General features: G+C 44.9%; 49 protein-coding genes and 2 other annotated features (1 of these 51 cut by a window edge). Of the genes, 9 read left to right on the forward strand and 40 right to left on the reverse strand.

Annotated elements, in window-relative coordinates; genetic code table 11:
* The 8 genes from BLT15_RS02375 to BLT15_RS02410 all read right to left on the reverse strand — a co-directional run.
* A protein-coding gene (locus tag BLT15_RS02375; protein WP_089758290.1) for a GGDEF domain-containing response regulator crosses the window boundary here: on the reverse strand, positions 1-337 show its 5' portion. Its footprint begins 653 nt before the window's first position; 337 of the gene's 990 nt are visible here — the first part of the coding sequence; the start codon lies at positions 335-337; its stop codon lies beyond the left edge, outside the window.
* Positions 338-466: 129 nt separating this feature from the next.
* Positions 467-679 carry a flavodoxin family protein gene (locus BLT15_RS02380; RefSeq protein ID WP_089758292.1) on the reverse strand — a complete coding sequence of 71 codons (213 nt, stop codon included), beginning with the start codon at positions 677-679 and terminating at the stop codon, positions 467-469.
* Between the two features lie 177 nt (positions 680-856).
* The gene (locus BLT15_RS02385) at positions 857-1876 is read right to left on the reverse strand and encodes a peptidoglycan DD-metalloendopeptidase family protein (protein WP_159429773.1); all 1020 of its coding nucleotides are present in this window, start codon (positions 1874-1876) and stop codon (positions 857-859) included.
* 253 nt (positions 1877-2129) lie between these two features.
* Complete coding sequence (locus BLT15_RS02390) at positions 2130-2837, reverse strand: hypothetical protein (RefSeq protein ID WP_089758295.1); 708 nt, start codon at positions 2835-2837, stop codon at positions 2130-2132.
* A 365-nt stretch (positions 2838-3202) separates the two neighbouring features.
* A complete protein-coding gene (locus tag BLT15_RS02395) occupies positions 3203-4159 on the reverse strand; it encodes a PLP-dependent cysteine synthase family protein (protein WP_089758297.1) in 957 nt (318 codons plus the stop codon).
* 84 nt (positions 4160-4243) lie between these two features.
* Positions 4244-5782: a tripartite tricarboxylate transporter permease gene (locus BLT15_RS02400; protein ID WP_089758298.1), complete on the reverse strand. Its 1539-nt coding sequence runs from the start codon at positions 5780-5782 to the stop codon at positions 4244-4246.
* Between the two features lie 111 nt (positions 5783-5893).
* Positions 5894-6382 carry a tripartite tricarboxylate transporter TctB family protein gene (locus BLT15_RS02405; RefSeq protein WP_089758301.1) on the reverse strand — a complete coding sequence of 163 codons (489 nt, stop codon included), beginning with the start codon at positions 6380-6382 and terminating at the stop codon, positions 5894-5896.
* 140 nt (positions 6383-6522) lie between these two features.
* Positions 6523-7512 carry a tripartite tricarboxylate transporter substrate binding protein gene (locus BLT15_RS02410; RefSeq protein ID WP_089758303.1) on the reverse strand — a complete coding sequence of 330 codons (990 nt, stop codon included), beginning with the start codon at positions 7510-7512 and terminating at the stop codon, positions 6523-6525.
* Positions 7513-7914: 402 nt separating this feature from the next.
* On the opposite strand from BLT15_RS02410, the gene BLT15_RS02415 reads away from it, so the two are divergent.
* The gene (locus BLT15_RS02415; RefSeq protein WP_089758305.1) at positions 7915-8709 is read left to right on the forward strand and encodes a nitrilase-related carbon-nitrogen hydrolase; all 795 of its coding nucleotides are present in this window, start codon (positions 7915-7917) and stop codon (positions 8707-8709) included.
* Between the two features lie 116 nt (positions 8710-8825).
* Here the strand turns inward: BLT15_RS02415 and BLT15_RS02420 are convergent, their stop codons facing one another.
* Positions 8826-9380 (reverse strand): RDD family protein, encoded by a 555-nt coding sequence (locus tag BLT15_RS02420; RefSeq protein WP_089758307.1) that lies wholly within the window; start codon positions 9378-9380, stop codon positions 8826-8828.
* A 76-nt stretch (positions 9381-9456) separates the two neighbouring features.
* Between BLT15_RS02420 and BLT15_RS02425 the strand changes: the two genes are divergently transcribed.
* On the forward strand, positions 9457-10404 hold the full coding sequence (locus tag BLT15_RS02425; RefSeq protein ID WP_159429774.1) for an outer membrane protein assembly factor BamB family protein: 948 nt from the start codon (positions 9457-9459) through the stop codon (positions 10402-10404).
* Between the two features lie 187 nt (positions 10405-10591).
* On the opposite strand, the gene BLT15_RS02430 is transcribed toward BLT15_RS02425, so the two are convergent.
* From BLT15_RS02430 to BLT15_RS02445, 4 genes are all read right to left on the reverse strand, one after another.
* Complete coding sequence (locus tag BLT15_RS02430) at positions 10592-12319, reverse strand: thiamine pyrophosphate-binding protein (protein WP_089758312.1); 1728 nt, start codon at positions 12317-12319, stop codon at positions 10592-10594.
* An 88-nt stretch (positions 12320-12407) separates the two neighbouring features.
* Entirely contained in the window at positions 12408-12764 is a 357-nt protein-coding gene (locus BLT15_RS02435; protein ID WP_089758314.1) for a cupin domain-containing protein, read from the reverse strand.
* 58 nt (positions 12765-12822) lie between these two features.
* The gene (locus BLT15_RS02440; protein WP_089758316.1) at positions 12823-13671 is read right to left on the reverse strand and encodes a damage-control phosphatase ARMT1 family protein; all 849 of its coding nucleotides are present in this window, start codon (positions 13669-13671) and stop codon (positions 12823-12825) included.
* 10 nt (positions 13672-13681) lie between these two features.
* Entirely contained in the window at positions 13682-15559 is a 1878-nt protein-coding gene (locus tag BLT15_RS02445; RefSeq protein WP_143422998.1) for an FAD-dependent oxidoreductase, read from the reverse strand.
* Positions 15560-15875: 316 nt separating this feature from the next.
* On the opposite strand from BLT15_RS02445, the gene gnd reads away from it, so the two are divergent.
* The 3 genes from gnd to BLT15_RS02460 are packed head-to-tail and all read left to right on the forward strand — an operon-like array spanning position 15876 to position 18889.
* Positions 15876-16772 (forward strand): phosphogluconate dehydrogenase (NAD(+)-dependent, decarboxylating), encoded by an 897-nt coding sequence (gene gnd, locus BLT15_RS02450; RefSeq protein WP_089758320.1) that lies wholly within the window; start codon positions 15876-15878, stop codon positions 16770-16772.
* Positions 16759-18273, forward strand: a complete 1515-nt coding sequence (gene zwf, locus BLT15_RS02455) for a glucose-6-phosphate dehydrogenase (RefSeq protein WP_089758322.1) — start codon at positions 16759-16761, stop codon at positions 18271-18273. The genes gnd and zwf overlap by 14 nt, the downstream gene beginning before the upstream one ends.
* Complete coding sequence (locus tag BLT15_RS02460; RefSeq protein ID WP_089758324.1) at positions 18260-18889, forward strand: cyclase family protein; 630 nt, start codon at positions 18260-18262, stop codon at positions 18887-18889. Before zwf ends, BLT15_RS02460 begins: the two co-directional genes overlap by 14 nt.
* Positions 18890-18989: 100 nt before the next feature.
* Here the strand turns inward: BLT15_RS02460 and BLT15_RS02465 are convergent, their stop codons facing one another.
* The 10 genes from BLT15_RS02465 to nifV form a co-directional block, all read right to left on the reverse strand.
* Complete coding sequence (locus BLT15_RS02465; RefSeq protein WP_089758326.1) at positions 18990-20528, reverse strand: glutathione ABC transporter substrate-binding protein; 1539 nt, start codon at positions 20526-20528, stop codon at positions 18990-18992.
* Positions 20529-20770: 242 nt separating this feature from the next.
* Positions 20771-22357, reverse strand: coding sequence for an ABC transporter substrate-binding protein (locus tag BLT15_RS02470; protein ID WP_159429775.1), 1587 nt, complete (start codon positions 22355-22357; stop codon positions 20771-20773).
* 118 nt (positions 22358-22475) lie between these two features.
* Entirely contained in the window at positions 22476-23327 is an 852-nt protein-coding gene (locus BLT15_RS02475; RefSeq protein WP_159429776.1) for an ABC transporter permease, read from the reverse strand.
* A gap of 17 nt (positions 23328-23344) precedes the next feature.
* Positions 23345-24265, reverse strand: a complete 921-nt coding sequence (locus BLT15_RS02480) for an ABC transporter permease (protein WP_089758331.1) — start codon at positions 24263-24265, stop codon at positions 23345-23347.
* 175 nt (positions 24266-24440) lie between these two features.
* Positions 24441-25496: a threonine synthase gene (thrC, locus tag BLT15_RS02485; protein WP_089758400.1), complete on the reverse strand. Its 1056-nt coding sequence runs from the start codon at positions 25494-25496 to the stop codon at positions 24441-24443.
* A 9-nt stretch (positions 25497-25505) separates the two neighbouring features.
* Positions 25506-26513 (reverse strand): homoserine kinase, encoded by a 1008-nt coding sequence (gene thrB, locus BLT15_RS02490; protein WP_159429777.1) that lies wholly within the window; start codon positions 26511-26513, stop codon positions 25506-25508.
* Between the two features lie 5 nt (positions 26514-26518).
* Positions 26519-27742, reverse strand: coding sequence for a pyridoxal phosphate-dependent aminotransferase (locus BLT15_RS02495; RefSeq protein ID WP_089758335.1), 1224 nt, complete (start codon positions 27740-27742; stop codon positions 26519-26521).
* Positions 27743-27851: 109 nt separating this feature from the next.
* Positions 27852-28093: a binding site (T-box leader), on the reverse strand.
* 59 nt (positions 28094-28152) lie between these two features.
* Positions 28153-30693, reverse strand: a complete 2541-nt coding sequence (locus BLT15_RS02500; protein WP_089758337.1) for an aconitase family protein — start codon at positions 30691-30693, stop codon at positions 28153-28155.
* A 51-nt stretch (positions 30694-30744) separates the two neighbouring features.
* Complete coding sequence (locus BLT15_RS02505; protein WP_200769675.1) at positions 30745-31740, reverse strand: isocitrate/isopropylmalate dehydrogenase family protein; 996 nt, start codon at positions 31738-31740, stop codon at positions 30745-30747.
* Positions 31740-32891 carry a homocitrate synthase gene (gene nifV / locus BLT15_RS02510; RefSeq protein ID WP_089758340.1) on the reverse strand — a complete coding sequence of 384 codons (1152 nt, stop codon included), beginning with the start codon at positions 32889-32891 and terminating at the stop codon, positions 31740-31742. The genes BLT15_RS02505 and nifV overlap by 1 nt, the downstream gene beginning before the upstream one ends.
* Before the next feature lie 261 nt (positions 32892-33152).
* Positions 33153-33396, forward strand: a binding site (T-box leader).
* Positions 33397-33496: 100 nt separating this feature from the next.
* Between nifV and argC the strand changes: the two genes are divergently transcribed.
* The 4 genes from argC (at position 33497) to BLT15_RS02530 (ending at position 37948) form a co-directional block, all read left to right on the forward strand.
* Entirely contained in the window at positions 33497-34528 is a 1032-nt protein-coding gene (argC, locus tag BLT15_RS02515) for an N-acetyl-gamma-glutamyl-phosphate reductase (protein WP_089758341.1), read from the forward strand.
* A 76-nt stretch (positions 34529-34604) separates the two neighbouring features.
* Entirely contained in the window at positions 34605-35804 is a 1200-nt protein-coding gene (argJ, locus tag BLT15_RS02520; protein ID WP_089758402.1) for a bifunctional glutamate N-acetyltransferase/amino-acid acetyltransferase ArgJ, read from the forward strand.
* A gap of 19 nt (positions 35805-35823) precedes the next feature.
* A complete protein-coding gene (argB, locus tag BLT15_RS02525) occupies positions 35824-36714 on the forward strand; it encodes an acetylglutamate kinase (RefSeq protein WP_234985472.1) in 891 nt (296 codons plus the stop codon).
* A gap of 43 nt (positions 36715-36757) precedes the next feature.
* Positions 36758-37948, forward strand: a complete 1191-nt coding sequence (locus BLT15_RS02530; protein ID WP_089758343.1) for an aspartate aminotransferase family protein — start codon at positions 36758-36760, stop codon at positions 37946-37948.
* A 56-nt stretch (positions 37949-38004) separates the two neighbouring features.
* On the opposite strand, the gene trpA is transcribed toward BLT15_RS02530, so the two are convergent.
* From trpA to argH, 17 genes are all read right to left on the reverse strand, one after another.
* Positions 38005-38787, reverse strand: coding sequence for a tryptophan synthase subunit alpha (gene trpA / locus BLT15_RS02535; protein WP_089758344.1), 783 nt, complete (start codon positions 38785-38787; stop codon positions 38005-38007).
* Positions 38780-39967, reverse strand: a complete 1188-nt coding sequence (gene trpB, locus BLT15_RS02540) for a tryptophan synthase subunit beta (protein WP_089758346.1) — start codon at positions 39965-39967, stop codon at positions 38780-38782. The genes trpA and trpB overlap by 8 nt, the downstream gene beginning before the upstream one ends.
* Complete coding sequence (locus tag BLT15_RS02545; RefSeq protein ID WP_200769676.1) at positions 39960-40607, reverse strand: phosphoribosylanthranilate isomerase; 648 nt, start codon at positions 40605-40607, stop codon at positions 39960-39962. Before BLT15_RS02545 ends, trpB begins: the two co-directional genes overlap by 8 nt.
* 25 nt (positions 40608-40632) lie before the next feature.
* Positions 40633-41385 carry an indole-3-glycerol phosphate synthase TrpC gene (trpC, locus tag BLT15_RS02550; RefSeq protein ID WP_089758348.1) on the reverse strand — a complete coding sequence of 251 codons (753 nt, stop codon included), beginning with the start codon at positions 41383-41385 and terminating at the stop codon, positions 40633-40635.
* Positions 41382-42419 carry an anthranilate phosphoribosyltransferase gene (gene trpD / locus BLT15_RS02555; protein WP_089758351.1) on the reverse strand — a complete coding sequence of 346 codons (1038 nt, stop codon included), beginning with the start codon at positions 42417-42419 and terminating at the stop codon, positions 41382-41384. The genes trpC and trpD overlap by 4 nt, the downstream gene beginning before the upstream one ends.
* Before the next feature lie 41 nt (positions 42420-42460).
* Complete coding sequence (locus tag BLT15_RS02560) at positions 42461-43039, reverse strand: anthranilate synthase component II (protein WP_089758352.1); 579 nt, start codon at positions 43037-43039, stop codon at positions 42461-42463.
* Positions 43023-44549, reverse strand: a complete 1527-nt coding sequence (trpE, locus tag BLT15_RS02565; protein WP_089758354.1) for an anthranilate synthase component I — start codon at positions 44547-44549, stop codon at positions 43023-43025. Before trpE ends, BLT15_RS02560 begins: the two co-directional genes overlap by 17 nt.
* A 511-nt stretch (positions 44550-45060) precedes the next feature.
* Positions 45061-45342, reverse strand: a complete 282-nt coding sequence (locus BLT15_RS02570) for a hypothetical protein (RefSeq protein ID WP_089758356.1) — start codon at positions 45340-45342, stop codon at positions 45061-45063.
* 148 nt (positions 45343-45490) lie between these two features.
* A complete protein-coding gene (locus tag BLT15_RS02575; protein WP_234985476.1) occupies positions 45491-46927 on the reverse strand; it encodes a peptidoglycan-binding protein in 1437 nt (478 codons plus the stop codon).
* Positions 46928-47116: 189 nt separating this feature from the next.
* Positions 47117-47563 carry a deoxycytidylate deaminase gene (locus BLT15_RS02580; RefSeq protein WP_089758359.1) on the reverse strand — a complete coding sequence of 149 codons (447 nt, stop codon included), beginning with the start codon at positions 47561-47563 and terminating at the stop codon, positions 47117-47119.
* 47 nt (positions 47564-47610) lie between these two features.
* A complete protein-coding gene (locus tag BLT15_RS02585; protein ID WP_089758361.1) occupies positions 47611-48405 on the reverse strand; it encodes a 4Fe-4S binding protein in 795 nt (264 codons plus the stop codon).
* Positions 48406-48726: 321 nt separating this feature from the next.
* The gene (locus BLT15_RS02595) at positions 48727-49470 is read right to left on the reverse strand and encodes a ZIP family metal transporter (RefSeq protein ID WP_089758365.1); all 744 of its coding nucleotides are present in this window, start codon (positions 49468-49470) and stop codon (positions 48727-48729) included.
* Positions 49471-50303: 833 nt separating this feature from the next.
* Positions 50304-51035: a tetratricopeptide repeat protein gene (locus BLT15_RS02600; RefSeq protein WP_159429779.1), complete on the reverse strand. Its 732-nt coding sequence runs from the start codon at positions 51033-51035 to the stop codon at positions 50304-50306.
* Positions 51036-51088: 53 nt separating this feature from the next.
* A complete protein-coding gene (locus BLT15_RS02605) occupies positions 51089-51469 on the reverse strand; it encodes a hypothetical protein (protein WP_089758369.1) in 381 nt (126 codons plus the stop codon).
* A gap of 63 nt (positions 51470-51532) precedes the next feature.
* Positions 51533-52312, reverse strand: a complete 780-nt coding sequence (locus BLT15_RS02610) for a TspO/MBR family protein (protein WP_089758371.1) — start codon at positions 52310-52312, stop codon at positions 51533-51535.
* Positions 52313-52544: 232 nt separating this feature from the next.
* Positions 52545-55991 (reverse strand): pyruvate carboxylase, encoded by a 3447-nt coding sequence (locus BLT15_RS02615; protein ID WP_089758373.1) that lies wholly within the window; start codon positions 55989-55991, stop codon positions 52545-52547.
* Positions 55992-56243: 252 nt separating this feature from the next.
* The gene (gene argH / locus BLT15_RS02620) at positions 56244-57653 is read right to left on the reverse strand and encodes an argininosuccinate lyase (protein ID WP_089758375.1); all 1410 of its coding nucleotides are present in this window, start codon (positions 57651-57653) and stop codon (positions 56244-56246) included.
* Positions 57654-57671 lie beyond the last annotated feature (18 nt).

The raw sequence follows: 57671 nt of genomic DNA on the forward strand, positions 1-57671 counted from the left end.
TGGATATAGGCTTTTTTATATAATCCATGGCTCCTGATTCGAAAGCCTCTCTCAAAGTTTGATCATCCTGTTTTCCTGTAACCATTATTATCGGAATATCCTGCATGGCCGGTTCCATTTTCAGACAGCTGCATATTTCAACTCCATTCATATCGGGCAAAACGACATCCAGCAGAATAAGATCGAGTTCGCCTGCGGCTAAATCTTTTTCCGTAATCTTTATCATAAGCTCTTCGCCATTGGTCACGAACTCGACATTTTCGTAACCGGCCTGGCGAAGGTAATTTTCCAGCAGCAATCTGATCTCGCGGGCATCATCGACGACCAGGATGTTCAAAAAATTCCACTCCTTTCCTTAAACAGCAAAAAGATTTCGCCCAAAACTTTATGTTATCAATAAGTATTTCAAGAGCACCCGAAATAATCCTGCTTAAGCAGCTTTACAATAATGATACTCATTTTATATTTATCTCAAATTTTCACTGCAGGCCTCACAGCCATTACAGCCGCGATATTTATAATTTCCTGGATTGATCACCCGGGAAATACTGGTTTTATCATCCGCCATCATTTCTGCGAATTTTCTGTATCTTTTCTCAAAGCCTTTGGCTGCTCTATGAACTAAAGCGGAGGTGTTTCCTTCTCTGCGACTGCTGCCAACAATAACAAGAACTTTCATCCGAAAATCACCTCTTGAACAATTATTTTATTATCCGGATTTGATGCAAAAATCCTGCCGCCAGGAAATTATTGCGGCAGGATTAAATAAAAATCTATAAAAAATTGTAAAGGGATTAAATTCTTTACTCCCCGGGATATCAGCTCATAAATTCAATCTCTTAAATTATAGTTTGCCTTAAGGCAGATATTCTACAGGGTTTTGTGGTTCTCCTTCTTTGATAATTTCAAAATGAAGATGAGGCCCGGTGCTCACTCCGGTATTTCCTGAAAAACTTATTGTCTCTCCCCTGCTTATCTCCTCACCAGCTCTCACCAGCAGATCCGAGTTATGAGCATAAAGAGTGGTGATCTTATCATTGTGCTCTATGATCACTGTGTAACCATAGCCCTGTTTCCAGCCTGCAAAATCTACCACACCGGCTGCCGCTGCGCTAACTTCTGTGCCTTGAGAGGCTGCTATATCAATGCCGGTGTGAAAGTCGCTCTCTCCGGAAAATGGTTCGCTCCGCGCTCCAAAGCCGGAGGTAATTCTACCCTGAAGAGGCCACTTAAAATCTATTCTTTCCAGCGGAGAAGGTTCATTTCTCCTGCTCTCTCCGGGTATTCTCAAAGTTTGACCTGGATATATAGTATTGCCTCTCATGTTATTAACTGTACTTATGCTATCAATGTCAACCTCATACTTCGCCGAAATATCCGATAAAGTTTCACCAGGTCTAACAGTATGCTTCTGAGAGTTCATCTCTATATTTGTATGATCGCCGAATATTTTTTCTCCACCCCTGCCCAGAGTCAAGCTGCTATCTTCTCGGGAAACAGGAATCTCGATTTCTATTCCGACTTCAAGATGAGTACTTTTGAGGTCATTTAGTATGATGATCTTTTCCTGAGAAACATTTTGTTCAGCTGCCAGGGTGGAAAGAGTGTCACCTCGACTCAATTCGTAAGTCTTAGTATCTAAATCAGATACAAGTTTTTTCGAAAGTTGATCACGAGTTTCCTCACCATATATACCATCAACTCCAGCAGCTGTTTCTTTCTGCAGTTTTTTTACAGCTGATTTTGTGCTTTCTTCATAAACACCGTCAGCTTCAAGATTAAAACCTATCACCTGGAGCGTGTTTTGAAGTTCTTCTACGCGGGGACCTACATCTCCTTCTCTCAAAGTCATACCAGCAGCTGACCAACTTATCACAATCAACAAAATACAGGATAAAACTGCAGAACAGAGCGGTTTACAGTTTTTATGTTTAATTATATTTTTGATTATGACCTTCATCTCTCTTATAAATAACAAAAGTGCGGATTCCCTCCCGAATAATTCTTAATAATAACTTCAAATAAGGTATTATAAATAGTAATCCCAAAATTAATTATAGACCAAAATAAAGATAAAATAAAGGAAACCCGCACTTCATCAGCTTTTTTCACATAAAAATCACAATTAATCAAGCAATCCATTTACCCAGCGGCTGCAGTATAGCCCCCAGATGAAACTCACTTATCAGCTCTGTGTCCTCATTAGCTTCTCCCCTTTTAAGCAGGGGAACGACAAAGTCAAAATCAATCCAGATCCAGTCTTTATTATCAAAATCATTGATGATATCAATCACTTCTCCGATTGAACTAAGACTCTCCAATTCAGAGAACTCTTCAGAGGTTGACTCCTCCTCTTTGAAAGATGTATTTGCCTCCTCATCAAACTCAAAAATATATTTCTCTTTCTTGTAATAATGAGGATCATAATTGGGAGGATCCTCTACTCTTTCAATACCAATCTCCAGCAAAAGTTCACCATTTTCCGATTTGACTTTTCTTATTCTTTCTTCAACGATGCTATTTTTAAGATCCTCTCGAAATTTATACCACTGCCAGCTATCATCAAGCAGTAATCCAGTCGGGGATACTTTGGATGCATCCTCTCCCAGTCCTTTTTCTACTGTCAATCCCGCTTTTATCAGTGGGCCTTCCTCTTTGAAAATATATTTGCCGAAATTGTGGACCGGCCAATCAGTTCCTGGAACCACCCACCAGTGGGTTTTCTTCAAATCAAATCTGCCATGAGTTTTTGGAGAAAGAGTCTTATTTTCTGTATTTACATAATCAGAAAAATTTTTAGCAGTTATCTCAGAAGAATTATATTTGATTGCTTTCATCTCTGTAATACCTCCCGGGTAGTTGTTCTCGACCATGACTCCAGAAAGACCTTCGACCTCATCCCCCAGTTCTCGCTGAAAATCATTGATTACTTTTCTCCCTATTAATACTTTCTATCAAAGTTTAATTAATCCTGCGTTAAAAGCAAAATATTTTAAACTAGCCGGGAAACTTCTCCCGATTCCGGACTTATAATAGACTATTTTATCGGAATTGTCAAATCTCAAGGTAATTTTAAGAGGGGATTCAAATAAAGTATATGGAGTCAGCAGAGTTCCATATCTCTAAAATAATATACCCGGGACAAAAACGTATTTTATATTTGATAAAATACATTATTAAATTGTTTGCAGTAAGATAAAATTTAATCAAAGATATAATCTTCAGTCAGATATCTATCTCCTCCATCAGGAAAAATAGTCAATACCTCAGCATCGGGTTGTTTGTTCTTTATCAGTTCGGCAGCCCGTGCATTGCTGCCGGCGCTGATTCCGGTAAAAATACCCTGTTTGGCCAGTCTTTTAGCAGCAGCTACAGCTTCATCGTCACTTATAGTCATAAATTCATCAATGATATCGAGCTCAAGAATGTCAGGTATTAATCCATCTCCTATGCCCTGCTGAATATGATGACCGGGCTCACACCCCTGCAAAACAGCCGCATTCTCAGGCTCAACTGCTACAATTCTACAATCGGGATATGTTTCTTTTAGTTTTTTTCCTACTCCTGTAATTGTTCCCCCGGTTCCGATACCGCTAACAAAATAATCTGCAGGATCGGACAGATCTTTTATAATTTCTGGCCCCGTCCTTAGCTCATGCACTTCAAGGTTATAAGAGTTGCCGAATTGATTTAACCAGAGGTGATTGGAATGTTTTTCTGCTAGCTGTCTGGCTTTTTTGAGGGAATTGTCAATGGCCTCTTTAATATTTCCACCGGGATCAGTCAGTATCAAATCAGCCCCGTAAGACTTCATGAACTCTCTTCTTTCCTGGCTCATATTTTCCGGCATTATAATTACTACATCAAGTTCTAAAACAGCTCCGACCATGGAAATACCTATACCCTGATTGCCGCTGGAGGCTTCAACCAGAACTGTATTTTTGTCTATTTCTCCGTTTTCGATTCCTTTCCTCACCATCCAGTAAGCAGTCCTTGATTTTATGCTGCCTCCCAGATTCAAAAACTCAAGCTTGCTCATAAAATCATATCCAGGTTCAAACTCAATATTGACCAGAGGCGTATCCCCAATCCCCCGCTCTAAAAGATCAAAATCAAAATTTCTGGCCCGAGCGGAATGAAGACTTTCAGTATCAGGCATTTATCCAATTTCCCCCTCGCTGATCATATTAATTTACTTAAATTTTGTTCTTCTATAAAAAATCACTCCTGCCTATCAGCCAGATCAATCGCTGACATGCATATTATAATCACTTCTGCCGTTACGCCATCTTTTATATGCAAACCATACAATTGCTCCAAAAGTTACCGCCCAAAGGACTCTGGATATATTGCTCTGAAAAAAGAAAGTATAGTCCCCTCCGGACATCATCAGAGCCTGGCGAAAACTCTCCTCGAATAAAGGCGCTACCAGAAAAGCCAGCACCAAAGGTCCGTCCGTTATTTTAAACCAGAAAAAGAAGCAGCCTATTATTCCAGATAATATCATTATTACTACATCGAATGGACGGGTCTGGTAAGCATAAGTACCCATGATCAGTAATACAGTTATGGCCGGCCATAAAAAACGAGCCGGCATTCTGGTAAGCCTGGTATAAACAGGAATCAATAATTTGCCAAATAAAAAGTTGAATGGATTAGCAAAAAGCAGGAGTAAAAACATCACGTATACTGTTTCAGTGTGGTCGACCATCACCCGGGGACCGACCGGAATGCCTTCCATCATCAAAGCCGCCATCAGCATAGCGGCTATCGAACTGCCGGGCACACCGAAGGTCAGCATGGGAATAAAAGTGGCCCCGCAGGTAGCGTTGTTGGCGGCTTCAGCAGCAGCTACACCCTCAAGCGAACCTTTGCCGTACTCTTCATCTTTTGATATCTGACCTACAACGCTGTGCGAAGTATAGGAACTGAGTGTAGCTCCGGGTCCGGGTAAAGCTCCTAGAAAAATCCCCATAAGGGTACCCAGCCCCAGCCCCTTCCAGGCTCCTATTAATTCTTTGAAGGTAAGGCCTTTTTCTTTTTGGAGTTGTTCAGTCTTGCCCTCGCCCAGCTCTTCGACGCTGGTCGGGTCTACAAACACTTTTCTCATATGCCTGATTATTTCCGGAACAGCAAAAAACCCCATCAGAAAAGGTATCAAATCAAACCCGGCTTGAAGCTGGCGAATGCCCATGGTGAAACGAAATGATCCCGTAACTATATCCCGACCTATTACAGCCAGAAAAAAGCCGACAGCCGCGGAAATCATCCCCTTCCCGGGATTATCGGCGGCAAGCAAAACCACCAGAGCCAGCGCCATAATATAAAGTGCGGTAAGTTCGGCCGGACCAAACTTAGGTGCTACCATACCTATAGGAACCACCAAAAATATAAGCGCAATATCGCTGACGCTGTCGCCAAAGATTGAGGAATAAAGAGCCATCTGCAGGGCCTTGCGGGTTTTGCCTTTTTTCGTCAAACCGTAACCATCAGCCACGGTAGCAGCTGCCCCTGAAGTTCCGGGTGTGGCAAAACTGATTGCAGTTATTGAACCACCATAGGTCCCGCCTTTATAGGTGCCTATGAGAAGACCCATGGCCTGATGAAAAGGAATGACCAGCGTGAGAGGTAATGCTATGGCTATGGGAAGGGTATGAGCCAGACCGGGGATAGCACCAAAAGAAATTCCTATTACAACACCGAGAAGTATGAATAAAAAAGTGTCAAGTGAAATTACCAGTCCGATAGCCGCCATCAAAGCGTCCGGATCAAAAAAGGTCATTTACTCGCTCCTCCTCTTATATCTTATGTACATAACTTATCATTCCTATTTTCGTCAATAAATCAATTTTAAATTCTTCAGGTAAGATAAGTTCAATATTTCATTTATGATTTAAAATAATAAATTAGGGGGGAAATAAATGTCCAAAAACACTACAAAAAGACCATATAAAAGCGCTGTTATACTTGCCGAAATTACTAAAGACAGCAACAAACGCTGCGAGAGCTTAACGTCTCTATCCCTTCTGCTGCTGTCCAAATATTCAATTAAAAACCAGAGGGCAGTGAGTGTCAATGAGGTAGCTACTACCATACCAATGTGCAAAACTCCCATGTAATAAATATACATCAAAAAACCTACAGCTATTACCGAGAAAAAAGTGAAATCTCGATCAAGATTCACGTCTTCTTCTCTGCTGCGAAATAGATCCTTGGTGAAAATTATTATTCCGCCTATAATAAATAACAGCTGAGATAAACGAGGCATAAGAAGCTCTTCAAACAAAAGCTGCATCTGAAAAGAGTACAAAAAAGTGCTCAGACCAAAGATTGTAAGTGCTATTCCTACAATTCCTTTGATTGACAGCATGCCTGCACTCATATATGTTCACACCTCAGTTTAAATTGAAGCCCGGGATAATCAACCACAACTGATATCCCGGGCCTGAATTTTTATTCAAATTAAGTCATCAAACGAGCTAAAATAATCACCTTTTATCAGTGGACGGGTTTTTACTCAGCTTAATTCTGTTCCTCAAGCCAGGCTTCGTAATCGGGAAGTACATCTTCAACTAGCTCATCAAAATATGACTCTGTCTCTTCAATCGTATGCGGCACAGCCACTACACCCATTTCATCCATATCTTCCTGAAAGTCCTCGCTTTCGATAACTTCGCGGATAGCAGCATTCAGCGCTTCTCTCACATCCTCATCTATGCCTTCTGGAGCCAGAGCCGAAAGCGAATGAGGCTCTGCGTAATCTACTCCTACATCTCTCATATGAGGGACTTCAGGAATGGCATCGACAGTTTCTGCCATCTCCGAGGTGTGTACAAGGATTTCAAGTTCATCATCTTCATAAAGCGGGAGGGCTGCAGCCAGAGAAAGATGTCCTGCCTGCACATGTCCGCCGGCGAGATTGGCCTGTACATCTGCTCCGCCACCCAGATTTACATAGCTATAATCCAGCTCATCGGATGGCAGCAGCATCTCGAAGGCATAATGCATGGGATGATTCATCGCCTGACCACCCACAACTGTTTGACCGGGATTTTCTTCTATATGTTCCACCAGCTCATCATAGCTGGCAAAGGGCTGTTCGACAAGAGCGGCAAAGACAAAAGTTGGACTACCCATGGTGGCTACAGGATCGAAGTCTTCAAAATCATAGCCGACGTCCCTGGTTGCTGGATCGAAAAGCTGTGCAGGAGGATGAGCCCAAAAAACTATGTTTTCCTCCGGATCGGAATCGGCTACATGATAACCTGCCTCGGTAGCGTCACCGCCGGGCATATTCGTTACATCAACTTCAATTCCCAGCTCCGTGAGTCCTTCCGCCATATGACGGGCGGTGATATCATGAGAACCGCCAGCATCATAACCTACTATGAAATCAAAACTTTCCCCTTCAATCTCAGCCCAGGGTTCCTCAGCAGCAGCTTCATGACCTGTCAACAGCATTCCAGCAGCCAGAACAAGCACCAGCAGAGCAAAAGCGCATCTTTTTACCATATTAATGCCTCCTCTTTTAGGATTTTGAAAAATATTCAAACGAACAATTTTAAACTCTTTGAGTTGAAATAGTGAGCTAATTTCAAAAATATTCCTTTTTAAATACTATCATATATTTTTTATATTATCAAGCTAAATTATAATAATATTAAAGAATAATCGTGGTTAACTTCGTGTTTTTATTATCAAAGTTAAGTTTCTTTACAATGTTTTATTGTCATTAAAAACTTCTGCAACCATTGTAATATAATTATGATCATAATAACAGTTATTCAGGGCTTAGATACCTGTATACATATATATTTTCATTTTGAAATTTTTTTACATGATTATCAGCAGGAATGGCGACGGCAGTCAGGAAATAATATAATCACACTGGATTATATCAGGGAGGTAAAATAAGTGAAAATCGCAGCTGTGCAGCCAGAATTAGATCCGGCTATGAACAAGAGTGAAAGAATAGAAAAAATCGGTGAGCTTATCGAAGAAGTGGAAAATTATGATCTTATAATTTTACCCGAACTCTGGAACGTGGGATTTTTCTCATTTGATGAATACGATGAAAAATCAGAAACACTGGAAGGTAAAACAGTTAAGAGTATGTCTGTCAGGGCTCAAGAACTCGAATGTCATCTGCTTATGGGGAGTTTTGTAGAAGCAGATGAGGAAAATGAATTATACAATACATCTGTTCTTCTAGATGATAAAGGAAATGTTATGACAACGTATCGGAAAATACATCTTTTCGGTTACGAATCGCGCGAAACGGACATTTTATCTCCCGGCAAAGAAATAAATGTTGAAGATATCGGGGCCAATAAAGTAGCCCTCAGCACCTGTTATGACTTGAGGTTTCCCGAGCTGTACAGAATTCAGCTTGAGCGGGGGGCTGAATATATGCTGGTCGTATCAGCCTGGCCCAGGGAGCGGGTTGACCACTGGCAGCTGCTCTGCCGAACTCGCGCCCTGGAAAATCAGTCCTATTTAATTGCGGCCAACTGCGCAGGCCGCAGCGGCGGCGTAGAAATGGCCGGAAATAGCCTCATTATAAGCCCCCGGGGAAAAATACTATCGAAAGCCGGCCGGGGCGAGGAAATCATCAAGGCTGAATGTCCTCGAGATGAGGTTATAGACTTTAGAGATAATTTTCCGGCCGTCACTGACAGAGTGTATACCTGTGAAAATCAAAAACAGTGAATTCACACATAAATCTATCTGGAGCTTCTCTATATCAGCTGGTCTTAAGTAATCCTGAGTATACAGTGCATATATGAAAATTTAACCAGCTGTTTCGGAGAAAAATCATCTGTTTCTTATCTGTCTTTAATGACATAGGTTCCAGAGATGATATCGTGAAGTCCTCGTTTTTTGCCGTGAAAAGCCACCATTATGAATCCTATCATCAATAAAAAACCACTGAGAATATATCCTATGTAGCGTAAAACTCCTCTGCCAAAGGTTATCGCCCCACCACTTTTGGTTATTATTCTTATATTCATGATTCTTTTGCCCGGGCTTTGACCATGCCAGTTGACCCAGAAGAGAATTATAATAATGGGCAGTCCCAGAGTAGAAAATAATTGTCCTGCAAAGGGATCAACGGTCACTAAAAAAGTGCTTATTAAATAAACCGGTCCTCCCAGCACCACCCCATCTATGAGGTATGCTGCCAGCCTGATCCAAAAACCTGCATAAGCAGGTTCCGAGCTTTTTTCCTCTCTATCATAAGCAAACTCTGTTTCTGCATAATCAAAATCTTCATCATGGTCAAAGTTCGGTTCATTTTCAGCCATGGCCGCTTCAGCTCCGCACTCGTGACAAAACCGGGCTTCATCTTTTAGCTCTGCTCCGCATTCCTGACAGTACATTGAAAAATTACCTCCCAGCTGATTCTTTGACTATCTAATCAGATTTCAAAATCATGTTAAGAAGGAGTTGACAAATTTGAAAGAAATACTGGGCTTTCGAAATAAATTATCACTCATTTTTATTGCATTGGTGGTAATAATCGTACTTTATTCCGGTCAGACCTCAGGAGAAGGATCACCACTTCCAGCAGAAGAATGGAGAATTAGCATCAGAGATTTTGAGTTTACCGCCCTGGCTTCCACAGGCAAGGGAGAAGTTTATGCCGGAAGCACCGAGAATTATATCAGAAAATTAAATGATAATGGTGATCTTATCTGGATTTACACAGAAGCTGAGGGAGTTATATCCTCGCTGGCCGCAGATGAAGATGGTAATATCATAAGCGGCAGCAGCGCCGGCATCGCTCGGAAGCTGAACACCAGCGGAGAAAAACTCTGGAGTTACGATCTGCACTGGTCCGCTATTGAGACCGTGTCCGCAGACCGGGAAGGAAACTTTTACACCGGCAGCCGGGATAACGCGGTCAGAAAATTAAACGCTGATGGTCACAGACTCTGGTCATCTCATCTTCATACCTCCACTGTACAGGCTCTCGTCACAGCCGAGCCCGATAAGATTTTCAGCGGCAGCAATGATAGGACCCTGAGAAAGATCGATGGAGACGGTAAAGAGGTCTGGAAGTATGATGTTTACTGGGGGAGTTTAAAAGCTGCTGCAGCCGATGATCAGGGCAATGTTTTCACCGGCAGCCGGGATAATCTGGTCAGAAAAATCGATTCAGAAGGGACCAGACAGTGGAGTTTCGACGGCCATAGATCTACCATCAAAACTTTAGCAGTGGATAAAGAGGGCTTTATATATTCCGGAGATTCTAACGGTAAAATATTCAAACTCTCTCCCCGGGGCGAAAAAATCTGGTCTTTTGAGCCCCACAGCTCCGCTGTCAACGATATTGTTGTAGATGAAAATAAAAATATATTCACGGCCGGCCAGGATGGGGTGCTAATAAAATTTTCTCAGTGATTTACTGCCGGCCTGTGAGTTATTTTATGGATCTTCTTGTCATCAGTTGGTAAATTGGTGTGTCAAATAATTGCGCTCCCTTGGCAAAAGCCTGTCCCTGAGCACAGGCTCAGGCCGGCACATCCTGAGCCTGGTGATCTTATGCATTACCTATCAACTGACAGAAAGAAGATCCTATTTTATTACCTTAATTTTTCCACCAGCGCCCATCATCCAGGTGATCCATATCGGGCTTATGATCAATTTTGCAGTCTACAACCGCCGGTTTCCCCTTTTTATTGGCTTCCATAGCCGATTTCAAAGCCGGTCTGAGCTCATCCGGATCTTTGACCGAAATGCCATGACAGCCAAAGCTTTCAGCTGTTTGGGCCAGATCAGGCTGAGCCTGGAAGGATGTTGAAACCGTGGGAAACCCGGCTTTCTGCTGCTTGGCCCTTATCCAGCCCAGGCCTTTGTTATTCAAAACAAGCCAGGTGCAGCCAGCTTCATACTGGACTGCAGTGGCCATTTCCTGCATATACATTTGAAAAGCTCCATCTCCGGTTATACAGAGAACAGGTCTTTCCGGCCTGGCCAGATGGGCAGCTATTGCTCCTGTAACCCCCATGCCCATACAGGTTTGTTCTGCTACCGGTATACATCCCAGTATGCTCTGAACTCGAAAGTAAGGGTAAAAATAAGACCAGATATCCTGACTGCCGTTCTCGTTGACAAGAATAGCCTCAGGTCCAAAAATCTCATCAGCAGTCTTCACTACCTCCCGGGCCAGAAGCGGATAACTCAGCTCGGAAGTTTCCTCTTTCACCTGAACTGCGAACTTTTCTTTTGCCATTGAAACCTCTTCTGCTATTTCAGCTTTTTTCTCCTGCAGTCTTTCCATCATCTGAAGATTTTCATTCTGCAGCCGCTGATGCTCATCTAAAAGCTGAGACAGCACCTCCTTAACGTCTCCAGCCAGATGTATGTCCGGCCTCCAGCTGCGGCCCTGCGACTCGGGCTCGATATCAAGCTGAATATATCTGGCATCTTCGGGAAAATGTTCCCAGTGCCCAGTCTGAAAAGCTTCGTTGCTGCTGCCAATAGTAATCAGCAGATCAGCCTTCTCGTAATATTTACGGGCAGGTTTGGTCCGATATCTGCCAGAGACCCCCAGAGCAAGTTCATGATCTTCAGAAATTAATCCCCTTCCACCGGGAGTGGTCAAAAAGGGAAGACCATAAGATTCTACAAAATCCTTTCCCTGCTCAAATGCCCGGGCAAGAACTGCCCCATTGCCGAAAATAGCAACGGGTTTTTCCGCCTTTACGAGGGTCAGGGCTGCCTGGCGAACATCATCTCTGGCCGCCGCCGGCCTGGCCTCTGTTACCCGGGTTTGATTTTCCACCAGCTCCTGATCGAGATTCCAGTTCTCCGGTTGGCCTTTGAAAGGTCCTGAACCCATAATATCGTCAGGTAGATCGAGATAAACCGGGCCCGGGACGCCGCTCAACGCTTTTGTAAAAGCTCTTCTCAAATACCAGGGAAGAAGTTCTGCCTCCTTCACCTGAGCACTCCATTTACTCACCGGTTCCATCATCTTGACCTGATCGCACTCCTGAAATTCTCCTCGACCGTGAGTAGCTACAGGAGCCGAATGACATAGAGCCACTATCGGTGTGCAGCCCGACAGAGCCTCAAGCATTCCCGGTGTCAAATTAGCAGTGCCGGGTCCGGCCGAAGCCGAAATAACGCCTGCTTTGCCGGTCAAACGGCTGTATGCCATCGCCATGAAAGGAGCCGAACTCTCGTGCCGAAGATTTATCGCCTGTAATCCGGCCTGATCCGCCAGCATATTGACATAACTATCTCCCAGACCGAAAACAGTATCAACTTCCTGTACTTTAAGAAGTTCTATTAGAAGCTCCCACGGGTCCATATCATAATCCTCCTCTAGAAGATAATCGTAATTTACAGCTTTTTTATCTTCATTCCTGGACCGAGAAAATTCTAAAGTGAAAATTTAATTAAAAACTATCACCTTCGGGAGGAACTATGCACATAAATTCAAATTCTTCTTTTCCTCTATTTTCAAAATTGTGAGTTAGTCCGGCCGGCACAAACACATAATCATCCCGGCTTAATTCATGAGTGTCACTTTCTGTAACTACAGCTCCTTCCCCGGCCAGAATATAAACCCAGTGAGGCCAATCATGAGAATGCTGAAAAGTTTGACCGCCCTCTCCCAGGGTGAAAACTCGCATGACATGACTGTCCCAGTGGTCCTCCGGTGAAAATACAATTCTTTTTTTGGTATTGAGCGCGTGATCCTCATCTACCTGACCTGCTTCCAGCTCTTTTCTGTCACCTACCACGATATCCATGTTTTTGCCTCCTTTTTATTATCAGCCCCGTTAAATATTTGAAAACTCTCTCCTTATATCAATCATTCAGGAAAAATGCCAGCTCACCTTCATCAATTCCGATCAGATCAGAAACCGGACCACATTTGGCTTTGAGAAGATGAAAAATCTCTTCGTCTTCCTCGTAAAGACCTTCCAGATTACCCATACCTTTGGCCAGACGGAGATCTGCTTTTCGATAATAATCCTGAAATTCTTCACTCGTGTAATCCAGCATGGTGCCGGATGTCGGCGAACCGCTGGAAATGACCCGGGCATAATTATCGATATTCAGCATATCTGCCTCTTTCATGGTTATATCATTGATAGCCGGTCTATCTCTGACAGCATATGTTATATCAACTATCTCCTGAAGCTCCTCCAGCAGAAGCTCATCGAATACAGCCTCACCGGCATTATCGGCCAGAATGAGAATATTTTCAGCCTTTTTGAGTTTTTTCTTAAATAACCCGTAGTCACTGCGTACAAATACTCCTTTTGAAATCTCTCCCAGATTGCTTTCTATATCAACCTCCAGCCCTACACCTGCATCAATTGAGTTACCGATCGCTGATATGAGCAGAGCAGAAAATAAAGGATCCTCGGCCTGAGCGATAATTTTTTTAAATTCAGGCAGCAGCGATCTGGAAGTCTCGATATTTTTTCTTTTGTAATCAGCATAAGGATCGCTGACACCGGTTTTTTCCTCGATAACATCATGCATCTCGATAACTACTTCCAGCGTCTTGCTTTCCTCACCAATTTCCGGAACCATTTCGGCATAAGTGTCGATTATCTCCCGAATAATTTCCCTGTCATCCGAAGCCAGCTGAGCTGATTCCAGAGTCTGATTGAATAGACAGGGAAAGCATTCCAGCTGTATATTCATGTTGTTTGAATTACCTCCCCTGCAGTTCGGGTACGATAGTTTCAAAAAACTCCAGTAAAATTTGATAGGATGCCTGCCGGGTCAAAACATCATTTTCAGCTACCCTGGCAGCCGTATCTCTATCCATAAACAATAATTCAGAGATCACTTTTTCCATACTTGAAGATAGACCTAGATCTACTCGAGCTGCGGATAGCAGCGAGGATAATGAAGCTTTAGTCAAATGCTCGGGCCTATCTTCTTTCCCGGGAAAATTTATATTTTCAATTTTCTCATCCAATTCATAGCCGAATTTTGGCCCCGCCCTAATCAGGGCTGTTTCCAGCAAAGAAACAAATTCCGAATCGGGCATGGGTTCTTCAAAACCGAACTCATTATCGTAACCAGCCTGGATTAGTCCAAGACCATTGATGAAGCGGATGCCCTCCAGAGCCCAGCTTTCTTCCCCTGCAAAAGAATAATCTTCCCAATCCAGATAAGCTCCCCGTGAGATCAGTTCACTTTGAAGCCGAGCTATTTTGTCCTCATCGACGGCCATCTCGCGAAAATTTAAATCGCCCGAAAGAGAAATATCTCCGGCGACCCCGGCAGCTTCCCCAGAAACCATGCCCACCGGAATAACCCGGGCAGAACCGTGAGCCTGTGAACCATAACTGGCAGACTTGCCAACAACCAGCAGCCCATCTATCTCTTCGGGAACTAAAGCCTGAAAGGGAATGCTGTATTGAGCGGGGTTAAAAAGCACCAGATTGGGAGCTTCAGGAGAAGTCCTCTGTATATCCACTGGATAGGACCCCATACCTATCATGTCGTCAAAAACCCGATGTTCTCTGGCATCATTTATATCGAGTCGCTCTATTCCCTCAATCTGACGGTCCTGACGAATGTAAAGCTCTTCGGCAATTCCAGCTAGCTCAACCTCTGAAAAACCGGGTACATTCTCTCTGATATGCTCGACCAAATATTCCAGCTCACGAAAGGCTTTTAACCTGCCCTCTGCCCGTGACTCCTGACAGAAAGGATCAACATCAGGTATCTGCAGAGCATTTATCAAAACCCTGTCGCCGCTTTGTCGGCCCACATTAAGACCGCGGACCCTGATGTCGGGATGGCGGTTTTCGTAGGTCTGCATCTCATCCCAGAATCCCCAGAGCGATCTGTGATCTCCACCGGTATGAGGATCGCCATCGGCTCGCAGATGTTCAAGAGCTTCATGCCAGTTTACATTATCAAGCTGAAATACCAGGGTTGCAGCCTGGAAATTATCGGAAAGTCCAATATCTTCCATACCCCGGATGTAAGGGACGCCAGCCTGTGCTGCCAGCCGGGCCCCCTGGCTGGCATCGATAAATCTCTCAGCGGCATAATAATTCCTCTCTCCATCTCTTTTGTTCTCTGTAATTATGCCCACAATCCGTCCATCTTCTAACACAGGTTCCTGAAGCTCTTCCTGGTTTATCCAGCTGAGCTTTTCTTCCTCCCGAATCATCCTTCTAAAAACCCTGAGAGCGGTGGAAGTATTGAAAGATATCCCCTCCAGCTGGTGATAAAATTCTGCGAATAGCCCCTGTGTAAGCAGATCGCCTTCGGGGTTAAAATTCATATCTATAGTATTTAAACCTCCCTGGACCATCAAGCCCCCCGGCTGACGTCGTTCACCAATCAACAGTGTTTCCCGGCCGCTGCGGGCGCTGGCCACTGCAGCCGCTATTCCTTCCGGATCCAGGCCCAGTACAATGATTTCATGCTTTTCATCGAATTCAGCCGCTTCAAAATCAGCTTCTCCAGCTTTGACTGTATTACCGTTAAAAATATCCCCCTCTAAAAGTGCCGGTCCTGCTGCTATAATGATCGATACAACCCCCAGCAGTGCAAAAAGCAATAACATTTGATTAGGGTTTGGAAATTTCTTTTCCTTAAACAAATACAATCACCTCGAAAAAATTAGTGAGTCCCTTTATAATATTTCTCCTCAATTCAACAGAGTATCTTTCAAACTAACAAATAAATTCTACAACAGCCAGCAAATCTCCTTCTTTTAAGTTTACCAGGGACGGCTCAAAAATTAGCCGACAATCATTACAACACTGTTAAATGATTACTTAAAAATTTGCTGGTAATTCAGTTATATTTTTATTGGATAGCTTTCTGGAGTCGAAATTATAAAATTATTTTTCCAAGGAACTCGACAGGAGGGATTTAATTTGAAAGCTGGAATAGTGGGCTTGGGTAAAATGGGGAAAAATCTGGCCCTGAATATGATGGATAACGGACATGATGTTGTAGCCTATAATCGAACTCCGAAGAAAGTAAAAAACATTGAGGAGAAAGGAGCAGAGGGTGCTTACAGCCTGGAAGGGCTGGTAGAAAAGCTCTCGCCTCCCCGGGTTATCTGGGTGATGGTCCCCGCCGGAGACCCTGTACATGATATAATTACCCGGCTGTCTTCTCTGCTGAAAACAGGAGATGTGATAGTCGATGGTGGAAATTCTCATTTTAAGAAAACCCTGGAGAGAGATCAGATGCTGGGGGATAAAGGTATTGAGCTGGTCGATGCCGGAACATCCGGTGGGGTAACAGGAGCACGACATGGAGCCTGCATGATGGTAGGAGCATCGGAAGATATCTATGAGTACCTGGAACCACTTATTGATGATATCACCGTGGAGGATGGCTGTATTCACACCGGTACAACCGGCAGCGGTCATTTTGTCAAAATGGTCCACAATGGCATCGAATACGGAATGCTGGAGGCTATAGGTGAAGGTTTTGAAGTTCTGGAGGCCAGCGACTTCGATCTGAATTTTGAAGATATAGCCAGGGTCTGGAATAACGGATCAGTGATCGAAAGCTGGCTGATAGAATTGACCAAAAATGTCTTCGAGGACAGAGGAAATCTTGAAGATATCAAACCTGTCATAGACTCTTCCGGCGAGGGCAAATGGACAGTGGAAGAAGCAATAGATTTGGGGCTCTCAGTGCCCGTGCTGGCTGAGGCTCTTATGGTAAGATATAGCACCCAGCAGGATGAAAACTTTGGCGCAAAACTGATAGCAGCTCTCAGAAATCAATTTGGAGGGCATGACGTTGAAAACAAATAAGACACCCGAAAATTTACAGCTAGTTATTTTTGGGGGGACCGGAAATTTAAGCAGGAGCAAATTGTTCCCCAGTCTTTACAGCCTTTTCAGACGGGGTAAACTACCCGAGAATCTGACCCTGCTCGGTCTGGGCAGAAGGTACAGCAATGAATCCGAATATTTGAACGCTCTCTCCCGGAAAGCTAAAAATGTACTGAGCAATTACAGCAAAGAAATCTGGCAGGAATTCAGCCGAGATATTAGCTATCAACGCTTTGATTTTCGCAGCCAGGATTGCTATCGAAATCTGAGAAAAAAGCTTAAAAAAGCTGACGATTCTTCAGCTTCTCTGACCTCAAATCTAATTTTTTATCTGGCAGCTGCTCCCCAGCATTTCGGAACCATCACCGAGTTTCTGGCTAAATACGGACTACTAAAGTCGGAAGAGGAAAGCTGGCCCAGGGTGGTATTTGAAAAACCCTTCGGATATGATCTCGATTCCGCCGTAAGATATAATAATCAGGTCAGAAATTTTGTGCCTGAAGAAAATATTTACAGGATTGATCATTACCTGGGTAAACAGATGATTCAAAACATCTTTGTCATCCGCTTCGCCAATGCTCTTTTTGAACCTGTATGGAATCGGAATCATATCGATAATATTCAAATAATCTCAACAGAAAAAAGTGGAGTTAAAAAACGGGGCAGATATTATGATGAAGCGGGAGCAATGCGCGACATGATGCAGAGTCATCTGCTGCAGATGCTGGCTATGGTGACCATGGAGCCGCCGGTTGATATGACGCCTGAATGCATAAGAAGAGAAAAAATTAAAATTTTTAAATCTCTAGCTTCACCTAATCCTGAAAATATAGAAAATGAACTCGTTCTTGGACAGTATGTTTCTGGCAGCATCGAAGAAAAATCCGTTCAATCATATCAAGATGAACCCGATATAAGAAAAGATTCCCTTACCGAAACTTTTGCAGCTCTCAAACTTCAAATCGACAGTCTCAGATGGCAGGATGTGCCATTTTATCTCAAGACAGGAAAAAGGCTGGGGGAGAAGAGAGCAGAGATAATAGTAGAGTTTGAACCTTCTTTTCATCCCGCTCTGGAAAAAAATCTGAATCCGGACAATTCCAATATTCTGAGAATGACCGTCCAGCCCAAAGAAGGAGTTTCTCTGCAGTTCAACGCAAAAAAACCCGGGAAAAAGCATAAGACAGTTCCGGTAAATATGGATTTTTGCCAGAACTGCAAAAAGAATTTCAATTCACCTGCGGCCTACGAAGAGATTTTTACCGGGCTTTTCCGCGGTGATCAAAGCCTTTTCACCCACTGGCAGGAAATCAAGCACTCCTGGCAGTTCATAGACAGCGTGAAAAAATCAGCAGAACAAGCAGATATCCCGATTATCAGTTATGACGCAGGCACCAGAGGACCGATTGAGGCTGATAGGCTTCTTGAAAAAGATGGAAGAGTATGGTGGGATGAGGTGAAAAGTTATGAAAATATATGATATTTCGATGACTATAGATTCAAAAATGCCGGTTTACAAAGGGAGAAAAAATAAAAAACCTGAGTTCAAAACTATCAGCGATCACAAAAGCGATACCGTCCATGAAAGTGAAATAACACTCAATATTCATACCGGCACCCATGTAGATACACCTCTGCATATGCTTCCCGGCGGAGCTGACACAACACAGCTGGAAGAAGAGTTCATTTTTTCCTGCCAGGTGGTGGATTTGACCAACGTAAAAAAAAAGATAACTGCCGACGATCTAAAATTTCACAAAGTGAAAAATTCCGAGTTTATACTTTTTAAAACCAGAAATTCCAGGCCGGGTTATCTGAAGAAAAACCCCAAAAATTTCGTATATGTCGCGGAGGGTGCAGCTCTAAAACTGAGCGAGATCAATCCTGAAGGCGTGGGAATTGATGCGCTGGGAATCGAAAGAAATCAGCCGAATCATCCCACTCATCGGCTTTTATTACAGAATAGTATTATTATTTTGGAGGGGCTTAGGCTGAATAATATTCCAGCCGGGAGCTACCGACTGATTCTTGCCCCCTTGAAACTCAATAATCTGGAAGGGGCTCCGGCCAGAGCTTTATTAATGACAGAAGAATAATCTTAATTCAGCAGAAAAATTTGGTATTTAAAAAGCCCGACCGCGGGAAATGACTTCCTGAGGCCGGGCTTTTCATCATCAAATTCTTTTAGACAGAATTTTACTCCTCAAAATATGCTTCTGTGGCTCTCAACTGTTCTCTCGGATGATGAATTAAACCACTAACATCTTCATCTACTGCATTTATTTGAACTTCGCTGTGCAGGAATATCCAGGGAGCATTTTCCCAGATTTTCTCGATGGATTCAGCATAAAGCTCTTCTCTGTGTTCTGTATCAGTACTAACCCGGGCTTCATCCAGCAGATCATCCACCTCAGGATAATCTGCATAGGCTCTGTTGTTTCCGTAGGGCACCCATTCATCCGAGTGCAGGAGTGCATAAAGTCCATAATCAGCATCGCCCGTGACAGTACCCCAGCCGAGCATGAAAAGTTCGTGTTCTGATTCTTCCGGGGGCACATCCATAAATTCCAGATAAGTAGCCCATTCGAGAGTTTGAAGTTCTATATCAATTCCCACATCTGCCAGCTGGCTCTCTACAGCCTGAGCTATAGTCTCATCCATCATGTATCTTCCTACAGGATGATGAAAAGTCGCTTCAAAACCATCTTCGTAACCGGCTTCAGCCAGCAGATCCTGGGCCTTTTCCGGATCGTATTCATAAACTTCCTGTCCGGAATGACCAAATATGTCCGGGGAAATTGGAGCGTCAGAAGGATGGCCTGCTCCTTCCATCACCTGCTCCACTATAGCCTCGCTGTCGACAGCATAATTCAAGGCTCTTCTAACTCTGGAATCATCCAGAGGTTCTTTCTGATGGTTCATGCCGATGTAAATAGTTCTAAGGCTGGACTGCTGAACTAGATCGACACCCTCTACTCCTTCCAGCCTTTCCATCTCGTGAGGGGGAACGAACATTGTAGCATCAACTTCCCCGGTTTCTACCTGAACAACCCGGGTGGAATCCTCGGGGACTATGTGAAATTTTAAGGCATCCAGATAGGCGTTATCGCCCCAGTAATCCTCATTTTTCTCCAGAACCACCTCTTCTCCCCTCGTCCATTCAACAAATTCGAAGGGGCCGGTGCCTACAGGGTTGACGCTTAACTCCTCCCCGTACTCTTCAGCAGCTCTGGGGCTGACCATGCTCAAAAATTCATGAGATAAATGCGCCATCAGTGGAGCAAAAGGCTCTTCAGTCTCCAACCTCACTGTATAATCATCGATCACCTCAATACTTTCGACCTCATCGATCAGAAAAGAAAAGGGAGCTTCTTCTTCCAGAATCCGCTCTAAATTGAATTTTACCGCCTCAGCATCAAAATAAGCTCCATCATGAAATTCAATGCCCTCTCTCAGATGAATATCATACTGAAGTCCATCATCTGAAACTTCGTATCCTTCAGCTAGTTCAGGAACTATTTCGCCCTCGGGGGTCATATCAAAAAGGCCCTCAAGAGCATGCAGCATCACGGTGGCTGCGGGTGAGGAATTTGCCTCAGCTGGATCGAGAGATTCCGGATCAGCTCCTATTGAGATATCCAGATCTCCGCCTTCCTGTGCCTGTACTGCACCTGCCAGCGGCATAACCAAAACCACTGCAGCTGCCAGGGCCAAAATCAAAATTTTTCTGCTCATAAAATAATATCACTCCTTTTTAAGTTTTATGCTTCAATTTCTAAAATTCAATATTTATGAATATTTTCCTTCCTTTACATGATAATTTTTATTGGATCTTCCTATATTCAGTTGGCAAATAGGTGTGTCAAAAACTTATTTAGATATTAACAAGAAGGCCATTTATATTGTTTTCAAAAAATTTTAATCAAATTCACCCCCTGCCCTGCCTGAGAACAGAGGGTGAACAGAAAAAAGACAATCTACTCAAGTTCTACATCATTGAGATAGGGTCGGCCGTTTTCGGATACAATTAATCCGCTGACATTATCACGATGGGCAAGATACTGATAATTGCTCCAAAGGGGTACGATTCCTTTGTCTTCCCAGACTTTTTCCGAAACTTCTCCCCATATCTCAGCGCCTCTTTCTTCATCTGGCTCAACACCGGCTTCAGCGATCAAATCATCAGCCCGGGTTGGTGTCCAGGGGGCGTAATCGCCGCCCTCTGTCAGGTTCTGCGGCCAGATTCCACCCGGATCAAGCCAGGTCCAGTTGTTGAGAATCACTTCAAAATCTCCCTGTTCCTGCATATCGTCTATATAAGCTTTTTCATATTCTCTCAAACTCACATCCATGCCAACTTCTTCCAGCTGAGCCTGCATGATCGGTCCTGACCTTCTCTCAACCGGATGTTCAGAATCGACCATCATCTCAAATTCCAGGCGTTCACCATCTTTGGTCATATAACCGTCTTCATCTTCTTCCCAGCCAGCCTCCTCGAGCAGTTCTGTGGCCAGCTCTGGATTATGATGATGATCCTGGCTCAGCATTTCTTCTGTGGGTTCATGATGGCGCATCATAGCCGGGCCAACAATACTGAAGACGGGTTCGATGACTTCATCCAAGCCCATTTCCAGCTCTTCTCGATCAACTGCATATGCCAGCGCCGCCCTCACGCTGTAATCATCGAAGGGCTCGACGGTGTGATTGATGTCGAGATAGGCTACAGTTTCTTCCAGATATTCAATTACTTCAATCTCAGGCGCCTCTTCCAGCAGAGGAAGCATTTCAACCGGTACATCTTCGATAATATCGACGCCACCGGCCTGAAGTTCTTCCACCCTGGTGAAATCTTCAGGTATGAAACGAACTCTGTATTCGCTAAAATTGAAGGCCTCATTATTTTCCGCGAAAGGCAGGCTATCCTGATAATCATCAAATCTGGTCATGTCTATATGAGAACCTTCCACCCATTCCTCGAATTTGAAAGGACCGCTGCCTATCGGTTCTCTGTCGAAATCATCAGCTCCCATCTCTTCAGCAGCTTCGACATCGACCGGACCATCGTAACTGGTCTGCATATTTACATATATGCCGGGGGAAGGTTCTTCCAGCTCGAGTACAACGGTATTACCATCGACATGCTTTTCTGCCAGCGGATCCCAGTCAAAGGCATAGGGGCTTTTTTCTATCCTGCGGGCAAGAGAATCGGCGAAAGCTTCGGCAGTGAGATTTCTGCCGCTGTGAAACTGCCATTCAGGATCGAGAGTTACCTCAATATAACTCAAATCATCAGCGGGCTCGACCTCTGCAGCTCCATGCGGCAGAACTTCATCATTTTCCAATCCCATGCTCATAGGTGCGGCAAATAGCATATCATGGACAAAATTGTAAATGGTTACAGTCTGCTGGGGGTCCAGATTGCCGGGTTCTCCGGGAATACCAACTACCAGCCTGTCATCATCTGCTGCAGCCTCTTCGACGGGCAGCAGAACAACACCCAGTCCGATTACAATAACGAGAACTGCCAGCAGCATCATCCTCTTTTTTCCGGGTGTATAAAACAAATTATTACCTCCTTTTTTACTCATAAAATGTTCAGCTCCTTATACTTCTGCACAGCTCAGTCAAATTTTTGCTCTTTATCTGTCCTCTTATTTTCTTTTTATCCCCTCCCTCTTCTATTCAGTCAGGTATGTTGGGATCAAGAATATCTCTCAGACCAACTCCCATCAGGTTAAAACCAAGTACAGTCCAAACCAGTGCCAGGCCGGGAAAGATAGACTGCCAGGGAGCAACTCTGATAAAATCCATTCCCTCGTTGAGCATGACCCCCCAGTCGGGCGCCGGCGGCTGGGCTCCCAGCCCCAAAAAACCCAGGGCTGTAGAGGCAATAATAGCATGGGGAAGCTGAAGGGTAACCAGAACTATAATTGCTGAAAGAATATTGGGAAGAAGATGTCTGAATATCATGCGTCCAGTACTCATACCGGACGCATGGGCTGCTTCTATATATAGCTCAGTTTTTGTAGAACGGGTTTTTGAACGCACCACTCTGGCCAGCTGCGGCCAGGATATAAGAGCCAGAGAAATTATTACGTTATTAAGACTGGGACCTAAAAGCATGACTATTGCCAGGGCAAAAACGACCGGCGGAAGCGACCAGGTCACGTCAGATATGTAAGTGATCAAGCTGTCAATAATTCCCTCAGCCAGGCCCGCCATCAATCCCAGAGTGATGCCGATAAAGCTGGTGATTCCCACAATCATAAAACCGACCTGTAATGCCAGTCGGGATCCATAGATTATCCGGGAAAAAAGACAGCGACCATAATGGTCGGTTCCCAGCGGATACCGTCCTGATGGAGGCTCAAGGGTTCGAGCAACATCCATTTCCTGAAAAGGTTGAACTGCCAAAAATTCTGCTAAAATGGCAACAATAAAAACTGTTAAAACCATGATAAAACCGACGGCAAAAATCCGGTTGCCGAGACAGCGCCAGAGATATTTAAAAAAGCCTTTTATGTTAGGGGTCATAAATTGTACCTCCAACATCAGTCGTAACGAATAGTCGGATCCAGAACAGCACAGACAATGTCACCAAGGGTATTGGATATAACGGTAATTACAGCTATTATAAAGACGATACCCTGCACTATCGGCAAATCCTGAGAAGAGATAGCCTGCCAGAGCAGTCGACCCATTCCCGGCCAGGCGAAAACAGTCTCTACTACCACCGTGCCTCCTATGAGCCAGGGGATCGAAAGAAAAAAGACGACAGTTACCGGAATCAATGCATTTCTCAGAACGTGCTTGAGCATAATTGTGCGTGCGTGTAGACCCTTGGCCCGGGCTGTTCTGACATATTGCTCCCTCAAAACTTCAAGAACCTCAGATCTGGTCAATCTCATGGTGGTTGCCATCAGGGGCAGGGCCAGCGCCAGCATCGGTAAAATCACCGATATAGGACCTTCATAGCCGGAAACTGGAAATATTGGAAATCTGATAGCAAACAAAAGAATTAATATTATCCCCAGCCAAAAATCGGGCAGCGAGCGCAGCACCACCGTTCCCACCACCAGAAACTTATCCAGAAAACCACCCCGCTTGACAGCAACTATCATTCCTATAGCGATTCCCAGTGTATAACGCAAAATCAAAGCTGTGATGGTGAGATAAAGTGTAAAGAAAAGCCGGGCTGATATCAAATGATTTACAGGCTGCCGGGTCTGAATAGAAGTACCCATATCACCGCGCAAAATGTTTGTAAACCAAACAAAAAACTGTTCATAAAGCGGTCTGTCCAACCCCCACTGCTCTCTTAAAGCTTCAATCTCTTCGGAAGGAAGCCGGGGGTCGGCAACCATCCGCACAGGATCACCCGGCATGGCATGAACTATAGCGAATATCAAAACCGATACCGTTATAACAGTGAGTATTCCCCAGAGTATCCTTCTAATTATGTACTGTGTCATGACTATCCTCCTGATTTACAGCTGGATATACTACCTTTACAATTTTAACTTTATTCACCACGATTATTAGAATTATTTATTAAGATTATACCTTAAACTCAGCTTTAAATCAAAAATTTTGATCAGCCGATTTAATCAGAATGATTTCAGGCCCTATTTTTTGTTATCAGACAATTTACGCCAGTCCGGCCCGGTCTAACACATCTTCGATTCGAGCCGGTACTGCTTCGGGCTCTGAAATGACATCCAGAGCTGAGTCAGGATCTTTAAGTCCGTGACCGGTAAGAACAGCTACCACAAGATCGTCGGCTGAAAGACTTTTTCTATCAGACATTTTCTTCACTCCCGCCAGGGAAGCAGCCGAAGCAGGCTCGGCAAAAACTCCGGCACAGTCGGCCAGAGAACTGTAAGCAAATAGCAGTTCCTCATCTTTGACCTCTTCGATAATTCCGCCTGATTCTTCGGCAGCTGACGCTGCTTTATCCCAGCTGACCGGATCACCGATACGAATGGCGCTGGCCACCGTCTCCGGATTCTCGATAACTTTATCCCTGGTTATGGCAGCGGCTCCCGAAGCTTCAAAACCCCACATCTCGGGACACGAATTTATTTTCCTGGCCTTTCGATATTCACAAAAACCCTGCCAGTAAGCGGTTATATTGCCGGCATTCCCTACAGGAATAGCCAAAATTTCGGGAGCTTCTCCCAGCTGGTCGCAAACTTCCAGGGCGGCGCTTTTTTGTCCTTCGATCCGATAAGGATTCAAAGAATTTACCAGGGTTACCGGATAGCTTTCACAGATCTTCCTGACAATTCGCAGGGCAGCATCGAAATTATCCTGGACCGGAATAACTTCGGCTCCGTGATTTAAAGCCTGGGCCATTTTGCCGAGCGCTATATTTCCCTCTGGAACAACCACAACGGTTTTGAGTCCGGCCCTGGCTCCGTAGGCGGCTGCCGCTGCCGAGGTATTTCCGGTGGAGGCACAGATGATTGCTTCGCTCCCCTCCCCCAGAGCTTTTGTCACCGCAAGCGTCATACCTCTATCCTTGAAAGAGCCGGTGGGATTGGCCCCTTCATATTTCAAATAAAGCTCCGCCTCAATTCCCAGCTTCTGCGCCAGCGAGGGCGCGGGTATCAGGGGAGTGCCGCCTTCCTGCAGGGTTACTATCTCCGTTCTGTCCTCTACGGGCATAAAATCAAGATATTCTCCTATGACTCCAGACCACATATTCACGATTTATTCCTCCTCAATGACGTAACAACCTTTTTCGTCCGGTTCAGTTACAGTGAATTCAGATTCAACACCCTCTCTTCGCCAGGCTTTCACCATAGCTCTGCCTACTGCTTTGGGATTCTCCCTGACAATCGCCAGTATGGTCGGGCCGGCCCCGCTGAGAGCTATTCCCTGAGCGCCCGATTCATAACCGGCGGCCATTACCTCGTTCCAGCCGGAAATAGCTGAACAGCGATAGGGCTGATGCAGTCTGTCTTTCATTATTTTCCGCAGCTTATCATAGTCCCCCGATTTAAAAGCCAGAGGCAAAAGCGCGGTGCGGCTTAAATTATGACAGACATCATCCATCTCAAACTTATCAGGTATTACCTTCCTCTGCTCTTTGGTGTTGCTGGTCAACTCGGGGATAATGACCACCATCTGCATCGATTCATGAGGTATAACCCGATCCCAGACCAGATCTTTTTCTTCCAGAGAATAACTGGAGACAGTCAGACCACCGAGTGTTGCCGGCACAACATTATCCGGATGGGTTTCGATTCTGCAGGCCAATCTGAGTATCTCCTCAGTTGACAACTCCAGTTCAAAAAACTCGACAGCTGCTTTGAGCGTGCCGACTATAGCTACCGCACTGCTTCCCAGACCCTGAGCAGGCGAACAATAAAGTTCCTGTTTTATTCTGGCCCCGGTCAGCCCTCGATCGGTATATCTGCGCAGCTGCTGCAGAGTCTGCCTGATCAAATCCTCCTCCGACGCAATATTCAGCTTTTTATTGTCAGCATAAAAGACCTCACTAATTATCTGATTTTCTCCGGATTCCGCACCTTTTAGTGGCGATATCTGAACGTAATTATCAATATTCAAAGCCACTCCTAGAGAATCAAATCCGGGGCCCAGATTGGCAGAAGTTGAAGGTACTCGAACTTTAATTCCCAGGTTGTCTTCCTCAGCTGACAGTTCATTTCTGATTTCCTTGCCGCAATTTTGAGATCTGGATGCTGTCTTATTCATTTCCATCACCGCCGGGAACTTCTGGAAAGAATACCTTTGGAATTTTCCGCGACTTTTTTCCTGATTCTATTTATAGCCCGGGAAATATTTTCCTGGCTGTTAGCAAAAGAAATTCTGATATATTCCTCTTCCTCATCGGAAAATCGACTGCCAAAACATTCTCTGTACAGCACGGCAACCCCGGCTTCATGCAGCAAAAACTTCTGAAATTCAGCAGCATTTTCCAGCCCCAGTAGCTCACAGGCTTCCGTAACATCAGCATAGGCATAAAAAGCGCCTTCTGGTTTTTGACATTCAATCCCCTCAACTTTGTTGAGCTCTCTGTAAACCAGATCGCGCCTTTCTTTCAGCTCGTCGACCATTTTTTGTCTGAATTGACCGCCGGATCTAAGTGCCTCGACAGCTGCATGCTGAGTAAAAGTGGCTGTACAGGAAACTGAATTGGTTATCAATTTGCCAATTTTATCTATCAGCTGCCGGGGGCCTGCTCCAAATCCTATTCTCCAGCCGGTCATGGCGTAAGTTTTAGAAAAACTGTCTATAATCAGAGTTCTTTCTTTCATACCGGGCAGAGAAGCGATGCTGTCGACGTCTCCGCCATAAGAAAGTTCGAAATAAACTTCGTCCGAGATAATCCAATAATCATATTCTTCAGCTATTTCGGCCAGCTCAACCAGGCTTTCTTTGGATATAACACTGCCGGTAGGATTATGGGGGGAATTGATGATGAGAACATCGGTCTTTTCGTTTGTCTTACTCCTTATCTCATCCGGATCAATATCAAATCCTTCCTCTGCCGGCAGTGAATAAGGAACCGGTTTTCCCTCAAAAAGCTCTATAATCGATTCATAAACCGGAAAGCCCGGGCTGGGATAGGCTGCCTCCGAATCCGGGCCCATCATGGCCAAAAGCCCATAAAATATCAGCGGTTTAGCCCCGGGAGCGATGATAGCATTTTCAGCCGAGAAGCTCACTTCGCGGGAAGCAGAAAAATATTTGGCTGCTTCTTCTCTGAGTTCTGTAATCCCGGGGGAAGGACTGTATCCGGTTTTGTTGGCCTCAATAGCTTTTATGCCCGCTCTTTTTACGTTTTCAGGGGTGTTAAAGTCCGGTTCACCTATAGCCAGGCTGATGACATCTTTTCCTTCCTCTCGAAGACTGTTCACTTCCTCCAGAACGTCGAAAGCCTTTTCAGATTTTAAATTCTTCATTCTCGGTGAAAACTTCATAACTTCTTTGCCTCCTTATAAATTTTTTGAAGATGGATCTAGAAAATAACGCCCGAAAATTTGGGAGACCTAAAACTCATAAAACTAAAAAACCCCCCGCCTCCAGACTTTTAGAGGCGAGGGGATCGCGGTTCCACTCTATTTAAACCAGCCGCCGGAATTCCGGCGCCGATTTCGCTCAAAAGGATAACAGTTCGGGACCGGGCTTTCCTTACTGACCGATAAAATGGCTTTCAGGAGCCAACTCCGAGGGGGTTTTCAATCGATGTTGTTCCAGGAGAACTTTCAGCTGGTTAATTCTCCCTCTCTGGGGAACACAATCGATTTACTCGTCCTCATCAACGTTATTTTAAAAGATATTTGTTTTTGATCCATCCTATATCCCATTATAGTCCAGATCTTTATAGTTGTCAAGAATTGAAGGCAGAAAAGTAACTCTCAGCGTCCGGTATTTCTCCCCTGAGGGCTGTAATAGCTGCCACCCTTGAGCTGCCCAGATAAGTTCTGGAATCGGGAGGGCCTATCCTCGCTTTATAATTGCGGGTGGTGGTGGTAAAGGCGGTTGCACCCGAAGCTATTCTGCGCTTATTGCCCATGCATAATCCACAGCCAGGAAGAATAACACTGGCCCCTGCTTCAGTAAGAGCTGCCAGACTGCCGTCACGGGCCAGACGGTTATAGATATCGCGGGCTGCCGGAGAAACAACAAAATTAACCTCAGGAGAAATTTTTCTTCCCCGTACCAATTCGGCCGCAGCCCGAATACTGCTGTAGCTCCCGCCCACACAGCTGCCGATAAAGACTTCATCCACAGAAGTGCCGGCAGTTTCGGAAATCCTGGCCACGTTATCGGGATGATGCGGTCTGGCCACCAGAGGCTCTGTTATCTCCGCCGCTGGAATCTCTATTGTTTCAGCATAATCAGCTCCAGAATCCGCTTCCAGCAGCCGGGGCTCCCGCAGAAATTCCTGGAAGGACTTTATAGTTCGAGCAACCGAAGGCGAACTTTCCGCATCGGGCCTTTTTTTGAGGTATTCCAGATCGGACTCCACCTTCTTCAAAGTTTTTTCATCGGGAGAAATAATGCCCGCCGAAGCACTTCTCTCGGCAGTGGCATTGGTAAGTATATATCTCTGGCTTGCATCGAGAAAATCAAGTCCTTCCATCTCGACAATTCGGCCATTATAGATCTCCCTGCCCGGGCCCTGGCGATCAGCATAAACTACCAGCGCCGAAACCAGATCGCGGGCGGTTATATGTTCAGGAGGTCTCCCTGTAAAGACAACTCTGACAGATTCATCCATAACCAGATCCTGTTCCCCGTATTTCATAGCTCCAGCGACAATATCAGAGGCTGCCGGGAAAGATATCCCCCGGGGAGTTCTGGTATGGGAGTCAGCACCGAAGATCACATCGTTGGGTAGTACAAAACGGTTGCCCAAGGTATGAACTATGCCTTCACCGGGCTCGAGGCTAACCCCCCCTCTATCCTTTACGAAGTTTTTGAGAAATATTTGTCTGTCCCTTTCTTCAGTTGAAGGGCATTCAGCAGTGTGGCAGAGCGACTGAAGCACGAATTCAGCTCCAAATTTTCCACCGGCCATCGATTGATACTCATCGACGGTCATCGGCCCGGTCGTATCCTGAGAGAATACCCCCCTGACATTGATTCGGGCTCTCTCTCCCGGTTTAATTGTGGTCATACCATCAACTCTGCTGCAGGCAACAATTTTTTGAGCCAGTGTTTGAGAGCGGCCCTCGGCCTGATTTAATCGGGAAATTTCATGTCCGGGGATGGGAGACTTTTCCACCTCAATATTTTTTTTTCGACAGAAATTCTGAGCCCATTCTTGCAGTTTATTGCCGGCGTCAAAATATGTCATGCCGCCTGCTGCTATTTTCTCAAAGCTGTAATCATCCGGCAGAGTCACCTTCAGTTCATCTTGATCATTTATTACTAGTTTTTCTTCAGAAAGATCGAGCTTGAGTTCATCGCCCTCTTCTATTTTTTGCGTGTCTCCGATGGCAGGTAGAATGCCGGAAGCGATCAGGGATCTTCGGAAGATGGGAGCTATACTGCGGGCTATTACTGTTCCCCCTGCCTTTTTTTCCGGTTCGCCTGGAACAGGCTCACCCAGTATCTGCAGCATGGTATAGGTGGCTGATTTGCGTGAGGATCCCTCTCCCAGCGCTCTGCCGGCCACAAACATTACCTGATCATTTTCCTGTTTCAGCTCTTTTAACCGCTCCAGGAAATCGCTCTCGTCCTCACGTCCTTCCATGATAAATTGAGCATGGAGGGGATGATCGGTGCGGGAATCAGCCCTTTGCGAAGGACTGAGATGACCGGTTGTTATGTTATCCCCTGCTTTTATAGCAGCCCCCCGCTGAATCCGGGAAAGCTGCCAGTCTCTGGCAAAATCCCGTCGGGCCCAGCTTTTAATTATCTCCCTGCCTTCAGCAATCTGCGAGGAAAGATCCACAATTTTTTTAAACTGTTTTCTGCTGATTAAGACCGTATCTTTCAAAAAGTCAGCAGCTTCCTGGCGGAAGATATCTTCAGATAAAAGCTTAACAAGCTCATCGGCGGCACTTCCTCCTCTCATATCGGCCAGCATCTCGAGAGCTTGCCGGGGAGAAAGATATCCGGATTGAAGGTCCCCGCGCACGATCCTGCCAAGCCCCAGGGATTTAGCCCGGGTGGAGGGAAAGCTGCCGCGCCTCACCTGACCTTCGATGAGCTCAATCAGGAACCTATCCAGCTGCCTTTTTTTATCAAAAAATTCAAAGTCCTCCTCGGAAAGACCGGGGAGAGACAGTGCTTCGATGAAAACCTCGACCTCTTCTCGCTCCAGAGGGCGGGGTTTTAAACCGTGCTTTTTCCATCTTTCACATGCTCTGCTGCGATAATCTTCCAGCTTTTCCAGCAGTCTCTCTCTGTTTATCCTCATGATTTACTTAAAAGCCTCCCGATTGACATCCTGAGTCCAGAACTTTATGATCTAAAGTTTTTCCACAACAGCATCGGCAATCTCATCGGTACCGGCCTCTCCTCCCAGATCGGGAGTCAGCACCTCCGACTCATTTATCAGTTCTCTGATGGCCGTCTCCAGTCTGACAGCGGCTTCCTCCTCGCCTAAATGTTTGAGCATCAATACCCCTGAAAGCATAAGCGCTATCGGATTTGCTATGCCCCGTCCAGCGATATCGGGAGCGCTGCCGTGCACAGCTTCAAATACAGCTATCTCATCGCCCAGGTTGGCCCCGGGAGTGACTCCCAGGCCGCCGGCCAGCCCGGCGCAGAGGTCGGACACCAGATCACCATAAAGATTGGGCATTACCATCACATCATAATCTTCCGGATTTTGCACCAGCTGCATGCAGAGATTATCGACAATGCAATCATCCACCCCGACATCAGGAAATTCATCGGCCACCTCCTGACAGGTCTCAAGAAAAAGACCATCGCTCAACTTCATGATATTGGCCTTATGAACAATCGAAACCCTGTCTCTATTTTCCTTTTCGGCATATTCGAAGGCAGCCCTGGCAATCCTGCGCGAGGCCTTTTTGGTTATGATCTTTATGCTTTCCGCTGCATCTGCACCAACTTTGTGTTCCACTCCAGCATATAAACCTTCGGTGTTTTCGCGAAAAACCACCAGATCGACATCCTCGTAATCCCCAACCGGGCCCGGAAAAGTTTTTACGGGCCGCAGATTAACATAAAGATCCAGTTTCTGACGCAGGGCGACGTTGACGCTTCTAAAGCCGCTGCCAATCGGAGTTGTAAGAGGACCTTTTAACCCAATAGAATTTTTCCTGAGGGAATCGAGCACCTCACGGGGAAGAGGGGTGCCCTGCTCTTTTTCAGCCATTATACCGGCCTTTTGCCTATCCCATTCGATATCGACCCCGGCAGCTTCGATCGTTTTTACAGCAGCTTCTGTAACCTCCGGCCCGATACCGTCGCCCGGAATCAAAGTAACTTTTTGCATCAGGAAGTCTTTTCCTTTTGATGAGATTTCTTTTCCTGTTTGTAATCCTCATAGATATACATAAGTTCTTTATCGAAAAGCGCTCGTTTATTTTCCACAGCTGCTTTTCTGACCTGAGGAAGTATCTCTCCGGCTTCTTCCCCGGTAAGCTTTATGCCATATTCTTTAAATTTGTTGATCAGGGCTTTTTTACCGGAGTGCTTGCCGATGACAATCTGCCTTTCCAATCCGACCTCCTCAGGAGTAAACACTTCATAAGTGGAAGAGTTTTTCAGAACCCCGTCGGTGTGTATGCCGGATTCGTGGGCGAACATATTTGTGCCGACGATAGCTTTCCAGGAAGGCAGATCTCTGGCTGAAGCCCGGGCAACATATTCGGAAAGGTTTCTGAAGTCTTCGGTGGCAAAACTCATCTCCTTATCATAAAGATGCTTTAAAGCCATAACTACCTCTTCCAGAGCAGCGTTGCCGGCTCGCTCGCCCAGACCATTGACGGTAACACCGATGTACTCTGCTCCTGCTCTGGCTCCAGCCAGAGCATTGGCGGTGGCCAGGCCAAAATCGTTATGGGTATGCATCTCGATATCTATGCCGACTTCATCGATGAGTTCGGCCACTCTATCCTGGATATCAAAAGGCTCCATGATGCCGACGGTATCGCAGTACCTGATCCTGTCCGCTCCTGCATCCCTGGCTTCGCGGGCGAATTTGAAGAGAAACTCCCTCTCGCTGCGGGTGGCGTCTTCGGCATTGACCGATACATAAAGATCGTGTTCTTTAGCTATCTCCACAGCTTCGACCATGCTAGAAAGCACCCAGTCTCTATCCTGCTGAAGTTTGTGCTCGATATGAATATCAGAAGTGGAGATAGACACAGCAACCGCATCGACCCCGCAGTTTATTGAGGTCTTCACATCCGATACTACAGCCCTGTTCCAGGCCATAATATCAGCATCCAGGCCAGCTTCGGCAATAGCTTTTATAGCCTCCTGCTCATCTCCTCCCATCACCGGAATGCCAGCTTCTATCTGATCTACACCTATCTGATCCAGCAATTTAGCTATTCTGATCTTTTCCCGATTGGCAAAAACAACTCCTGCTGTCTGTTCTCCGTCTCTTAAAGTCGTATCAACGATTTTAATATCTTCCATCTAAATACTCTCCTCCTGTTTTGTATAAAATATTAACCTCAAAATCATATTTTTGAGCGCCGGCGGACTTTTTAGCCCGCTAAATTTTGTGTTTTGAGCATTATACAACTTTTCTCTATAGCTTGTCAAACAAAATCAGAAATGTCTGCTGAAAGAATTCGGCCTAAAAACTTGCAATATAATTTTTTCTCTATTATAATATTTTAAAAGACTGAACAAAGTGTTTTGACAGAAAAAATAATTCAAATGCACAATCCAGTAACAAAATCGGTGAAGGAAGCGAGTAATTTCGCCTCCCTCCTCCAGCGAGCCGGTGGTGGTGAGAGACCGGCGGAAAGGTGAGATGAACCGTCTTCCTGAGATTCCCCTCTGAATATGAGCGTTGGGGTCAAACTCAGTAAGCGGGGACGCAGGCCGGCGTTAGGGGCCAGAGAGGATTTCGCTGTTGCTGATCTTCAGCGGATCAAGCAGATGTGGTACCGCGGCAATAAAGGCCGTCTCTGCCCGCCCTTCGGGCAGAGACGGCCTTTTTTTATTCTCTTTATATATTTTAACTCTTCTAATAATTATCCATAAGTCAATTTCCACCGGGAGGTATCAGCCAATTGCAGGTAAGCATAGTTGGAGCAACCGGTTATACAGGTATAGAACTTGTCAGGTTAATCAAGAATCATCCCAGAGCTGAAATCGCTCTGCTGACTTCGGAAAGTTTTGCCGGGGAACGGATAGCAGATATATATCCGCACTTGATCGATATAATCGATAGTCGGTGTCGGCAGGTTGACGCCGATGATATCGCGGAGTGTTCAGACATAGTATTCACAGCCTTACCTCATGGGGTCTCATCAAAACTGGTTCCAGATCTTCTGGAAAAAGGTCTGCAGGTGATAGATTTGAGCGGAGATTACCGGTATCAGAATCCCGATATTTATCGGGAGTGGTATCAAAAACATGAAGATCCTGATTTGATGGCCAGAGCCACATACGGCCTGGCCGAGATAAGGGAGGAGCAAATAAAAAACAGCCGGCTCATCGCCAACCCCGGCTGTTACCCAACCAGCTCGCTTATTCCTCTATACCCCTTTTTAGCCGAAGGTATTATAAATTCGGAGACTGAAATTATAATCGATGCCAAATCAGGAGTAACCGGTGCCGGCCGCAAACCCTCACGTAAAAAGCATTTCTGTGAAGTGCAGGAAAATTTTCAGGCCTACAGCGTGGAGGGGCACCGTCATCGATCGGAAATAGCAGAAAAACTGAAAAACTGGACGGAATATTCGGCCGAAATAACGTTCACACCGCATCTACTGCCATTAAAACGGGGTATTCTGACCACGATTTATTCATCCTGCGGTCAACAATATGAACAAAAAAATCTGATCTCTCTTTACGAAGACTATTACAGTGAAAATCGCTTCATAAGAATTCTCTCCGATAAGAAACCGCAGCTCAAATATGTGGCCGGCACTAATTTCTGCGATATTTCGGTCACCCGACTCTCTTCGGGAAGATTGAAAATAATCGCTGCTCTCGATAATTTGATCAAAGGAGCTGCCGGACAAGCCGTCCAGAATATGAATCTTCTTTGCAGCTGGCCGTCAGAACTGGGACTTGATGATATCGGACTTTATTTTTAAAAAAGTTTTAGAACAATCAAATGGTCGCATATTAAGAGAGGATAAAAATAATAAAATACCGGGGGTTTTGATAAATATGGAAAATTTAAATGAAGTTTCAGGGGGAATAACAGCAGCCAGAGGTTTTAAAGCTGCAGGTGTAAAAACAGGAATTAAGAATAACAGCTTCGATCTGGCCATAATAAAAAGTCAGAAAAAGGCCAAAGCCGCTGCAGTATACACAACCAATCAAGTCCAGGCTGCCCCTATCGAAGTTTGCAGAAATAATCTCGAGGACGGTACTGCCAGCGCAGTGGTTGTAAATAGCGGCATCTCCAATGCCTGCACCGGAAAACAGGGGCTGGAAAATGCCTATAAAATGGTGGAAAAGACAGGTGAGGAACTGGGGGTTAATACTGATGAGGTAATAGTTGCTTCCACCGGAATCATCGGCAAGCAGCTGCCCATGGAAAAAATCGAGGCTGGAATAGAAAGCGCCTCAAAAAAACTTGACCGAAATAGCGATGAAAAAGCTGCAAAAGCTATTCTGACAACGGATACAACTACCAAACAGATAGCCGTGAAAACTGAAATCGAAGGAGAAGCGCTCACCGTTAGCGGCATGGCCAAAGGTTCAGGAATGATAGAACCTGATATGGCTACCATGCTTTCCTTTATAACTACCGATGCTGACATCAACAATCAGCTTCTGCAAAAAACGCTGAAAGCCGCGGTTGACAATTCTTTTAACAAGATCACCGTGGACGGTGATCAGAGCACCAATGATATGGTTGCAGTGCTGGCCAGCGGCCAGGCCGATATTCCTAAAATCACCGCAGGCAGCAGCGCCTATGAAAAGTTCACTCAGGCACTGCATTATGTGGCGGAAAAGCTGGCCAAAATGATAGTTAAAGATGGTGAAGGGGGTACTAAATTTATAGAGATCGAGGTTGGAGGAGCAGCATCACTAGGTCAGGCTGAGAAAGCTGCCCGTCAGATAGCCAACTCCCCGCTGGTCAAAACTGCCATATTCGGCGAATCACCCAGCTGGGGCAGGATAGCCGCAGCAGCTGGTTCAGCCGATGATGAATTCGACCTGGAAGATCTGAAGATTGTTATCAATGGTGAAGAAATATTCGGTCCGGAAGAATATGTACACTCTTTTTCTAAGGATATCCTTACCAGAGACAGGATAGATATCGTAGTAGATCTGGGTTTGGGGGATGTTTCCGAAAAAATATGGACCTGTGATTTTTCCTACGAATACGTTGAGATCAATGCGAAATATTACAGCTAATCGAAATGGGGGAATGACGGTGAACAATTCAGAAAAAACTAACATGGCCGAGCAGAGTGCCAAACTCTGGTCGAATTCTCTGCCCTATATTCAAAAATTAAAGGAGAAAACAGTTCTTGTGAAATTTGGCGGAAATGCTATAATCAATGATGAATTGTTGATCTCGGTCTTAAAGGATATATCACTGCTCAAAAACATTGGGGCCAAACCGGTACTTGTCCACGGTGGAGGTCCTTTTATCAGCCGCCATCTGGAAGCTCTCGGCCTGGAGACAGAATTCTACCGGGGGCTCAGGAAAACTCCCGCCGATGTCATGGAAGTAGTGAGGGAAGTACTTGTAGGTCAGGTCAACAGCCTGATCGTGGATTATGCCAACACCAGAGCAGATTGCAAAGCCGTCGGTCTGCACGGCGGCGATGACCGTCTTATTGAGGCTCGCAAATATTCCTTTGAGGACGGTACAGAGCTTGGTTTTGTAGGAGAAGTAGCTAAAGTCAATACAGAAATTATAGAGAAAATGCTGGACTGCAGTTATTTTCCCGTAATTGCCCCAGTGGGAATCGACGAAAAAGGCCAGTGCTACAACATAAATTCTGATATAGCTGCTGGAGAGCTGGCCAGGGCTTTGAAAGCAGAAAAATTCATCGTGATGACCGATGTCGATGGGGTGCGAGAAGATCCAGATGATGAAAATTCTATTCTCAATTCTTTGACGCCAGCCGCAGCAGAAATAATGATAGAGCAGGACAAAATCTGTGAGGGCATGATACCCAAAATTAAATCCTGCATCAAAGCTCAAAGAGGCGGTGTTAATTACACCTATATCCTCAACGGAACCAAAAAACACATCCTGCTCCAGGAACTTCTTTCCGAAGAAAGCATCGGCACTCTGATCAAATCAGAAGATTGACAGCACGGAAATAATCTTCATAATTTCAGGGGGGTATTCAACATTGCAGACAGATAAAGTTAAAGAGCTCGATGAAAAGTATCATATGGGAGTGTATAATCGCCTGCCACTGGTAATAAAGGAAGGAAAAGGCGTCTATCTTTATGACAGCGAAGGCGAAAAGTATCTCGATTTTGCCGGAGGTATAGCCGTAAATGCTCTCGGCCATGATCATCCAGAGGTAACCGAAGCCATCCAGGAACAGTCAGAAAAACTTTTGCACTCATCCAATCTTTATTATTTTGAAATACAGGCCCGGCTGGCGCGGCTTTTGGTTGAAAACAGCAGCGCCGATAAAGTATTTTTTGCCAACAGCGGAGCAGAAGCCAATGAAGGAGCTTTGAAGCTGGCCCGCAGACATTTTTACAATCGCGAGGACGATCGCCGCGAAGTTATAGTCGCCGAAAATTCTTTTCATGGCCGGACTCTGGCTACAATAGCAGCAACAGCTCAGCCTAAATATCAAAAACCCTTTCAGCCGCTCCCTCCCAAATTTTCAGAAGTTCCCTTCGGCGATTTAGAGGCTCTCGAGCGAAAAATTTCTGAGGAAACCGCTGCTATAATGCTGGAGCCAGTTCAGGGCGAAGGTGGAGTCAAACCTGCTTCCCGGGATTATCTCGCCGGTGTTAGGTCGCTCTGCGATGAAAAGGACTTACTTTTCATACTTGATGAAGTCCAGACTGGCATAGGTCGGACCGGAAGCCTTTTTGCCCACGAAGAATATGAGGTCAAACCCGATATTTTTACTTCCGCCAAAGCATTAGGTAATGGAATGCCGATAAGCTGCCTTCTGGCCCGAGGTGAAGTCTCAGAAGCTTTTGAAGCCGGGGATCATGCTACCACCTTCGGCGGAAATCCTTTGGCCTGTCGGGCAGCTTACAGCACTGTGAATACAATTCTTGATTCAGATCTGCTATCTCATGTCGATGAGATAGGCAGTTATTTCCAAAATAAACTGGAGGAAATAGCTGTAGAGTTTGACCCGGTAAACCAGGCTCGGGGTATGGGGCTTTTGCTGGGGCTGGAAGTTGAAAATTCTCCCGGAGATATCCTGCAGTCCATGCTCGATAAAAATGTTCTGGTTTTAACAGCTGGAGACAGTGTGGTTAGATTCGCCCCTCCACTCATCATCGAAAAAGATCATGTGGATAAGGTTGTTGATGTCCTGAGGGAGACTCTGTCCGAACTATCCTGACCGCCGGCAGAATACACCGCAATCTTTAATCGAAGATAATCTATAAGCACAAAAGGTTAAACGATGGCCTCTTTAATTTCGGCGACAAATTCTCCGACATTTTTATGCATCTCTTCAGCGTTTTGACTGTCTTTAATCACTTCAATAATGGCACTTCCCATAATTATACCGTCCACATATTGACTTACAGCTGCCGCCTTCTCAGGGCCGTCTATACCAAAACCCAGGCCCAGCGGCAGCTTAACTCTATCACGCACTCGGCCAATATATTCATCCAGTCTCTCATAAGGGCCGCGTTCATCGCCTGTAACCCCCAGCAGAGAAACACAATAAAGAAAGCCTTTGCTCTTATCTCCCAGAAAAGAAAGACGATCTGAAGGAGTGTTAGGGGCAGCCAGCATGATTCCATTTACACCCCTGTCATTTAAATTTTTATAAAGTTTTTCATCCTCTTCATAGGGTAGATCCGGGATGATTACCCCGGAAACTCCGCACCGGGCACAATCTTCAGCGAATTTTTCCCTGCCATAATTTAGAACTGAATTATAATACCCCATTAAAACCAGCGGTATCTTCACCTCATCGCTGATTCTTTCGACCATGTCCAGAATATCCACAAGAGTAACATCTTCTTCAAGAGCACGCTGCCCGGCCGCCTGTATGACCGGTCCATCTGCCAGAGGATCTGAAAAAGGTATGCCCAGTTCAATTATATCGGCTCCGGCTTCTTTCAGTGTGAAAATCAGCTCTTCGGTCGTCTCTAAATCAGGATCGCCCGCACATATATAAGGAATAAGAGCTTTTTCTTCTTCCTGAAAAACTCTTTCAATGTTATTCATCGTTATCAGCCTCCTTCAAAACCTTCTGCAGAGTATTGATATCTTTATCGCCTCTGCCGGAAAGATTCAAAACCACTATATCTTCTTTATCCATTTCAGGTATAAACTTCAGCCCGTGAGCCAAAGCATGAGCCGGCTCGAGCGCCGGTATAATACCTTCAATTTCTGATAACAGCCGGAAGGCTGCAACGGCCTCCGAATCGGTTACTGATTCATATTCCGCTCTTTTTATGTCCTTGAGATGGCTGTGTTCCGGACCAACGCCGGGATAATCCAGACCGGCAGAGATTGAGTGAGCTGGTGTTACCTGTCCGTCCTCATCCTGCAGCAAATATGATTTGCTGCCGTGCAAAACTCCAACCTCTCCTGCTGTCAGAGTGGCAGCATGTTGGCCGGAATCAACCCCACAACCAGCTGCCTCGACACCAATCAGATCGACTTCTTTATTCTCCAGGAAAGGATAAAAAGCACCTATAGCATTGCTGCCGCCTCCCACGCAAGCCAGAATGGCATCAGGTAACCTGCCTTCTATATCCTGCATCTGATCTTTAATTTCTTCACCTATGATCTTCTGAAAATCCCGGACAATTCGCGGGTAGGGGTGAGGACCGACCACTGATCCTATAATATAATGAGTGTTTTCCACGTTGGCCACCCAGTCGCGGATAGCAGCATTGGTGGCTTCTTTAAGAGTTTTCGTCCCGGCATCGATGGGCACAACCTCTGCTCCCAGCATTCTCATTTTATATACATTCAGCGATTGTCTTTCCATATCTTCCCGCCCCATAAATACCTCGCAATCAAGACCGGCTCTGGCTGCAGCGGTAGCTGTGGCAACACCGTGCTGTCCGGCTCCAGTTTCAGCTATAATTCTTTCCTTTTTCATTTTTTCTGCCAGCAGTATCTGACCCAGTGTATTATTGATCTTATGGGCGCCGGTGTGATTTAAGTCCTCTCTCTTCAGGTAAATTCTGGCCCCTCCCAGATGTTCGGTGAGGTTTTCAGCATAATAGAGCGGACTCGGCCGTCCAACATAATTGGAGAGCATATCCTCGAGTTCATCTCTAAATTCAACACTCTCTTTCAGCTCATTATAAGTTTCTTCCAGCTCTTTTAAAGCCCCCCGCAGACTTTCGGGTACAAACTGTCCGCCAAATTCACCATAATATCTTTCAGCCATAAGTTTTATTTCCCCTTTCCTTATGTTTATAGTGTCTTCTCAATCTGACCAAAACTTCCTGCAGAATTTCAGGATCTTTAATACCCGGTTTTCTCTCAAGCCGGCTGTTGAGATCCACAGCTGCAGGTTTCACCCTGCTTATGCCCTCGATGATATTATCTGGACCGAGGCCGCCGGCCAGAATTATGGGAGCCGGAGGATCGATGCTGTCGAGATAATCCCAGTTAAATTTTTCTCCTGTACCCCCGCGCCGGGAACCATTCCTGCTGTCGAAAAGCAGATAATCAGCCTCTGAATATTTCTCGACATCCTTTAAATCTTCCTGATTCTCTATACTGATAGCTTTTATCGTGCGGGTGGATACCGAGGCCAGCATTTCCGGGTTTTCCTGGCCGTGAAATTGTATGCAATCAAATTGATTGCTGGCATCGATTTTTTTCAGCTGACCGTGAGAAGGATTTAAAACAACCCCCACCCTGCTGATGAAGGGAGGGAGATCTCTGCTCAATTTTTCAGCCTGTTCGAGCGTGACCTGCCGTTCGCTCTCAGCCAGAATAAATCCAACCGCATCGACTCCCATGGAAGCTATCTTCTGCAAATTTTTACTTTCGATCATACCACAAACTTTGACCCTGATCATATGATCATGCCTTCCCCTCTTTAATTTATATCTCGATATCCCCTAGCAGTTCAGCAATTTTGTTCTCCGGCTTTTCCGCCTTCATCAGCGCCTCGCCTATTAAAACCCCATCGACGCCCAGTTCCTGCAGCCTTTCGATGTCTTCACGACTGGAAATGCCGCTTTCCGAAACCACCAGATAATCATCTTCAAGGCCGCGCCGGGCCAGTTCTTTCATGAGTTTCTCTGTGGTTCCCAGATCGACGGAAAAATCCTCCAGATTACGGTTATTTATACCGATGATCTCAGCCGGTGTGTTTAGTATCATGGCCAGAGTTTCCAGAGTATGTACTTCCACTAGAGCCTCCAGATCGTGTTCATAGGCCAGCTCCAGCAGCTCAATCAGCTGAGGGCGTTTCAAAATCTCACCTATTAGAAGAAGGCAGTCCGCTCCCAGAATCAGGCTTTCATAAACCTGAATCTCGTCTATGATAAAATCTTTGCGGAGTATGGGTAGTTCGGTCTGCCGTTTTACCTCGCGCAGAATTTCAGAGCTGCCTCGAAAAAATTCTTCATCTGTGAGGACCGAGACTGCTGAAGCTCCTCCTTTTTCATATCTTTTCAACTGAGCAGTGGGCTCAAATTCTTCTTCGATAACCCCGGCACTGGGAGAGGCTTTTTTCAGCTCGGCGATAAGAGTCATTTCTTCCCTTCGTAAAACCTGAGCCAGAGAAGCATCGGTCGTCCGCAGACGGTTTATCTCCTGTTTTTTTTGCTCCACTATCCGATCGAGGATCATGATACCGCCTCTACTTTATCAAATTTATTGGTGAATTCTATAAACTCCTGCAGAGCATTTTCTGCTCTGCCGCTTTCGATTAAGCTGTCTGCCATTTCTGTTCCTTCAACCAGATTATCCACTTTTCCTGCCACCATCAAAGCTGCAGCAGCGTTTAACAATACCACCTGGAGTTTTGCGCCTCGCTCTTCCCCGGCGAGAAGAGAACAAATGATTTCTTTGTTTTGACGGGGATCTCCTCCCTTTAAAGACTGTACTTCGTGTCTTTCCAGGCCCGCCTCCTCAGGCTCAATGGTGTAATTCTCTATACTGCCATCTTCATGCAAAAATGAAACTTTGTTTTTTCCGGCCAGAGAGAGTTCATCCAGACCGGCAGCGCCGTGCACAACCATAGCTCTTTTAACGCCCAGATTTCCCAGGGTGCGGGCCATGGGTTCTATCAACTCCGGATCATAAACGCCCAGCAGCTGATATTCAGCCTCAGCTGGATTGGTCAGCGGGCCGAGAATATTGAAAATCGTCCTTATGCCGAGTCCTTTCCGGGCCTCGATTGCATGTTTCATCGCTTTGTGATAGGAAGGAGCGAATAAAAAGCCCAGATTGACCTCATCCAGGCATTTATTTATCTGGTCAGGGCCGAGTTTGAGGTTGACCCCCATCTCCTCCAGCACATCGGCGCTGCCGCTGCGGCTGGAAACAGATCTGTTCCCGTGTTTGGCCACCGTCAATCCTGCTGCCGCCAGCACGAAGGTTACAGTCGTGGAAATGTTAAAAGTGTTGCTGCCGTCCCCGCCGGTTCCACAGGTGTCGATAACTTCCCCTTCATATTCCACATTCAAAGCTTTATCCCTCATAACCCTGGATGCTCCGGTTATCTCAGCTATAGACTCACCTTTGATCTTAAGGGCTGTCAAAAATCCGGCCAGAGCACTGCTGTTTACCTCTCCCTCCATGATGGAATTCATGGCTGCTTCCATCTCCTCTGTGGTCAAATTTTCACCCTGCAGTACTTTTCTAAAGCAATCATTGAACATATCTGCTCACTCCTTTGTCATTTTTGTCGAATTGTCGTAATTTATTCTGCCCGGATGCTCAGAAAATTTTCCAGCAGAAGCCGTCCGAACTCGGTCAATATTGATTCCGGATGAAATTGAACGCCGTAAACCGGAAATTTTCTATGAGATATCGCCATAACTTCTCCGCTATCGGTTTCGGCCAGGATATTCAGTTCGGCCGGCAGAGAGCTTCGTTCCAGGGTAAGAGAATGATAACGGGTCGCATGAAATGGCGAATCGATTCCGGTCAGAAACCGCTCATCTTCTTTTTCAGTGAAATAAACTTCTGAAGTCTTACCGTGATAAACCTCGCTGGATCTCACCACTCTGCCACCAAAAACCGAACCTATGCACTGATGTCCGAGACAAACCCCCAATATCGGTATAGAGCCGCTGCAGTGTTCTACCACCCCTGGAGATATGCCGGCATCTTCCGGTCTGCCTGGGCCGGGTGAAATGACGATCTGATCGGGCTTAAATTCAGCCACTTCTTCAACAGTCATCCTGTCATTGCGCACCACTCTCACCTCATTCATCTCACCCAGATACTGCACGAGATTGTAGGTAAAAGAATCATAATTATCAATTACCAAGACCATGAGGGGGTTCCTCCTCCACTATCTGCAGAGCTTCAAAAAGAGCTTCTGCTTTATCAAGTATCTCCTGATGTTCACGGGCGGGTACAGAATCTGCAACCATACCGGCCCCAACCTGAGCTGTCAGCTCTCCATTCTTCATAAAGAGAGTTCTGATTGTTATACAGGTATCGAGGTTGCCGCTGAAATCCAGATAGCCAACCGTGCCGGCATAAGGACCGCGCGGTTCTTTTTCCAGCTGATCGATAAGTTCAATAGCTCTTATTTTGGGAGCTCCGCTGACAGTTCCGGCCGGAAAGACGGCGGACAGCACATCCATAAAACTCACATCATCTCTTTTTATACCTTCGACCTGAGAGGCAAGGTGCATAACCCGGGAATAAAGTTCGATCTCCATGAGTTCGGTGACTTCCACCGAACCGTGCCTGCTGACTCTGGCGATATCATTTCTCCCCAGGTCGACAAGCATGGTATGCTCAGCTCTCTCCTTCTCATCTTTCAAAAGACTTTCTCTGTATTCCTTATCCTCCTGACCATCTCCTCCTCGCGGCCTGGTTCCGGCTAATGGACGGGTGATTATGCGCTCGCCCTCAACTCTGACCAGAACCTCAGGTGAGGAGCCGATCAACTTTAGATCAGGGAAATTCAAAAAGAACATATAAGGAGAGGGATTGCTAACTCTCAAAGCCCGATAAACCCGGAACGGGGGGATATCTGTGGTCAGTGAAAAGCGCTGTGAGAGAACTATTTGAAACGCTTCACCCGCAAAGATATGCTCCCGGGCTTGTTCAACCATTTTTTCAAATTCCTCCCCGGTAGTGTTTGAGGTCATTTCCTCTGGAGAGAGCGAATCAGAACCGGACTCTATTATCTCCTGAGGAGCGTTCCCGATCTGATCTATCAAGCCGTCAATTTTATCCCGCGCCTGATGATAGAGCCTTTCTTTATCTTTTTCTGTCTCATCTCCGTTCAAGCTAACATTATAAATTATTTTTAATGTGTTATCCAGATGATCATAGGCAAGCACAGTCCTGGCCAGCACCAGAACGGAGTGAGGAAGATCACTTTTCTGCAGGCTTTTCCCGGGTTGATCATGATAAATATCCTCCCAGCTGGATATCATCTCATAACCAAAATAGCCCACCAGCCCTCCAGAAAAAGGAGGCAGGTCGTCGGGCACATAGGGGTCGAACTGCCCCAAAAACTCCTCTATATAAAGATTAAAGTCACTATCTTCAACCTGATTGATGGGCTCATCGTTCTTATCGATCAGAATTATCCTTTTCCCGTTAAATTTGATGACTTTTTCCGGCTCAAGGCCGATGAAAGAATACCGACCTACATTCAGTTTTTTGCCGGTCGTTGCGCTCTCCAGAAGGAATGAGTAATCATCTTCTGCTGTTAGGTTTTGATAAAGCGAGACGGGAGTTAAAGTGTCGGCTATGATCCGATCGTAAACCGGTATGAGGTTATGATTTTGTGAGTGTTTTTTAAATTCATCCAGCGTGATCATAATTTCCTCCTTTAGAAATATTAAAAACCCGGAGCCCATGCTGAGCCCCGGGTTTAAATTCCCGCAAGAAAAACTCTGCTAAAGCAAAGGAGATAGCCGCTAAAAAGCGCATTCCAAAAAAATCAAATCAATAAAAAGATCTCTCAACTGCTCTCTTAGCACCGGCTAAATTCTCATAGTCGTCCTGGAAGTCTCCTCTGCTTTAAACTCATCGCTTATCCAAATTCGAACGCTGCTCAGCTCAGCTGGACTCATCTCTTCTCAACTCAAACTATTAAATTGTAAAAAGTATGCAGAACTATTTGTTTACCTTGAAGAAATTGTATAACAAAAATGATTATATGTCAAGATTTTTATCTCAAGATCCCATTGAACTTTTTTTGTCCGGTTGAGAACATACATGTAATATTTATTCTCACAGGGAGGGCCCGAAGAGATCCACCACTCCCTTTTACAGGGAATCATAACCCAGGCCGCTCTCGCTCTGGTGATGCAGCGGTCGACTTTTTCTCTATCCGGATTGGGGTGTGAGCAGATTGTGAAAATATCGAACAAAACCCCTCATCTCCCGTCTGAGAATTATGCCATGCATTCGACCAATTTCGTGCGGCTTTCCAGATGATTCGATTATTTTCATTCTTTTACCGGACAAGCTGTCTCCTCTTATTCCTCGTAATATGCTGCATTTTAAGCCAGATAAATATGCGGAAAAATATCCTGAGTTTAATTCGATAAGATTTATCATCCTGTAATTCTCAATCTCTAATTTTCTCCAGCTAACAACTAATGTCATCAAAAGTATTATAAAACAAAAAATCTGCCCTCCTCAAAAAGACAAGAGGGCAGGAAGTTGGCAACTAAAAACCTTCCGGCCAATCATACCGGTAAAAGAATCACCAGTTATCGCAAACATCAGAGCAAATATGAATCATCTAAAATTATTACTGAACTGGCCAGGTCTGATCACCGGCAACACTTACATTGTGCTGATGTTCGCCATCCTGCTGATTATTTTTGTGCAGTCGGCTGTTACGAAAATGTACACAAAAATGACCGTTAAAATTATTGTCATATATTGTCTGACTTCCGTGAGGCATGCCGTTGATAGAAGCTGCAATCAGTCGACTGCCTATATGAACCACAACAGGTCTTCTATCCCAGCTCCAGCTGCCGCCGTAAATCCTGCGCATAGCCTGAGTGTCTCTGGCGGTCAATGGCTCTACATCAGCATGAAGAGTCCCCATTGTCCGCTTGACTCGAAAGCTCAAACCCGTTCTCACATCGGTTATAATAGCAGTTCTACCCCGTGAGAAGAAAGAATCGACCTCATCCCAGGTGATCCTATCAATATCATGAGTGGTTCTTTGACTGCCTCCAGGAATTCTTATTCTCTCTCCAGTCCGCAACTGAGATGAATTTATGTTATTGATATTCTTCAGGTCGTTAACAGAAGTATCAAAACGCCTGGCTATCTCCCAGAGGCTATCACCCTGCTGCGCGGTATAAGTGTCCTCACCGCTGCTTCCCTCTTCAAACAAAGTCCGCCAGGTTTTAGATCCAAGAATACCATCTGTATTGAGGCCATTTAATTTTTGATATTTGAGAACCGCCAGTTTGGTCTGATGGCCATAAACACCATCCAGTTGACCCGGGTAGTAACCGAGCTGACGAAGTCTTTCCTGGGCCTCTTCTACCCGTGGATCTCTGTCGCCACGAGTAAAAGATGAAGAAAGCTCAGACGTCTTTTCCTCCTCAATATCCTCACGAGTTTCTGTTTCATCTGCTGTTTCTTCGGCTCTATCTGTTTCAACATCTATTTCGTCCTGCTGATCCGTGGTGGCAGGCATGCTGTAATTATTCAGCTCAGCCCAGGTATCATTATCCACAACACCATCGGCCTCCAGTTCATGTTCACGCTGAAAGTCCTTTACTGCATCATGTGTGAGGCTGCGAAAAAGGCCGCTGGGCTCCACATCAAGATACCCTTCATTCAAAAGTACATACTGCAGTACGATAACTTCGGGGCCTCTATCGAATATTTCCAGCCGATCCGGCTGCTGAAGCCTTCCTTCGGCTGTGCGCAGAGCCATTTGTGTCTCTTCTCCAAAAACTCCATCCGGTGTCAAATTGGCAGCATCTTGAAAGTGCTCTACCCCTCTCTGGGTTCTCTCACCATAAAAACCAGTTTTTTCATGCTCATAAAAACCGAGTTCGGATAATCTGCTCTGAAGTTCCTCAACCTCTTCCCCTTCGTCACCGTACATTAAGTGGTCTTCAGCCTGTACTGGATTTGGTGAAAGCAGCATAAAAGCAGTTATCAGAAAGATGAGAAAAGATAGCATGAAAAATTTGCTTTTTGGGTATGTATTTGAAATCATTTTCACATCATGTTTACCTCCCATTCCCCCGTCATTGTATTTTTGTTAAAACAATCCAGGCAGCATGTTTGCTGCTTGTGAAAATTATGTTCAAAAACCCATGCCTAGTTTATATTATCTCGTAAAACAGAACATTTTTCAAGGCTAAAACCGAAAAAACTCTGGCAGACGGAAAATCCTCCTTATCGCTTAATCCAGTTTGTCACAATTAACCCCGCTGTCTTCCAGCAGCTGATCAGTAAATTCATCCTCATAACCCCTGCCATAATAGATATGATCAACTCCAGCATTTATCAGGATTTTGGCACAGATTACACAGGGTTTATTAGTGCAGTAGACAAGAGCCCCTTCTGTTTTAACACCATGAAATGCGGCCTGAGCCACCAGATTTTGCTCGGCGTGAACCCCTCTACACAATTCGTGTCTTTCTCCACTGGGCACTTTTAACTTCTCACGCAGGCAGCTGTTCTTTTCACAGTGGGTGACCCCGCGCGGAGCCCCGTTATAGCCTGTGGCCAGAATCTGTCGATCTTTGACCATTATCGCCCCCACCTTTCTGCGCAAACAGGTAGATCTGCTGGCTGCCAGTTCTGCCATTTTCATAAAGTATTCGTTCCAGTTTGGCCTGTTTCCCATCAGCTGATCCCCCTAAAAATTTCCAGCGAAGTTCACCTTCCTCACTATTATTTTCCTCTCTCTTTAGCGAGCTCCAGAACTTCTACAGGACAGTTTTTTACACAGACAAGACAGCGCATGCAGTGCTCATCCTTCAGCTGATCACCCTGAACTTTATATTTTAAAACAGGATAGGGTTTTAACTGGATTGGACAAACTCTGCTGCATTTGCCGCATTCAACACATTTCTCTTTATTCTTTATAGTAATCAGTTCATCTCTGCCTTCGGTAAGCCCCAGCTTTTTTCCGATTCTATAACCCATAATTTGCAGAGTTCGCATGGGACAAAAATAGCACCAGGTACGCGAATTTATTAATAATCCCAGAACCGTGGCAACCATAAAAACAACTAGATAAACTCTGGCAAACACCGAACCGATCCTGTTCACAAAAGCTGCTTCTCCGCTCTGAATAGCGGAGTTCAGCTGCAGGTTTACATTTACCAGGAAAAAGAGGAAAATAGCAGTGACCAGTATTTTATTCTTAAAAAAATAAGGGATGCTTTTTAAGCGGCTGAACTTGAAAAGAGGGACATCGTAATAGCTGCCGTGAGGACAAAAATTACCGCAAAAATAAAGCCCTTTCGATAAACTAAGACCGATCATTAATGCCATGATAAAAGGTACAAACAGCCCCAGAAAAGAAAAAAATTGTCCTCCCAGAGCTATTAAAACTGTCAAAAGCCAGCCGTATTTTCTTACAGAGGTATAGGCTCTGGCAGTTCTTTGCGGCTGATAAATCATGTCGGGCTGTTCAATTCTTTCGACTGCAGACTTATGAGGTCCTGAATCGGTGCTGGCCATAATAATCACTCCTTTTCCTGCAAAAAATCCTGAACTTATATAACTAGAGCAGAAATAACAAGATAAAAATGAGTAAAAACACAATCAAAAATGCGATCCTGAACTGGGCTTCGGTACTATCATCAAATTCAAATTCTATACCCAACAGACCATAGATCTCTTTCTGCAGTTTTAAATATATTTTAGGTTTATAAATGCCCAGAGCAAGAAGAATCATAAAAGCGATTATAATAAGTGATATCAGATGGCCCAATTAAACCCCTCCCGCTCAAATTGATTTTTGAGTTTATAACAATCAGAAATTTCATTAAACATCAAACATCAACGAAGCAGACCTATCAAAATAAGACCAAATACGACCCCGGTGATCATGCCAAATATGGGTATATGTCCGGAGGCTTTTTCGTGCGAATCCGGTATAAGTTCCTCAAAAATTATATAAAGCATCGCACCGGCGGCAAACCCCAGCGACAATGAAAGAGCCTGATCAGATATCCTCCCTATGTATGCCCCCAAAAAAGCTCCTATACCCATGGGGATGCCGGCCAGGATAGTGACAGCCAGTATCTTGATACTTTTTAAACCGGCTATTCCCAGAGTGGTGGCTACAGCCATACCCTCGGGAAAATTATGCAGGGCTATCAAAAATGCGAGTCGAAAACCTAAAGCCCGATCAGCCGTATAACCTGCACCTATGGCCAGCCCCTCAGGCAGATTATGCAGTGCTATCCCTACTGCCAGAAGCAGTCCTGCCTTCAAATATCTATCCTCTTCCCCTTCTGTGGTTACGACATGCTGGTGAGGAAAAGTTATGTCGAGCACATAAATCAAAATAACCCCCAGTAAAATGCCAAGCATGCCCAGCCAGATAGAGCCAGCGGATTGAGATTCTGGAATCAAATCCATGAATACGATAACGGTCATAACTCCAGCTGAAACTCCCAGAATTATGCTCAGAAAAGTGGATTTAATAGTCCTGATCGCCACCACAGAAATACCGCCGCCCAAAGTTCCAAACATTCCGGCCATAAATCCAATAACTGTTATATACAGCAGGTAATCCATGTTATATGCTCCCGATTTAAACTTTAATTATTTTATTCATATTACCGAAAGTCAAATTGACCTGACATAATTATACTATATTCTCAACCAGAATGACAAGATAAAATTCTGCTTAAATCTAATTTGCTTAAATACAGGATAAAAATTAAATTTGGGTGCTAACAGCAGCTTTTGCTGGTCCACTCTAATTTATTGACCAATATTTAAAAATTTTTGCTATCTAAGTTTGGATCCAGCAGATATTCCTTCCGGGGATTATCAGCACATCCATACTGGCTAAATTGCTACAGATGAGGTTGGAGTTTCAGAATATTATTTTTTCTCTGTCACTCATAATTAAATACCTCCTGAATTATTTTCCGGACCTTCTTGTCTTTAGTTTGTTAATAGGTGTGTCAAAAACCTCATTTAGTTGTACTGGAAGATATTAAGCTTCGTTCACAATGAAATTTTTCCCTGCTTAATTTTAGTTTTCGGCCAAAAAATTGCGCTCCCTTCGCAAAAGCTTGTCCCTGAGCACACGCTCAGCCCGGCACCTCCTGAGCCGGGGACACTGTTTTTTGGCCAGGGACTTAACCTGAATTTCGAAAAATTTCGAGTATCACTTCGCTTTATATCTTCCAGCCATTATTATCATAATAGTGATCTTATACGATATCTATCAACTGATAACAAGAAGATCCTATTTTCCTCACACATACCTCTGAGGGGTTTAATCTGATCAAGATTATATGTTATCCAGTGTTATTTGTCAACTATGCTAAGAAAAAAGAGCCGGCGGATGAGCCGGCTTATTGCTTGTGGTTAATTTTTTGATTGGCTGCAGAATTTTTTTATTGTACGTTTTCCAGGTTTGTTCTGGCTCCCTGATGATCAGGATCAATTTCCAGAGCTCTTTCAAAATTTTCGATGGCATTTCCCACCTCATTTTGCATTAAATAACTGAACCCCAGATTATTATAAATATAGGCTTCATTGGGATCCTGAGCAGCAGCCTCTTCCAGATGTTCGATCGCCCGCTCATAATCCTCGCCACGAATCAAAGCCAGCCCTATGTTATTCTGCAGATAGGGATTTTTTGCATTGATATCTATTGCCAGTTCAAAATTTCTTATAGCTCTCTCCAGGTCCTCCTCCGCCATGGCCAGAAGACCTCTGACATTATAAAATTGTTCATCATAATCCCGCAGATTGGAGGGAACATCCATCAAGACTCTTCGCGCTTTTTCAATACGGCCGTCATTATAAAGCGCCCTGGCATAATTAACGAGTGTTGTGTAATCTTCCTGCCTTTCGCCGACGGCAGCTTCCATATGTTCTACTGCATTTTCATATGCCCCCATACGAAGATAAGTCATACCCAGGAAAAAGTTAGCCTCCCAGACATATCCCGGGGTGTCATCAATCTCAAGCCATAAGTTCTCGGCTTCCTCATAATCTTCCTGATAGTAGGCTTCTCTGGCCTGATTGGCCGTATCCTGTTGAGCAGCCGCTGCTGTGGAAATAAGAACCAGAGCCAGAAACACTGCAGCAGAATAAATACTAAAAGTTTTTAAGAATTTCAACACAATTTAAGCCTCCTTTTTTGAATCTTTTGCTAATATATATACTTTGCCGATCAACCCCCAAGATTTTTTCCTCTGAGCCTGTTGACAATATTATTAACAAAATCGGAATGACGGCTAGAAAGATAATCGATAATAATTCCATAAACCCCTCCGACCAGAAAAGTGATATGATCTTCCAGACCGGAAGTAAGATAAAATGCCAGCGATACTATCAACCCAAGCAAAGCTCCCCTAACCAAAGCCACTCTGCGCTTTCGGCTGGTAGCCATACCTATTACAACTCCCATCAAAAACCGATTATACCATAAAGCCAGAAAATGAAGAGAGTTACCTAAAAAACCAAAGCGAAAGCCAGCCCCCAGTATGCAGATCAATCCTAAAAGCGCTCCCAGTATAACTGATATTTTCATCCGCAGGGAAATAAATTTCATCTATAATCACCTCGAAGGGCAAAATGAACTCTCTCTTTATTATAACCAGTAAAAAAGATGACCTCAAATATAACTTCGATCTCTTCTAAAGTTTATTAAGATAACTATTAACAGTATAAATACAGCGGCCAGAGACCCGGCAGCAGACAGATTCATACCGCCCACTTCCTGCCAGCGAGCAACAAAAATACCCAGCAAAGCCCAGACAATCACCAGGCCATAAACACTATCATTATGTTTAACTATAATATAAATGCCCGCAGCTGCAGCAGCGGTAAGCAGCAGGAAAAACCAGGTATATGAATCAACTCCTTTCCATTCCCGTGCCACTGAGAGAACCCTTAAATTAGCCAGAGCAGCCACTGAAATCCAGCCAAAATAAATCCTGAAGGGAAAAAGATAAAATCCGGGACGCATAATTGATTTTTTCAAACGCAGATAAATAGACCTGATCACCATAAGCAGTGTCAGAATTAACACAAAAGATAATAAAATAAAATCATAATGCCAGGCAAATATCCAGAAAGAGTTGAAAACACAGGATAAAATAAATAGAGTTCCCGTTCGTTTTACTACCCGAGCAGCTTTGCCCCGGTCGGTGATAACACCATTAATTATCAGGATCAAAAACAGCGCCAGCATAAAATATATAAAGATCCAGATGCTGAATGTGTACCCGGCCGGTGTAAAGAGATTGCTGTATTTCTCGGAAATCTCTCCGGTCGTAACCCGGATAGGCAGGTAATTGGCCAAAAAATTCACCGTTACCATAATAATATAAGCCAGAACCGATAAAAAAGTCAGGCGCCGCACCCTGGACCTGTCCCGTCTTAAATTCCTCATCTAAAACCCTCACTTTTGGCCGGGATTTTTACTTATTTGGCTGCCGGTATTCTATTTATTAAATTCTGAATTAATACAAAAATTCCTTCTCTAAAAACAAAATCTGCAGAGCAGCCGGTAGGTGACAAACTTTGAAGATACCTGTTTCACACCTGAATGTCCGGCTGACTCTCCAGATCTCTGGGCAATTTAACTTCTATCTTTATCTTTATTCGATATTTATTTTTCCGCCTTAAGCTTCCTCTATGATGACCAGAAGCTGTTTATTCTGAACATCTTCGCCTTCTGAGACCAGAACATTTTTTATCTCGCCTGATACCGGAGCCGAAACATCGGTCTCCATCTTCATTGCCTCCAGCAGCATAAGAGTATCTCCCTCTTCGACTTCATCTCCTGCTGTTATTTTAATATCTCCTGCAGTGCCGGGCATGCTGGCCCCAACTTCACCGGGTTCATCATCAGCAGCAAACCTGATCTCCTGAACACCAGCCTGAATCGATTCAGATCTGTTTCTATCTTCAACAATAACCTCGCGTCGCTGGCCGTTGACCTCAAAGGTAAGACTTTTATCGCCGGATTCAGTCGGTCGGCTGCCTATATATTTAACGATCATGCTGCGGCCCTCTTCCAGCTCAATCTCGGTTATTTCTCCTTCTTCCAGACCGTAGAAAAATACATCGCTGGGCAGGCAGCTCAGATTGCCGTATTTTTGAATCTGTTCCAGATATTGATCGAATACCTGAGGGTAAATGGCAGAACTGATAAGATCTTTTTCATCCGGCTTCCCTTCCATTTTTTCCTCCAGCTCTTCTCTTTTTTTATCCCAGTCTTCGGGCGTGAGCTTGGCGCCAGGTCTTCCTTCGATAGGCTTTTTGTCTTTCAATATAACTTCCTGCAGCTTCTCGGGAAAACCTCCTTCTGGCTGTCCCATCAAACCTCTCATGTAATCGACCACTGTTTCGGGGAATGACAGCTCTTCACCTTTTTCGAGAATATCCTCGCTGGAAAGATCGTTCTGCATCATGAATATAGCCATATCCGAAACAGCCTTGGAGGTGGGGGTAACCTTTATTATATCACCAAAGAGGAAATTAACCTCCCTGTATTTTTCTTTAAATTCTTTGAATCTGTGACCCATTCCCATGCTCTCTATCTGCGGTTTGAGATTGGAATACTGACCTCCTGGAATCTCATAGCGGTATATCTCAGCGGCTCCCGATTTGAGATCGGACTCAAAATCCTGGTATATTGGTCTGACGGACTGCCAGTAATCCGAAATCCCCTGCAGGTCGTGATAATCCATTTTGGGCTCTCTATCAGTGTGTTCTAATGCTGCGACCAGAGAGTTCAGGGCGGGCTGAGAAGTCAGACCGGCCATGCTGTTAAAAGCGCAGTCTACAATATCCACGCCGGCCTCGCTTGCCTGCAGCAGGGCGGCCAGTCCGTTGCCACTGGTATCATGAGTATGCAGATGTATGGGCACATCCACTTCCGACTTGAGAGCTGAAATCAATTTTCTGGAAGCATAGGGTTTGAGCAACCCGGACATATCTTTGATACAGATTATATCGGTGCCCATCTCTTCCAGCTGACGTGCTTTGCGCAGATAATATTCCAGATCGAATTTATCTCGTTCCGGGTCGAGAATATCTCCGGTGTAACATATAGTGCATTCAGCCAGGCAGTCCTGATTTTTAACCTCATCAAGAGCCACCTCTATACCAGGCCACCAGTTGAGGGCATCAAATATCCGGAAAAGATCGATGCCGGACTCAGCCGCCTGGGCTACAAATCTCCTGATCACATTGTCGGGATAATTGCTGTAACCCACCGCGTTCGATCCTCTGAGCAGCATCTGAAAGAGGATATTAGGGATTTTTTCGCGCAGTTTCTCCATTCTCTCCCAGGGTGACTCGTGCAAAAATCTATAAGCTACATCGAAAGTAGCCCCTCCCCACATCTCCAGGGAGAAAAGATCTGAGCCTATATCGGCTGTAGCTTCGGCTATTTCCATCATATCTGTAGTTCTCATACGGGTGGCTAAAAGAGACTGATGAGCATCGCGATATGTTGTATCCGTTATAAGAAGGCGGTCAGTATCTTTAATCCAGTCACAGAATTCCTCGGTGCCCAGCTCAAGCAATTTATCGCGAGTTCCTGAATCAGGCTCCCCATTGTGTTCAGGAATTTTGGGTTCATCAAAATTCGGTTTCTCGCCTCGCGATTTGTTAACTATAACATCTCCGATGTAATTTAGCATTCCTCCTTTTTCATCGAAATTGTCACAATCAATTTTGAGCCAGGGATTTTTCTCCAAAAAGCCGGTAGTAGCTTTGCCGGCGGCAAAATCATCATGATTTAGAACATTTATCAGAAAATCTCGGTTGGTAGCTACGCCGCTAATTTCCATCTCTTCCAGTGAGCGGACTCCCTTTTGAATAGCAGCCTCGAAACTCCGTCCCCAGGAAATAACTTTTACAATAAGACTGTCAAAATAAGGGGTTACCTCGGCTCCGGTAAAGCCATTACCTCCATCGAGTCTGATTCCGCTGCCGGAACTGGTTCTGTAAAGATCGATTCTGCCCGTATCCGGCTGAAAATCCTGCCGGGGATCTTCGGTGGTAACCCGGGCCTGAATCGAATACCCGGTTCTCTGAATCGATTCCTGGTCGGGGATGTCGATCCGGGAAGAGGAGAGCTCATACCCCTCTTCGATGCGAATTTGAGATTGAACTATGTCAACTCCGGTAACCATCTCCGTGACAGGATGTTCAACCTGTATGCGGGGGTTTACCTCGATGAAATAATAATTGCCGTCCTGCCCCACGAGAAATTCTACAGTTCCAGCGCTGGTGTAACCTCCTTCGCTGAGCATACGAACCGCATCATCGTACATTTCATCCCTCACCTGCTGGGGAACAGAAAAAGCCGGTGTATACTCTATCAGTTTTTGATGCCTTCTCTGAATAGAACAATCTCTTTCAAAAAGATGAACTACATTGCCGTGTTTGTCGGCCAGAATCTGCACCTCAACATGCCGGGGACCCGGAAGATATTTCTCCAGAAAAACATCTTCCTGACTGAAAGCCCGACCTGCTTCCTTCTGCGCCTCATTGAGGGCTTTGGTGAGTTCATCGTCATTCCTGACAACTCTCATGCCTCTGCCGCCGCCTCCGGCTGCTGCCTTGATCAGAATTGGATATCCGTGCTCAGCAACAAATTCCTTGATCTCAGCCTCCTGAGATACGGGGCCATCACTGCCCGGTATTACTGGAATATCAAGGTCTTCAGCCAGAGATTTACAGGCCAGCTTATTTCCGTACTTTTCCAGCATATCAGGTTCGGGACCTATGAAATCGATGCCCGCTTCCTGACAGTGACGGGCGAATTCCGCATTCTCAGAAAGAAACCCATAACCCGGGTGAATTGCATCCACACCCTTTTTCTGGGCGAGTTCAATTATCTCATCCTGAGCAAGGTAAGCTTTTAAAGGAGTACGATTTCTTCCTATCTCATAGGATTCATGAGCTTTAGTTCTGAAAAGAGCTGTTTTGTCGACATCATGATAAATCGCCACCGATCTTATTCCCAGTTCTCTGCAAGCCCTGAAAACCCGAATTGCTATTTCTCCTCGATTGGCCACTAAAATTTTTTCATACTCGTTGATCTGGTTTGACATATCAGTTCCCCTTTCTATACCTTTTGTAATTATCTAAAATTTATTTATAATCTCGTCAAAAATAAAAATTAAAATAGGCAGGAAATTTATGCAAACAAACTGTTTTAATAATTATATTATCAACTATCTCAATAATCAAGCTAAATTGAGTAAAAAAAATAAAGATAAAAAAATATTCCCCGACTAATACTCATAACCGGGGAATATCAGTTCTTTTTTTTCGGATTATGTTTAATGCCAGTAACTATCATATCAATCTGTTTTATTCTTCTTCTCAATCCACTGCTGCAGGCTTTTTATTTCAGCTGCCACCTGCTCGGGAGCAGGTCCTCCCTTGATATTTCGACTGGCCACAGCATTCTCCACCTCTAAAGATTTTTCCAGCTCCGTTTCATCGATGTCTTCTTGCGATAATGGCAGCAGATTTTCCAGCTGACTCAGTTCGATTTCCTCAAGCTTCAGTTCATTCTCAAGCGCATACCTGACAGCTCTGCCGGCTGCTTCGTGAGCTTCCCTAAAAGGGATTCCTTTTTCAGCCAGATAATCGGCCAGTTCGGTGGCATTGAGATATCCTTTTTCAGCCATTTCCTTCATGCGTTCCGGTAGAAATTCTATTTCTCCCAGAAATTTGCTGAATACAGGTAGAACCTGTTCAAGAGTAGCCACGGTATCAAAAAGACCCTCTTTATCCTCCTGAAGATCCTTGTTGTAGGCCAGAGGGAGAGACTTTAATGTATGGGCCAGCTGGTTATAGTTACCCAAAACCCTTCCGCTTTTACCCCTAATAAGTTCAGCTATATCAGGATTTTTCTTCTGAGGCATTATACTGCTGCCGGTGGCAGCTCTATCGCTGATTTCAATAAAATTAAACTCTGCAGTGTTCCAGAGTACTATCTCCTCAGATATAGAACTCAGATGGGTCATGATCAGAACTGCTGCGTTCTGAAATTCCAGAAGAAAATCTCTATTACTCACAGCATCCAGAGAATTGTTGGTTGGACATGAAAATTCAAGAGCTTCAGCAGTCCATTCTCTGTCGAGCGGAAAAGAAGTCGCAGCCAGCGCACCACTACCCAGGGGAGAGCTGTCCATATGCTTGATACAGTCCTCCAGCAGATTGTAATCTCTTTTAAATTTATAAGAGTGAGCCAGAAGATGATGAGCCAGAGTTATAGGCTGTGCGGGTTGAAGATGAGTATAGCCTGGCATAATTGTTTTTTTGTGATCTGCTGCTATCTCGACCATTTTTTTCACAAGAGAAACCAGTTCCTGCAGCAGATCTTCACCCCTATCACGCAGATAAAGTTTTATATCAAGAGCGATCTGATCATTTCTGCTGCGGGCTGTATGAAGTTTTCCGGCAGTCGAGCCTATCTCCTCTTTAAGCATACCTTCCACGAGACTGTGAATATCCTCGGCAGCAAAAGGTAAATCCTGCCACCCTTCCACTTCATCGAGTCTGGACTCGACTTCATCGAGGCCGGAAATTATTTTTTCCACATCTGACTCGCTTATTATATCCTGCCTGGCCAGCATTTTGGCGTGAACTCTGCTCCCTTCAATATCATACGGATAAAGCTTAAAATCGAAGGAAAGAGAAGAATTAAAGTCAGCGAATTCTCCCCCTGTTTCATCTTCAAATCTGCCTCCCCAGAGTTTCATTTTTACCCAAACTCCTTC

This window comes from Halarsenatibacter silvermanii (assembly GCF_900103135.1).
GTDB classification, from domain to species: domain Bacteria; phylum Bacillota; class Halanaerobiia; order Halanaerobiales; family Halarsenatibacteraceae; genus Halarsenatibacter; species Halarsenatibacter silvermanii.

Excerpts from the sequence above, each read along its gene's own strand:
- BLT15_RS02475 (WP_159429776.1), bottom strand. The coding sequence starts at position 23,327 with ATGACCCCTAACATAAAAGGCTTTTTTAAATATCTCTGGCGCTGTCTC.
- BLT15_RS02495 (WP_089758335.1), bottom strand. The coding sequence starts at position 27,742 with ATGAAGTTTTCACCGAGAATGAAGAATTTAAAATCTGAAAAGGCTTTC.
- BLT15_RS02545 (WP_200769676.1), bottom strand. The coding sequence starts at position 40,607 with ATGATCAGGGTCAAAGTTTGTGGTATGATCGAAAGTAAAAATTTGCAG.
- BLT15_RS02580 (WP_089758359.1), bottom strand. The coding sequence starts at position 47,563 with ATGGGAAACAGGCCAAACTGGAACGAATACTTTATGAAAATGGCAGAA.
- BLT15_RS02480 (WP_089758331.1), bottom strand. The coding sequence starts at position 24,265 with ATGACACAGTACATAATTAGAAGGATACTCTGGGGAATACTCACTGTT.
- BLT15_RS02585 (WP_089758361.1), bottom strand. The coding sequence starts at position 48,405 with ATGGCCAGCACCGATTCAGGACCTCATAAGTCTGCAGTCGAAAGAATT.
- BLT15_RS02440 (WP_089758316.1), bottom strand. The coding sequence starts at position 13,671 with ATGAATATACAGCTGGAATGCTTTCCCTGTCTATTCAATCAGACTCTG.
- BLT15_RS02420 (WP_089758307.1), bottom strand. The coding sequence starts at position 9,380 with ATGTACTGTCAGGAATGCGGAGCAGAGCTAAAAGATGAAGCCCGGTTT.
- BLT15_RS02400 (WP_089758298.1), bottom strand. The coding sequence starts at position 5,782 with ATGACCTTTTTTGATCCGGACGCTTTGATGGCGGCTATCGGACTGGTA.
- BLT15_RS02560 (WP_089758352.1), bottom strand. The coding sequence starts at position 43,039 with ATGGTCTTGGTAATTGATAATTATGATTCTTTTACCTACAATCTCGTG.
- trpE (WP_089758354.1), bottom strand. The coding sequence starts at position 44,549 with ATGATCACGCTGGATGAATTTAAAAAACACTCACAAAATCATAACCTC.
- trpA (WP_089758344.1), bottom strand. The coding sequence starts at position 38,787 with ATGAATAACATTGAAAGAGTTTTTCAGGAAGAAGAAAAAGCTCTTATT.
- thrC (WP_089758400.1), bottom strand. The coding sequence starts at position 25,496 with ATGTGGTCTGGAGTCATAGGAGAATATCTTGATTTTATGCCCGTAGAG.
- BLT15_RS02445 (WP_143422998.1), bottom strand. The coding sequence starts at position 15,559 with ATGTTATTGCTTTTTGCACTGCTGGGGGTTGTATCGATCATTATAGCA.
- BLT15_RS02575 (WP_234985476.1), bottom strand. The coding sequence starts at position 46,927 with ATGATTTCAAATACATACCCAAAAAGCAAATTTTTCATGCTATCTTTT.
- BLT15_RS02390 (WP_089758295.1), bottom strand. The coding sequence starts at position 2,837 with ATGAAAGCAATCAAATATAATTCTTCTGAGATAACTGCTAAAAATTTT.
- BLT15_RS02395 (WP_089758297.1), bottom strand. The coding sequence starts at position 4,159 with ATGCCTGATACTGAAAGTCTTCATTCCGCTCGGGCCAGAAATTTTGAT.
- trpC (WP_089758348.1), bottom strand. The coding sequence starts at position 41,385 with ATGATCCTCGATCGGATAGTGGAGCAAAAAAAACAGGAGATAAACCGT.
- thrB (WP_159429777.1), bottom strand. The coding sequence starts at position 26,513 with ATGAATAAGACAGCATCCAGATCTCAAAATTGCGGCAAGGAAATCAGA.
- trpD (WP_089758351.1), bottom strand. The coding sequence starts at position 42,419 with ATGTTCAATGATTGCTTTAGAAAAGTACTGCAGGGTGAAAATTTGACC.
- BLT15_RS02460 (WP_089758324.1), top strand. The coding sequence starts at position 18,260 with ATGAAAATATATGATATTTCGATGACTATAGATTCAAAAATGCCGGTT.
- BLT15_RS02430 (WP_089758312.1), bottom strand. The coding sequence starts at position 12,319 with ATGGACCCGTGGGAGCTTCTAATAGAACTTCTTAAAGTACAGGAAGTT.
- BLT15_RS02465 (WP_089758326.1), bottom strand. The coding sequence starts at position 20,528 with ATGAGCAGAAAAATTTTGATTTTGGCCCTGGCAGCTGCAGTGGTTTTG.
- BLT15_RS02595 (WP_089758365.1), bottom strand. The coding sequence starts at position 49,470 with ATGGATTACCTGCTGTATATAACAGTTATTGGATTTATGGCCGGAATG.
- BLT15_RS02610 (WP_089758371.1), bottom strand. The coding sequence starts at position 52,312 with ATGAGGAATTTAAGACGGGACAGGTCCAGGGTGCGGCGCCTGACTTTT.
- BLT15_RS02435 (WP_089758314.1), bottom strand. The coding sequence starts at position 12,764 with ATGGATATCGTGGTAGGTGACAGAAAAGAGCTGGAAGCAGGTCAGGTA.
- argH (WP_089758375.1), bottom strand. The coding sequence starts at position 57,653 with ATGAAACTCTGGGGAGGCAGATTTGAAGATGAAACAGGGGGAGAATTC.
- BLT15_RS02570 (WP_089758356.1), bottom strand. The coding sequence starts at position 45,342 with ATGACATTAGTTGTTAGCTGGAGAAAATTAGAGATTGAGAATTACAGG.
- BLT15_RS02380 (WP_089758292.1), bottom strand. The coding sequence starts at position 679 with ATGAAAGTTCTTGTTATTGTTGGCAGCAGTCGCAGAGAAGGAAACACC.
- BLT15_RS02505 (WP_200769675.1), bottom strand. The coding sequence starts at position 31,740 with ATGCAAAAAGTTACTTTGATTCCGGGCGACGGTATCGGGCCGGAGGTT.
- trpB (WP_089758346.1), bottom strand. The coding sequence starts at position 39,967 with ATGGCTGAAAGATATTATGGTGAATTTGGCGGACAGTTTGTACCCGAA.
- BLT15_RS02405 (WP_089758301.1), bottom strand. The coding sequence starts at position 6,382 with ATGAGTGCAGGCATGCTGTCAATCAAAGGAATTGTAGGAATAGCACTT.
- BLT15_RS02605 (WP_089758369.1), bottom strand. The coding sequence starts at position 51,469 with ATGAAATTTATTTCCCTGCGGATGAAAATATCAGTTATACTGGGAGCG.
- BLT15_RS02500 (WP_089758337.1), bottom strand. The coding sequence starts at position 30,693 with ATGAGGATAAACAGAGAGAGACTGCTGGAAAAGCTGGAAGATTATCGC.
- nifV (WP_089758340.1), bottom strand. The coding sequence starts at position 32,891 with ATGGAAGATATTAAAATCGTTGATACGACTTTAAGAGACGGAGAACAG.
- BLT15_RS02410 (WP_089758303.1), bottom strand. The coding sequence starts at position 7,512 with ATGGTAAAAAGATGCGCTTTTGCTCTGCTGGTGCTTGTTCTGGCTGCT.
- argJ (WP_089758402.1), top strand. The coding sequence starts at position 34,605 with ATGGAAAATTTAAATGAAGTTTCAGGGGGAATAACAGCAGCCAGAGGT.
- BLT15_RS02615 (WP_089758373.1), bottom strand. The coding sequence starts at position 55,991 with ATGTCAAACCAGATCAACGAGTATGAAAAAATTTTAGTGGCCAATCGA.